Genomic DNA, 56,043 nt, shown 5'->3' with positions numbered 1-56,043 from the left:
CGTCGGTTCGACCAGCGTCCCGGCATTGCCGGCCGAGACCACGACAAGCGACAGCGCGATTGCGCAAAGAGATTTTTGAAGCAAACCCGTCATTCCCATGCCCGGCCCGTCAAGCCGCTCAACCGCAAGACGGCGTCAACAAGACGGGCTTCTAGGCGAAAATCGGAACGGTTCGCATCCGAAAAGCAACCGCGCGACAATTTGCGTGGACCGGTTGTTTCTATGCATGGAGTAGCTGCAGAACCTCAACACGCCTTTAGCAGACATGCGCTAGACCGCCTGCTCCAGCGCCACGTCGGTGCGCGCCAAAAGTTCGCGCACCGCCTCGACCACGCAATCCACTTCAAGGCGCCAGACACAGCATGCCTTGCTCGAATCGGTCCGACGGCACAGGTCGCCGCCGACGCAATCGCAGGGCATGGAGGGGCGCAACGAGATGCTGGGGACGCCGACCGGGCCCCATCGAACCGGATTGGTCCGGCCGAACAGACCAACGACCGGAGTGCCGGCCGCGGCCGCCATATGCATCGGGCCACTCTCATTGCCGACGAATAGCCTGGCCTCCTTGAGCAGCGCCAGCAGCGTTTCGAGCGAGAGCGCGCCGACCAGATTGACGACCGGCGTTCTCGCTGCCGCCATGATCTTGTCCGCCGCCTCGTTCTCGTCAGGGCCGCCGATCAGAACGGCGTCCAGACCGGTTTCGGACGATATCCGTTCGATCGCGGCCGCGAAGCGCTCCGGTTGCCAGCGACGCCCGGAGAAGCTCGCCCCCGCATGCACCGCCAGGAAGGCATTTGGCCGCAAATGATGCTTGCTCAGCAAGGCGAGCGCTTGCGTCGTTTCGAAGGGCAGCGGGCGGATGGCCGGCGCCCTGACGCGCAGGTCGACGCCGAGCACCTCGAGCGGCGACAAATAGCGGAAGAGATAATGCTTTTCGCCGAATCCGAACGGCTTCATCCTGACATTGGCTGGCTGGCGCTCAAGCCAGCGCAGAGGTCGTTCCGTCGGATAGTGGCCGACACGAATTGGGGCACGGACCAACCCGGACACCAGCCGCGAAGTCTTCGAATCGGTGATGTCGATGACCATGTCGAAGCGGTGCCGCCGCAACGTTCGCACAGCCCGAACAAGCTCGCGCCCACGCTGGAGCGGCGTGCCGCGCATGCGGGCGCGGCTGAACGAAACGACCTCCGCTGCGATGCCATGCGCTGTAAGAAATCCGGCGAATCCGCCATCGCACAGGAACACGATCCTCACGCCTGGATATTCGAGCTGCAGGTTCTTCGCCAACACAGAGGCGAGCACGATGTCGCCCATGAACTTGGTCTGCAGGATCAGGATCGACCGGAAAGAGGTGGGGGAAATCTGCAACATCTGTTTCACGCCCCGAGTAATTCGGAACCAGATACTGCCCAGGAACGATGTCCAGATTGAGAACCAGCGCGCGCACGTTCGCGTGAGTTTCCATACGAAATCGTAAGATGGAGGGCGCTGTTCAAGCGCTTCCCTTCGCGGCCTCCACGGCCGCCTGGGCCGCAGCCAGCCGGGCAATCGGTACACGGTAAGGCGAGCATGACACATAGTCGAGGCCGACCTCTTCGCAGAAGCGGATCGAGGCCGGGTCGCCGCCATGCTCGCCGCAAATGCCGAGCTTGATGTCGGGTCGTGTTCCCTTGCCCTTTTCCGCCGCAATCCGCACCAGTTCGCCGACACCGTCGATGTCCAGCGAAACGAACGGATCCTGTTCGATGATACCTTTCTGCCGATAGGTTTCAAGGAAGGAGGCCGCATCGTCGCGCGAGATGCCGAAAGTCGTCTGGGTCAGGTCGTTGGTGCCGAAGGAGAAGAACTCGGCCGCTTCGGCAATGACATGAGCGCGGATCGCCGCGCGCGGCAGCTCGATCATGGTGCCAGTCAGATAGTCGATCTTGGTGCCGGTCTCCTGCATGACGCTTTGCGCTACGGCATCGATGCGCGCCTTGACGTATTGCAGCTCCTTCACCAGGCCGACCAGCGGCACCATGATTTCGGGCACCACCAGCGCGCCGGCCTTGTGGCCGGCCTCGACCGCCGCCTCGAAGATGGCGCGTGCCTGCATCTCGGCGATCTCGGGATAAGAGACCGCAAGCCGGCAGCCGCGATGCCCGAGCATCGGATTGAACTCATGCAGCGCCTCGGTACGCTGCCTGAGCTTGTCCGCCGACACATTCATGGCGGTCGCGACCTCGGCGAGCTCGGCGTCGGTCTTGGGCAGGAATTCGTGCAACGGCGGGTCGAGCAGGCGGATCGTCACCGGCAAGCCCGCCATGATCTCGAACAGCTCGAGGAAATCCGAACGCTGCATCGGCAGCAGCTTGTCGAGCGCCGAGCGCCTGTCCTTCTCGGTGTCGGCCAGGATCATCTCGCGCATGGCGACGATGCGGTCGCCTTCGAAGAACATGTGCTCGGTGCGGCAAAGGCCAATGCCTTCAGCGCCGAAGGAGCGCGCCATGCGCGCGTCGAGCGGCGTCTCGGCATTGGTGCGCACCTTCATGCGGCGCGCGGCATCGGCCCATTCCATGATGGCGGCGAAGTCGCCGGACAGCTCCGGCTGCAGCATGGCGACGGCGCCCTTCAGCACCTGGCCGTTGCCGCCGTCGATCGTGATGATGTCGCCCTTGCGGAAGGTCTGGCCCATCGAGATCAGCGTGCCGGCCTTGTAGTCGACACGCAGCGAGCCGGCGCCCGAGACGCAGGGCTTGCCCATGCCGCGCGCCACCACGGCGGCATGACTGGTCATACCGCCGCGCGTGGTGAGGATGCCTTCGGCGGCATGCATGCCGTGGATGTCCTCTGGGCTGGTCTCGACGCGCACGAGAATGACCTTGCGGCCTTGCGCCTTGGCATCCTCGGCCTCACCCGAGGAGAAGACGATCTCGCCGGTGGCCGCGCCCGGCGAGGCCGGCAGGCCGACGCCGATCACGTCACGCGCCGCCTTGGGGTCGATGGTCGGGTGCAGGAGCTGGTCGAGCGAGGCCGGATCGATGCGGGCAACTGCCTCCTCCTTCGTGATCAGCCCGTCTTTCGCCATCTCGACGGCTATCCTGAGCGCCGCCTTGGCGGTGCGCTTGCCGGAGCGGGTCTGCAGCATCCACAATTTGCCGCGCTCGATGGTGAATTCGAGGTCCTGCATGTCGCGGTAGTGCGTCTCCAGCCGGTCGGAAATATCGACGAAGGCCTGGAAGGCTTCCGGCATCAGTTTCTGCAGCGAGGGCTTGTCGGAGCCGGCAGCGATGCGCGCGGCCTCGGTAATGTTCTGCGGCGTGCGGATGCCGGCCACCACGTCCTCGCCCTGCGCATTGACCAGGAATTCGCCATAGAGCTGCTTTTCGCCGGTCGAGGGATTGCGGGTAAAGGCGACGCCGGTGGCGGAGGTGTCGCCCATGTTGCCGAACACCATGGCCTGGACGTTGACCGCCGTGCCCCAGCTTTCCGGGATGTCGTGCAGGCGACGGTAGGTGATGGCGCGGTTGTTCATCCAGCTCGAAAACACGGCGCCGATGGCGCCCCAGAGCTGCTCGCGCGGTTCCTGCGGGAACGGCTTGCCGAGCTCCTCCTCGACCTTGGCCTTGTAGAGCGCGATCACGCCCTGCCATTCGATGGCCGTCAGCTCGGTGTCGAGCTCATGGCCGAGGCTCGCCTTCTGGTCCTCGAGAATTTCCTCGAAAACCTCGTGGTCGAGGCCCATGACGACGTCGGAATACATCTGGATGAAGCGGCGGTAACTGTCATAGGCAAAGCGGGCATCGCCGGAATCGGCGGCAAGCGCCTCGACCGTCTCGTCGTTGAGGCCGAGATTGAGCACGGTATCCATCATGCCTGGCATCGAAGCGCGGGCGCCGGAGCGCACCGAGACCAGCAACAGCTTCGACGGATCGCCGAAACGGCGGCCGGTGAGCCTGCCGATATGGTCGAGCGCCGCAAGGACATCCGCTTCAAGCGCTGTCGGATAGGTGCGGCCGTTGGCGTAATAGGCGTTGCAGACTTCGGTGGTGATGGTGAAGCCCGGCGGGACCGGCAGGCCGAGGCTGCACATCTCGGCAAGGTTGGCGCCCTTGCCGCCGAGCAGGTTGCGATCGCCGGCTCGGCCTTCAGCGGCACCGTCGCCGAAGGTGTAAACCCACTTGGTCATGCATGCCCTCCAGGTCCCTTGGAAGTAGACAACACCCGGACCAAGGCCCGGTTCCCCGCCCTTCCGATCCGAGCGATAAGATGCTGCAGTGCGAAAGGCAAGCGCCGGCAAAGCAAGCGCCCGGCACTACAATCGATTAAGCAAAAGCTGCGTCAAAAAGACTTGCCGGTGAGGGTTACGCGATTTAGAACACAACAAGAACAGAGTGGAGTAGCGCGATGAAACTCGACGGAAAACTCGACTATTTGGAACTGCCGGCCACCGGCGGCACGCTGGACAGCGTCAAGTCCTTCTACAGCGCGGCGTTTTCCTGGTCGTTCACCGACTACGGGCCGACCTATTCCGCTTTTGCCGAGGGGCTCGACGGCGGCTTCCAGGCCGATGGGGGCGAGGCGCCCGCCCGACCGCTGCCCGTGCTTTATTCCGAAAACCTGGAGGAGACGCTGGAGGCGGTTGAGAATGCCGGAGGCAGCATCGTCAAGCCGATCTTTTCCTTCCCCGGCGGCAGGCGGTTCCACTTCGTCGACCCCGCCGGCAACGAGTTGGCCGTGTGGGGCGAGTAGCCCGCAATTTCCAGTCGCCGGATTGATCGGCCCTTGCCCCGTTCGCAGACGTCATGTTCACGTGCTGCCGGCACTGGCCGAACACGTTGCGTATAATCCGGCGGAATTGTTCCACTTCGGGTACGGTTTCGGGTACGGTGAAGGCCGCAGGAGGGCAGGATCGGGCCTATCTTTCCCGAAAGGCGCGTTGGAACGAGTCCACCAGTGGCTTGGTCAGATAACTCAGAAACGTTCGCTCGCCGGTTGAAATGAAGGTTTCGACCGGCATGCCTGGGTAGATCTGCTCGGGCTTGACCTGCGGCGGCAGCTTATCAGCCATCTTAAGCCGCACGGTGTAATAGGGCTGTCCAGTGCTGGGAGTGATCAGCCGGTCCGCCGAAATGTAGAACACCTTTCCCGGCACTTTTGGTGTTGTCCGTGCGTTGAGGGCTGTGAACATCATGTTCGCGCCTTGGCCGAGCCGGATAGAATCGATCTCTTCAGGCTTGATCTTTGCCTCGACGATAAGTTCATTCGTCGGCAGAAGCTCCATTGCAGCCTCGCCAGCACGGATGACGCTGCCTTCGGAATTGTAGAGCGAGCGGACGATGATGCCGTCCACCGGGGCACGAATGGTCGTCCGCACCAGGACCGACCGAGCGGCGTTGATTTGTTCCTCAAGATCGGCCACCTCCACCCGGGCTTTGTTCAGTTCCGTGACGGCATCCTCGACCCGGGTGGTTGTTAGTCTCTCAATCTGTTGGCGCGCTTCCACGATCTGGGTCGCCGAGCTGGCGATTTGCGCCTCCAGCGATCCCTCCTGACCTACCAACTCGGCGGTGCTACGCAGAAGATCGGTGTATTCAGAACGATTTGTCAGTCCCTTTTCCAGCAAGTGCTTTTTGCGTTCCGTCTCGGCATTGACGATCGCGAGCTGGTTTTCCGCAGCATTCTTTTGCGCCCTCAAGCCGGCAACAGCTTGCTGAAGGGCTGCCACCCGTTCCCTCAGGATCTGCTGATCTGCGGCATAGCGCGCTAGCCGAGCCTGGAACTCCTTGGTTTGTTCTGCAAAGACGTCACTGAATTCGGACGCGTCTGAGTAGGCGTCTAAATCGCGCGGCAGGACGATTTTCTCCAAGCCGTCCCGTTCTGCCTCGAGCCGCGCGATCTCGGCTTTTTGTGCGACCCACTGTTTGAGGACTCGGTTGAGCTGCGACTGCGCCACCGTTGGATCGAGCACGATCAGGGCCTGGCCTCGCAAGACTCTGTCACCTTCTCGGGCCTTGACGCTGCTGACCACGCCACCTTCGAGATGCTGGATCATGACGTTTTGTCCAGCTGCTGCAACCACTCCTGGCGCGATCGTTGCTCCGGCAATCGGCGCCATTGCGCCCCAGAATCCGAAGGCAAGCAAGAAAACGGACACGCTTGCATACCCCGCCAGCGTGATCCGATCTGTGCGTGTATCGACGTTGCGCTGCCAGCGATACGTCCTGGCGCCGATGGTCTGGCTAGTCATTAGCGACCTTTATCTCCCCGCGAGCAGATGAGGGGAAAGGCACCACTCCTTCGCGCGACTGAGAGGCTGCGGGCCGCCCCGCTTGGCTCCGTCGCTCGACAAGTCTATCGAGCACGCCCTTGGTCAAACCGTAGATCTCGACCTGGCCATTGCGTAGCATCAATATGCGATCGCATTTGGAAGCGAGAGAGGGCCGATGGGTTATGACGAGCACGGTCGTTTTTCGTGAACGCGCCCCGGTAATCGCACGCTCGAGCGCGGCTTCGCCGCTGGAATCGAGATTTGCATTGGGCTCGTCCAGAACCAGCACCTTGGGATCGCCGTAGAAGGCCCGAGCAAGCCCGATGCGTTGACGCTCGCCACCCGAAAGGCGAACGCCGGTCGGGCCGATCAGCGTCGAGTAGCCATCCTTCTGACCCAGGATGAGCTCATGCACTTGGGCCCGCTGGGCTGCTTGGACCAACTTCTCGCTGGGCGCATCCGGTTCGAATCGCGCGATATTCTGGGCGATGGTTCCCGGGAAGAGTTCCACATCTTGCGGCAGATAACCAATATGGCGGCCGAGTTCTTCCGGATCCCAGTTCCGAATATCGCCGCCGTCGATCCGGATCGCCCCCGAGCGGGGTTCGATCGCACCGACGATGAGGCGCGCCAGAGTCGATTTTCCAGCCTGGCTTGGCCCCACAATCGCGACTGTTTCGCCGGCGGCGACCTCAAAGGTCAAGCGTTTTATCAGCGGCAGCGAGCCGTCGGCCGCGCCTGGAAGATGGTAGACTATTTGCTCCACGCTTAACGCTCCTTGAGGAGCCGGCAATGCTACGTTTTCCTGGTTGTCGGGTCCGGATCGGAGAGCCGAAAGCCTCTTCCACGCAAGATTGGCGTCGATGATCTGCCGCCAAGTCCCAATGATCTGATCAAGAGGTTGCAAAGCGCGCGCCGAAATCATCGAGGACGCAAATATCATGCCGGCGGTCATCTCGTTGTGCAGAACCAGATAAGCGCCGACCCCCAATATCGCGATCTGCAGTGTCGACCGAGTAGCGCGCGATACCCCGCCATAGAATGAATTGATGCGAGCGAGCCCATCCGAGGCGTGCAGAGAGCCGGAAAAACGGGTCCCCCAGACCTCTATAACGTTGGACACCATGCCAAGAGCGCGAACGGTTTCAAAGTTTCGGGCGAAGGCCTGCGCCGAATTCATTGAGGCATTGAGACTTTCCGCCGCCTCCTTGCCAGGTCGCGAGCTCGCGACCTGGTTCAGCATGGCGATGGCGACCATGAGAACCGCCCCGACGACCGTCACAAGGAAGAGCAACGGATGGATGAAATAGAGCAGGCCCACGAAGATTGGCCCGAAGGGAAGGTCGAAGAGAAAGAAAATGGTTCTCGAAGCGATGAAACCTCGCAGGGTGGCCAAGTCGCGCAGGGCTTGGACATCGCCGAGGCCAGCGCGGGGGCCGCTCATTGCAGCGAGAAAAGACGATGTGCCCAAAGAGACATCCAGTCGCGCCGCGAGCCGGCTTGCATATACACCCCGCACGACTTCGAGCACTCCGAAGAGCAAGAGCGACGAAACCGCTAGCAATGTCAGGTAGGTGAGAGTGTCCAAATTGGCCGCGGGCAAAACCCGATCATATACCTGCAGCATGTAGAGAGGCAGAATTAGCACCAGGGTGTTCATCACCGCGGAGAACAGGCCCATTTCGACCACGCTCTTCGATAGCACCCTTCTATTCGTGTAAGTGGGCATCCCCGAAATCGTCTCTTTTGGATAAGCGATCATTTTAGACAATCTTTATATATCATGCCAAGCAGCCGCGCTATCGGTTGCGACCTTTTGACCAAGGAAGTGCTGAAACGAAGCCTGAGCCTCACGTCATGGTCCCGCTTGTGGAAACAAGTTATCCACAGGGAATCCAGTTTGGCTGGGGCGCCAGGATTCGAACCTGGGAATGTCGGTACCAAAAACCGATGCCTTACCACTTGGCGACGCCCCAGCAGCCGGGTGGTGCCCGCTGCGCGCGGCCTTATAGGACGAGCCGGTCGAAAGCTCAATGCTTGCACCGGCGCCATCCAAGGTAATCTTGCCGCATGTCTCGCGTCGGCGGATTGCCGCCGCGTTTCGGGCGTAATCCAAAGGGCGGCGTGAAACTCTTGCTGCTACATGTCTCCAATCATAGCATCGCCGCCGCAGTAACCCGACCGCCGCTAATGGTGTTCGCCGCCATCGGCCTGATCAGTCCGGAATTGGTGATGGCACCGCCGATTGCAAAGGCCGGCGCATGTGCTTCCGCGGTCGATGCGGCCGACCGTTTATTGGCACCTTGATCCGCCGCCATTTTGATCGCTGGAACATGGCACGGCGGGTGGCGCGCACGCCCTCGCCGTGCCATGGTCCAATCGCGTGAGCGATCAGACGACGAACACGTCGTGATACGTCAGGGCCGCCCCGGGCTCCAGGTGGGCGATTTCCACCTGCGGGGTCGATCTCGAGCCGTCGGGATCATAGGACAGAACGCCCGTGCTCCGATTGTAGAGCAGGTGATCGTTGCTGCTGGTGGCGTGTTCTCGCAACTCGAAATACGACGAGTTCACCTGCGTCGGGCTGGACAAGGAACCGGCGCCGAGCTGGGTGAAGACGGCATTGTCGAGATAGAGCGCGTCATGGGCCGCGTCGAAATCGGTGAGTGTGTCGACATTGCCGGGGCCATAGGCGGTGTCAAACACGAAGTTGTCCTCACCGGCGCCACCGGTCAGCACGTCTTTTCCACCCAGGCCCCGCAGTGTGTCGTTGCCAGCCAAGGCATCAAAGGTATCGGCCGCGCCAGTGCCGACAAATGCATCGTTCCCGGTTGTCCCGTGGGTCGGGTCGGTCGGCACGGTCGGAGATGGCGATGTCGGGTCGGTCGGCAGGGTTGGCGTTGACGGTGTCGGGTCGGAACCGTCATGGGCCGCATGCCAGGCCGCCTTGGCGTGGGCCCAATAGTCGCGGGCCGCCTGCCCTTGAAGGACCGTCCAGCCGGCGGGCGGCATTGGATAATCCGCCGGCAGCGGCGTGTCGGAGAGGTTGAGATAGTAATTGCCGTGCGACTCGACCGTCTTGTCCCAGGCCCGCTGCACCCGCTCCCAGCCGTTGTGGTTAACGTCGGTGATCGCCACCACGGAGTCGATAAAGTGCAGGCTGGGTACGATATCGTCAGCGCCTGTGCCCTTGTCGAGTTTGAATGGCGAACCGTGGGTCATCTCGCCTTTGCGAAGGTACTCTCCCATGCCTAGAAGCATGCCATCCATGGTGACCGAGTTGTTAGACCCATCCACGTCACCGTCACCAAGGCTCACTCCGGAAAATACGTGGTCGAACAGGGAATCCCGGATGGTGCCGCCGATGACATCGTCGTCCTCGACCGCGTCGTCGCGTGAGTAGCCGACATAGCTATCCTCGATAAGGAAGGTGCCAGTACCGCCGACACGGATGCCATCCCAGGGCTTGGTGATCGTCCAGTCGTCGATGACAAAGCTGTGGGCTGAATTCACCCGGACTGCGGCGGAATTGACGTAAACGTCCTCCCAGGCGCCGGTTTGGGAGACCGTGCCGTTGATCGTGCCGCCCGAAACCACGAGGTTGTCGCCGGGGTTGACGACCGCGAAGGGATACAGGTTCGTGGAGCTTCCCTGATTGGCGACGATCCACGAGGCATTGCTGGCATCGATAGTGGTGTCGGAGGGGAGACCGGATGCTTTATATTGGCGGTAGCCGTAGTCACCGCTTAAGACAATGGTATTCGTATCGGCCATGCTTGGCCACCTTTCACACCCCCACCCTTTTTGCCCATCATACGCCTGAAGCCCGAATGGCTTGGACCTACAGAGCCCACCTTAGCGGTATGGTGCAAATCACAAAATTTAAAGAAAAGTGTCAAAATGTAAAAATATGTCCCTCGCGGAAATTGGGTGACGCAGCGATTTCAGCGTGGCTTCGCTTCAGCGGTCTCAACGCGACTTTCACGTCCTTTGCCACCCTCCGAAAACCCAACGGCCTCGCAGGAGCAGTGCATGAGCGGAGATGGTGCGCAGGAGTTCCGTCGTCGCAAAACTATCCTCGAAGACCATCAAATCCGTCCGTGAGTTATGGGGTAATGACGCACGCCTTGATATCAAACGCCCTGCAATGAATGCGGCCGATATTTGCGTCACCCCGACGTCACGATCTCTCAATATGAAGTGGAAGTCCGATCCCTCGACCGTCTCGCCATATTTGGCAATGTCCAAGCAGTGGGACGCAAACCATGAAGCTTAGTGTCTCAGTTCGAAATTTTCGAAATGCTTATTGCATTTCAATATCGGCCCGACCTCCTATATGCTGCGCGCAAAAGCACGGGAGAAAGGGTGTGTCCCGAGAGCGTGACGTGCTTATGTGGCGCGAAGCCGGGAAACTTGCGTTATCTGGCGACTATGAAGGATGGCTTGCCATCGAATGGGAGCTTCGTAGCAGAGGATTCTCACGCGCCAAGCTGCTGTTTGATAACGACCGGGTCCGAAAAAAATTGGATGAGATCTGTAAGAAGGCACAGGAACAACGCGCCGACGCCAAACGGACCTAGAGACCAGAAACGCCTCGCCTTCGAAAGAATCCCAGCCAACCTTCTCTTTCTTTGCGATGAGTTGCATTTCTCCAACCCTGGTTCGCGCCAGGAGGCGAAAGCGCCGGCCTAAACCTTTTCCGCCGACAGGCGTTGTTTGTTCCAGACGGACCGAGCGACCGCCAGCGGAGAGGATCACCCGATGTATTTCATGGCACTGGCCACCGACTACGACGGCACGCTGGCGCATGACGGACTGGTCACCGCCAGCACGCTGTCGGCGCTGAAGAAGCTGAAGAAGTCCGGCCGCAAGCTCATCCTGGTCACCGGCCGCGAACTGCCCGATCTCAAAGAGGTGTTCCCGGAGCTCGGGCTGTTCGACAAGGTGGTGGCCGAAAACGGCGCGCTGATCTACACGCCGGCGAGCGAAGAAGAGCGAACGATCTCGCTTTCGCCTTCCGCCGATTTCGTCGACAGACTGAAGAAGCGCGGCGTCAAGCCGCTCTCGGTCGGCCGCTCGATCGTTGCCACCTGGGAGCCGCACCAGGCCACCGTGCTCGACGTCATCAAGGAGCTCGGCCTTGAGCTGGAGATCATCTTCAACAAGGGCGCGGTGATGATCCTGCCCTCAGGCATCAACAAGGCCACCGGACTGGCGGCTGCGCTCAAGGACCTCAGGCTGTCGCCGCATAATGTGGTGGGTGTCGGCGATGCCGAGAACGACCACGCCTTCCTCAGGGCTTCGGGCTGCAGCGTCGCCGTCGCCAACGCACTGCCCGCCGTGAAGGAAACCGCCGATCTGGTCACGAAGGAGGCGCGCGGCAAAGGTGTCGAAGAACTGATCGGCAAGCTGATAAAGCAGGATCATTTGATTGCTCGAAAGCGCTTGCGCGGTGTCCTGTTGGGAACTGCCAACGGCAAGAAGGTCTATCTGTCGCCCATCGAGACCGTTCTGATCGCTGGAAGCTCCGGTATCGGCAAGTCGACGTTGGCTACAGCGCTCACCGAGCGGCTTGCCGAAAAAGGATTGCAGTTCTGCATTTTCGATCCCGAGGGCGACTATGACGGATTGGAGGGCGCCGTTCCGTTGGGCGATGGCTCGACTACACCCAGCAAGGAGCAATTGCTGGAGCTGATCGAAAAGCCTAGCACCAATATCGTGGTCAACGGGCTGGCGCTGAAGGTCGACGAGCGGCCCGACTTCTTTGCCGAATTGCTGCCAGGGCTCGGCAGCGTCCGCTACCGCACGGCAAGGCCGCACTGGCTGATCATCGACGAGGCGCATCACCTTCTGCCCAAGCGCCGCGAGGACACGCGCGCAGTGCTGTCGCTCGAGCTCCCGGGTACGGTGCTGATCACCGTGCATCCGGAAGCGATCTCGACCGGTGTCCTGCGCCTGGTGACGGCGGTCATCGCGCTCGGTCCGAAGGCGAAGGGCGTGATCAAGACCTTCTGCAAGGAGGCCGGGCTGGAGGCACCCAAGAGCATTCCTTCGCCGAAGGGTGACCGGGTCCTGCTGTGGCGGCCGCAGGACGGCAAGAAGCCGTTCACCGTCAAGGCGATCGAACCCGACCAATCGCTCAAGCGGCACAGCCGCAAATATGCCGAAGGCGAGCTCGACGAGGCAGGCAGTTTCTATTTCACGGGACCGGAAAAGGCGATGAACCTCAGAGCCCACAATCTGATCATTTTCGCCCAAATGGCGGAAGGCATCGACGACAAGACCTGGGAATATCACCTGCGCGCAGGCGACTATTCCAAATGGTTCCGCCAACAGATCAGGGACAAGGAACTCGCCCGCGAGACGGCAGACGCCGAGAAGGACAAGCGTCTATCGCCCGAGGAAAGCCGCAAGCGCGTGCTGGAGGCCGTGCGCCGCCGCTACACGGCGCCAGCGACGGCACCGGAGACGTAAACGCAGTCGGTCTGAGCCGCCGTCAACTCGCCTCGCGCATCGCCTCAGCGGCCTGCAGATCGACCGAGACCAGCTGGCTGACGCCCTGCTCGGCCATGGTGACGCCGAACAGGCGATCCATGCGGGCCATGGTGATCGGGTTGTGGGTGATGATGACGAAGCGCGTCTCCGTCGTCTTCGACATCTCGTCCATCAGATTGCAGAAGCGCTCGACATTGTGGTCGTCGAGCGGGGCGTCGACCTCGTCGAGCACGCAGATCGGCGCCGGATTGGTGAGGAAGACCGCGAAGATCAGCGACATGGCGGTCAGCGCCTGCTCGCCGCCGGAGAGCAGCGTCATGGTCTGCGGCTTCTTGCCCGGCGGGCGGGCGAGGATTTCGAGCCCTGCTTCCAACGGATCTTCCGACTCGATCAGCTGCAGTTCGGCCGTGCCGCCACCGAAAAGATGCGAGAACAGGCGCTGGAAGTGGCCGTTGACCACCTCGAAGGCCGACAGCAGGCGTTCGCGGCCCTCGCGGTTGAGGTTCTGGATCGCCTGGCGCAGTTTTCTGATCGCCTCGATGATGTCCTCGCGCTCGGAAACGATGATTTCCAGGCGGTCCGACAGCTCCTTCTGTTCTTCCTCGGCGCGCAGATTGACGGCCCCGAGCCGCTCGCGCTCGATCTTCAGCCGGTCGAGCTGGCGCTCGACCTCGGCCATGTCCGGCATCGGATCGTCGGCTTCGAGCCCGGTATGCTTGATGACGAGATGCGGCGGCGTGTTCAGCGCTTCCTGGATGCGCGTCTCGACCTCGGCGCGGCGTTCGTCGGCCGCGGTCAGCCGCTCCTCGGCGCGGACGCGGGTCTCGCGCGCTTCGGCCAGCGACTGGATCGCCGCGGTCGCCGCCTTGTCCAGCTCGGCCTGCTTGGTCTCCGCTTCCTGCAGGCGATCGCCGGCGGCATGGCGCAGCGCCTCGGCCTCGGAAAGCTGACTCAAGAGGGCGCGTCGCTTGGCGTCGATCTCGTCGGGCGCGTCGGCCAGCCTCTCGCGCTCAGCTTCGGCCTCAGCCTTGCGCTCGCCAAGCGCGGCGATCTGCGCCGAGGCGTTTTCGGCCCGCTCCAGCCAGTTCTTGCGCTCGAGACCGATGGCATCGAGCCGGCGCATGCGCGCCTCGGCCTCGCGGCGTAGCCCTTCATGCACGGCGCGTGCGTCGGCGAGCGTGGCGCGGTCGCGCGCGACATTGGCGGAGGCCTGTTCGAGCTGGAGCTGCAGGTCGCCGAGATCGGGCGCGTCCCTCAGCATCTCCTCGGCTTCGAGGAAGGCGGCTTGCGTCTCCTCATGGCTGTCGACGATGCGCGCGCGCGCCTCCTCGAGCGCAGCGCGCCGGCTTGCCAGCTCGCCGCCGGCCTTCTCCGCCTCGGCCAGCGCGTTGCGGGCGGCATCCAGGGAGTGCTGCGCGTCGCGGCCGGCCTGGCGCGCATTGCGCTCGGCCTCGCTTGCCTGGCGCATCGCCTGCTCGGCGCGCGCCAGCGCCTCCTCGGCCTCGCGTACGACGCGGGTCGCCTGCACGGCCTCGGCATCGAGCTCGGCCAGGCGGTTCTTCTGCGCCAGTCGCTGCGCGGCGGCGGTCGGGGCATCGGCGCTTGCCGTCAAGCCGTCCCAGCGCCAGAGCGCGCCGTCGCGGCTGACCAGCCGCTGGCCGGGCGCGAGCTGCGCTTGAAGGCGACGCCCATCGGCGGAGTCGATGATGCCGATCTGCGCCAAGCGGCGGGCAAGCTGCGCCGGCGCGCGCACAACGGTTGCCAGGTTCTTCACGCCTTCGGGCAGCGCCGCATCGCCGGGCTGCACCGCGCTCTCGCCCCAATGCACCGGCGCGCTGCGGTCGAGCGGCACGCCGAGGTCCTCGCCGAGCGCGGCGCCAAGTGCCGTCTCGTAGCCGCGCTCGACGCTGATCTGCTCCAACACCGATGGGAAAAGGTCGCCACTGGCGGCATTGAGGATCTTGGCCAGCGTGCGCGCTTCCGTCTCCATACGCTGCAATTCGGCCTTGGCATCCTGCAAAGGCGGGCGAGCGGCGCTTTCGGCGGCGCGGGCTTCGGCGACCGCCTGCTCGGCGGCGATGGCGCCCAGCTCGCTCTCTTCCAGCCGGGCAAGCGCGTCCTCGACCAGCAGCCGCTTCTCGGCGGGATCGGGCAGGCCGGAAATGCGCGCCACAATATCGGAGAGCTCGCGATCGACCTCGGCAAGCTGGCGAGCGAAGCGGTCGCGGCGTTCGGCGGTCTCACGCAACGTGCGCTCGATCTGGTGGCGCGAGGCGGCCGCCTCGGCGCGTTCGGCAGTCAGCGCGGCAAGTCTGGCTTCGCTCTGCGAGAGTGTCGCGCCGGCCTGCTCGAAGGCGGCGCGGGTGGTGGCTTCGCGCTCCGCAGCACCTGCGTTTTCGGAATTGAGCTCGGCTTCCTCGGTGCGGAGACGCTCGAGAATGTCGGCATTGTCGCGCACCATCCGCTCCTCGCGGGCGATGTCGGCGTCGAGCTGCTGCAGGCGGCGCTCGAGCTCCGCCTGGCGCGAGCGGATGCGGCCGGCCTCCTCTTCGATCTGCGTCTTGGCGATAGACAGCCGCTGGAAGGCCGCCGCTGCTGCGGCTTCGGCGTCGCGCAGGTCGGGCAGGCGGTGGGCGGCGATGCCCTGCTCCCTGGCGGCAGCCATCTGCGCGGCAGCTCGGTCGCCGACCAGCGTGGTGGCTACGGCAAGTGCGGAACGCGCCTCACCTTCCTGGGTTTTGGCCAGCGTCCAGCGCAGATGCAGAAGCGTCGCCTCGGCCTTGCGGATGTCGGCCGACAGGTTCTTGAAGCGCGAGGCCTGGCGCGCTTGGCGCTTCAGGCTGTCGATCTGGCTTTCCAGTTCCCCGACGACATCGTCCAGCCGTTCGAGGTTCTGTTCGGCCGCCTTCAGCCGAAGCTCCGCCTCGTGGCGGCGCGTATGCAGGCCGGAGATACCGGCGGCTTCTTCGAGCAGCGCGCGGCGAGCCTGGGGCTTGGCCTGGATCAGCTCGCCAATGCGGCCCTGGCCGACCATCGATGGCGAGCGTGCGCCGGTCGACTGATCGGCGAACAGCAGCTGCACGTCCTTGGCGCGCGCTTCCTTGCCGTTGATGCGGTAGAGCGAGCCCGCCTCGCGTTCGATGCGGCGCGACACCTGCAATTCATCGGCGTCGTTGAAGGCGGCGGGCGCCGTGCGGTCCGTATTGTCGAGGAAAAGCGTGACTTCGGCGGTGTTGCGCGCCGGCCGCGTACCGGAGCCGGAAAAGATGACGTCGTCCATGCCGGACGCGCGCATGTTCTTGTAGGAGCTTTCGCCCATCACCCAGCGCAGCGCCTCGACAAGGTTGGACTTGCCGCAGCCGTTCGGCCCGACAATGCCGGTCAGCCCGCGTTCGATGACGAACTCGCCGGGCTCGACGAAGGACTTGAAACCGAGTAGGCGAAGGCGCGAAAACTTCATTCGCGCCGCCCCGCGAAGGCCAACATGCCGAAGCCAAGCAGCTTCTGCGGGACCTGGACGTCAGAGCAGAGGGTCGATGATGGCCGACATTTCCTCAATCGACATCGCCCCTTTGTAGGTCTTTCCGTTGATGAAGAAGGTGGGCGTCGAGTCGACCTTGAACTCGTCCGCTCCGCGTTTCTGGACTGCTCTCACATCGTCCAGAAGCTTCTGGTCCGTCAAGCAGGCCTCAAAGGACTCCTGTGTAAAACCGGCGAGCTTGGAAATCTGCAGCAGCGCTTCCTTGGTGTTGCTGACGCCGACCCAGCTCGGCTGCTGCTTGAACAACACGTCCACCATGGCGAAATAGTTGTCCTTGGCGCAGCGCGCCAGCATGAAACCGGCCTCGGCGCTCGGGTCGAAGGGGAATTCGCGCAGGATGTAGCGCACCTTGCCGGTGTCGATGTATTTCGACTTCAACTCAGGAAAGGTTGTGTCGTTGAAATGCGCGCAATGCGGGCAGGTCATCGAGGCATATTCGACGATGGTGACCTTGGCGTCGTCCTTGCCAAGCTGCTTGTCGGGCAAGGCGCCGGGCTTCAGCAATTCCGCCATGTCGACGGTGCCCTGCGCTTCCGGCACCTGAGCGGCCGCGGGCGTGGCGGGCTTGGCTGGCGTCGACGGGTTGGCGGGCTTCACATCGGCCGCCTTTGCCTCCTCGCCCGAGTCGCTGCATGCGGCAAGCAGCGCCACAGCCGGAACGGCGGCCAGCGTGGTCAAAAGGTTTCTGCGGGACAAAGAGCGGTTCATGCGAATCACCTGATATCGGTTGGATTTTGCAATGCAAGGGCTAGAAAAGGCGAGAGTTGGCGCGAATTAAGGCATCGGCATCCCCAATCCAATCGCCAAATTTTTCGGGCGCGATCACGAATATGCGATATTGACGACAATTTTGCAGCGCGCTCCACGTCTTTTCCGGAAACCGCCGGAACTTTCGGGAGACATGCTCAGGGCTTTTTTTGTCCGAGGATGGTCGCTCCGAGCCGCTCCAGCGAGGCGCGCAGGCCATCGTCCTCGATCTTGCCGACGGTTCGCGCCAGCTTCGATTTCTCGGCCTCGCTGAGCGGTCTCGGTTGCGGTTTCGGCCGCGCTTTCGCCGAAAGGACCGGCTTCTGCAGGATCTTGATGCGGCCGATGGCGTTGAAGCCCAGAAAGGCGTTGACGCGGTTGATGACCTCGCCGGCCTCATGCTGCAGGTGCAGCGCCGCCATGCCTTCGCAGGCAATGATCAGCACCGCCGGCTCGAACGGATCGTCCTCATGCAGGCGGCGCGGCCACTGGATCTTTTCCGGGCGCGAATGGCTGGCCAGGCGCGGCCCGGCGATCTCTTCCCAGGACTGCACCAGCCCGATCGAGATGCCGGCGCGCTTCCTCAGCACCGGATCGAGGATCTCGGTCGCGAGATCGCTTACCGGAACGGGATTGCCGAAGGGCCTTTTCCCTGCCATTTGCGTTCTCCGATCCTAAATCAACCCGATCAATGGCACCGCAACACCAGACCCGCAAGGCCGCAGCCGAGAAGTCCATATCCGGAGATAGCAGCGTCGCCGTCCGCCTGCTTGCCTGGTACGACGCGCATCACCGTGACCTGCCCTGGCGCGTGACGCCGAGTGCGTTCGCGCGCGGGACAAGGCCTGATCCCTATCGGGTCTGGCTCTCCGAGGTGATGCTGCAGCAGACCACGGTCGAGGCGGTAAAGGCCTATTTCCGCACCTTCCTGGAGAAATGGCCGAGCATCGAGGCGCTGGCCGCCGCGCCCGCCGAGGACGTCATGAAGGCCTGGGCCGGGCTTGGTTATTATTCAAGGGCACGCAATCTCAAAGCCTGCGCCGATCTCGTGGCGCAGCGGGGCGGCCGCTTTCCCGACACCGAAGCCGGTTTGAAGCAATTGCCGGGGATCGGCGCCTACACGGCGGCCGCCATCGCGGCGATCGCCTTCGACCGGCCAGCCGCCGTCGTCGACGGCAATGTCGAACGCGTGGTCTCGCGGCTCTATTCGGTGGAGACGCCGCTCAGCGAGGCCAAGCCGGAAATCCGCGCGCTGGTCGAGAAGCTTGTGCCACAGACAAGGCCCGGCGATTTCGCCCAGGCGATGATGGACCTCGGCGCGACGATCTGCACGCCGCGGCGGCCGCGCTGCATGCTGTGCCCGCTGCGCGAGGATTGCAGCGCGATCCTCTCAGGCGATCCGGAGCGCTTTCCAGTCCGCGAGCCCAAGGACGACAAGCCGCTCAGGCGCGGTGCTGCCTTTGTCGCCCAGCGCGATGACGGCGCCGTCCTGCTGCGCAAACGGCCCGACAAGGGACTGCTCGGCGGCATGACCGAGGTGCCGACCACGGCGTGGACGGCGCGGGCCGACGGCGCTACGACGGCGGACGCAGCGCCCTTTGCGGCCGACTGGCGGCGCGCCGGGCGGATCGGCCATATCTTCACGCATTTCGCGCTCGAACTCGACGTCTTCCATGCCCACATCAGGGGTGATGCGCCCAACGGGCATTTCTGGTCGCTGGCCCACGAAATTTCCGGAGAAGCGCTGCCCACCGTCATGAAAAAGGTAATCGAGGCAGCGATACCGGGCGCAACCAGAAAGCAAGCCCCGCAGCGCCCGCGTTGAAAGGACCGCAATGACTGAAATCCGCCACATCGTGTTCGATATCGGCAAGGTGCTGATCCACTACGATCCGGACCTTCCGTTCAGCCGGCTGATCCCGGATGGCGAGGCGCGGAAGTGGTTCTTCGACAATGTCTGCACCAGCGCCTGGAACATCGAGCAGGATCGCGGCCGCACCTGGGAAGAGGCCGAGGCGCTGCTGATCGCCGAACACCCCCATCACGCCGAGAACATCCGCAATTTCCGCCGCTGCTGGCACGAGATGGTGCCGCATGCCTATGACGACAGCGTCGCCATCATGGTCGGCCTGATCGACAGCGGCCGCGATGTGACCATGCTGACCAATTTCGCCGCCGACACTTTCGCCGAAGCGCGCCGGCGCTTTGATTTTCTCAACCGGCCGCGCGGCGTCACCGTCTCGGGCGAGATCGGCCTGATCAAGCCGGACCAAGCCATCTACGACCGTCACGTCGCATCATTTGACCTGGAGCCCGCCGCCACGCTGTTCATCGACGACAGCCAGAAGAATGTCGATGGCGCCAAGGCGGCCGGCTGGCAGGCGGTGCTGTTCACCGACGCCAAGGCGCTTAAAGCAGACCTTGAGTGGCTTGGGATTGCGGCTTGATCTAAGTCGCGATGGGAAAACTTGTTCTAACCTTTAATCCAGACTGGTCGATGCTCGATACCAATGTCGAGCGTGGCCATTTTCGGGGACATGGCGCGACATATTTCCCGGTCAAGGAACTCGGCAACTTTCTCGCGTCACTGCAGGCCTATCCGCTTCAACGCACGGAACTGACACTAAAATCGCCCGGCGTGATTGCGATCTCTGTCTTCCCGGCCGACGGCGTCGGTCACCTATTCGTCCAAATCGAAGTCGCCGACGACGTCGAAGCCCGTGATCTTACCCGCGTTCGACTCCGGACCGATTATTCGCGCCTTTCCGGCTTCGCCAACCAGCTTTCACTGATGGCAAAGGGTGAGATCACTGAAATCTTTCTCGAAGAAGACAAGACCTTAGCTGGGTAATCAGCATACGGAGGCACCGACGCCAAGGCGCTTAAAGCGGACCTTGAGCGGCTCGGGATTGCGGCCTGATCTGAATCGCTTGCGGCTATCCGCTAAGGATTTGATTCAAGCAGATCGGGGCGGATCACGCCCCTGCCCGCTCCATGCCGAGGCGCGCAATGCGGCGCAATTCGTCGATCGGGGTGAGGCCGCCGCTGCGCTCATAGTGCCAGAAGGTCCAGCCGTTGCAGGCATCGAGGCCCTGCACTTCGGCGCCGATCTTGTGGATCGAGCCGGCGCTGTCGCCGATGGCCAGCGTGCCGTCGGCGCGCACCTTGGCGACCCAGCGCTTCTTGGCGTCGTACAGCGTGGCGCCCGGCGCCAACAGGCCGGTGTCGATCAGGCTGATAAAGGCGACGCGCGGCTCGGCGCGCTTGCCCGAGAGCACGGTGAGATCGGCGCCCTCCAGCGGACGAACGGCCGCAATACGCTCGTTGGCGGCGTCGATATAGGCCTGCTCGCGCTCGATGCCGACAAAGTGGCGGCCGAGGCGCTTGGCGACCGCACCCGTGGTGCCCGAGCCGAAGAAGGGATCGAGCACGACATCGCCCGGCTTGGTCGAGGCCATCATGATGCGGGCCAGCAGCGCTTCCGGCTTCTGCGTCGGATGCAGCTTGTTGCCGTTCTCGTCCTTCAGGCGCTCGGCGCCGGTGCAGATCGGGAACAGCCAGTCCGAGCGCATCTGCAAATCGTCATTCGAGGCCTTCAGCGCTTCGTAGTTGAAGGTGTAGCCCTTGCCCTTCTGGTCGCGTGAGGCCCAGATCATCGTCTCATGCGCGTTCTGGAAGCGGCGGCCGCGGAAGTTCGGCATCGGGTTGGTCTTGCGCCAGACGACGTCGTTCAGGATCCAGAAGCCGAGGTCCTGCATGCGGGCGCCGACGCGGAAGATGTTATGGTAGGAGCCAATGACCCAGATGGTGCCGTTGGGCTTCAGCACGCGCCGCGCGGCAAGCAGCCAGGCGCGGGTGAAGGCGTCATAGGCCTCAAAGCTCTCGAACCGGTCCCAGTCGTCGTCGACGGCGTCGACCTTGGACTGGTCGGGCCGATGCAGGTCGCCGTCGAGTTGCAGGTTGTAAGGCGGATCGGCGAAGATGACGTCGATCGACTTTTCCGGCAGCCTGTCAAGGGCTGCGACGCAGTCGCCTTTGAGGATCGCGTCCAGCCATTCGGACTGCTGGGGAGCGTGGGAAAGCTCGTCGAGAAGACGCACGGCAGACATCAAAACACCCAAAGCACGCGTTACGGTTTACTGGCGGTTATGGTTACCGATCAGCGTAAACATTCGGTGAAGGTCGGGCGAGAGCCCTGCGCCAGCGATTTGCGAACACCGGCCCATTGGTGTATGCCGCGCCGCCTAGAGCCGGAAGATTTCAGGTCTGTTCGACGTGAAATCTGAATTCCGGCTCTAAATCAAAGAAATAGAGCATGATGTCGTCCGAAAACCGCTCCACACTTTTCGGCATCATGCTCTAAGCCAGTCAGGCCATGTTCCCCTCCCCACGTTCCGGATTGCCATGCCCCAGCCAGACCTTGTCATCTTTGATTGCGACGGCGTGCTCGTCGATTCTGAAATCATCGCCGCGCGCGTCGAGGCCGAGCTTCTGACGTCGGCCGGATACGAGATTTCGGCGGAGGAGCTTGCCGAGACCTACGCCGGGCTGACCTTCAAGGACATCCTGATGCGGGTCGAGGAGAAATCTCACCTTCCCTTTCAGGCCTCGCTGATTGACCGCGCGGAGGAACTCGTCGATCGCAAGCTGCGCAGCGACGTGCGCATCATCGAGGGCGCACGCGAGGCGGTGGCGTCGATGAGCGCGCCGCGCGCCGTCTGCTCCAATTCACGCACGGAACGCGTCGAGTTCATGCTGGAGAAGGTGCGCCTGCTGCCGTTCTTCGCCGGCCGCATCTTCTCCGGGCTGGATATTCCCAGCAAGAAGACCAAGCCGGCGCCGGACGTGTTCCTCTGTGCCGCCGAACAGCTCGGCGCCAACCCGAAGAACACCTTCGTCATCGAGGATTCCGTGCACGGCGTCACCGGCGCCAGGACGGCGGGCATGCGCGTCATCGGCTTCACCGGCGCCGGGCACAGCTACCCCGGCCATGCCGACGCGCTGACCGAGGCCGGCGCCGAAACCGTCATCCGCCGCTTCGCGGAACTCGGCAGCACGATCGCGGCGCTCTCGGAGTGGTCGGAAGACGCTTAACCGCCGAAGCGCGATTGGCGGCGAACCAGATCAGTTTGTCGCCGCCGCGGCGACGCGCTTCTTCCTCTTGGCCTTGGACTTGTCCGTCGCAGCAGGCGCGTTCTCGTCATAGCCGGCATAGGCTTGGTAGTCGCGGGCCGTCGGCTCCGGTACCACGACATTGGTGTCGGTGAAGACGAACTGCGTGGCGGCCGACGGGTCGGTAACCTGCACCTGATACTGATGAAGTTGCGAATAGAGCACGTCAGGCCCATGTTGGACCGCGATGCGGATCGGCATGGTCAGGGTACCGGGCGCGAAGAGCGGCCCCGGCACGACCTTACCGGCCACCGCGATCTTCATTGTCAGCTGGCCGTTTTCGTGAGTGCAGTCGCGTGTCACGTCGGTGATCGAGGCCTGGTATATGATCTTGGCGGGATCGCGATTGGCGTCGACGGGTTGACCGTTGGGACCGGTCTGTGCGGCTGCGGCTGCCTCGGCTTCAGCGTCCGCCGCAGCATCGACTTTCTTTTTCTTCGTCTTGGCGGCGGCGCCCTTGGCATAGGTATTGAAGAAGGCGGTGCCGTCGCGCAGCGTCACCTTCGGGCAATAGGCGCGCAACTGGCTGGCAAGCACCTTGGGGTCCTGCGGCGGTGGCGGCGCGGTCGGGTCCTTCTTGCTGAAGCCGAAGTTCAAAATGCCATTGTCGCTCGATTGGCAGCCTGCGGCGGCAAGCATAAAGCCGGTGAGCGCCAGACCCGCGACAACACGGCGGTTGACCGAATAAAACCTCATGAACTGCACTTCCCTCTCACAAAGCCGGTGACGTATATCAACGCCGCGGCGAAAATGCGACTGAGCCGGCTCGGAAAATTAACCAATTTGCCGTGGATGACGCGGCCGGCAGCAATGGGTTCTTGACGATGCAATATGTGAGTACCCGCGGGGAAGCGCCCGTGCTTGGATTTTCGGACGCGGTGCTGGCCGGACTGGCGCGCGATGGCGGGCTTTACCTGCCGCGCGAATGGCCGCAGTTCTCGTCCGCCGATATTCGCGCCATGCGCGGTCTCGCCTATCCCGACCTTGCCATTCGCGTCTTGACGCCCTTCCTCGGCGGCGAGATCGCCGCATCCGTCTTCGAACGGCTGGTGCGTGAAGCCTACGCGACTTTCCGGCACGATGCGGTCTGCCCGCTGGTGCAGACGGGGAAAAACACCTTCATCCTCGAGCTCTTCCACGGCCCGACGCTGGCCTTCAAGGACGTGGCGATGCAGCTGCTCGCGCGGCTGATGGACCATGTGCTGGCCGAACGGGGCAACCGCGCGACAATCGTCGGGGCCACCTCCGGCGACACCGGGGGCGCGGCAATAGACGCCTTCGCCGGCCGCGACCGCACTGACATCTTCATCCTTTTTCCCAACGGCAAGGTCTCGCCGGTGCAGCAGCGGCAGATGACGACGTCGAGCGCGGCGAACGTCCATGCGCTGTCGATCGAAGGCAATTTCGACGATTGCCAGGGCCTGGTGAAGGACATGTTCAACGACCACGGCTTCCGCGACAGGGTGTCGCTGTCGGGCGTCAATTCGATCAACTGGGCCCGCATCATGGCCCAGATCGTCTATTACTTCTCCTCGGCGCTGTCGCTCGGCGCGCCCGACCGGCCGGTGTCCTTCACCGTGCCGACCGGCAATTTCGGCGATATTTTCGCGGGTTATGCCGCCAAGCGAATGGGGCTACCGGTCGAGCGGCTGATCATCGCAACAAACGACAACGACATATTGGCGCGCACGCTTGCAAGCGGCGAATACCGCACCAAGGGTGTGTTCGCCACCACCTCGCCGTCGATGGATATCCAGGTGTCGTCGAACTTCGAACGCCTGCTGTTCGAGGCGGCGGGCCGGGATGCCGCGACGGTCAGGCGCTACATGAACGGGCTGAAGCAATCGGGCGCCTTCACCATCGAGGCCGGCGAAATGGCGCGGATCCGCGCCGAGTTCGACGCCGGCCGCGCCGGCGTCGACGAGGTCGCGGCAACCATCCGCCAGACACTTGAAGCGACCAGCTATCTGCTCGATCCGCACACGGCGGCCGCCGTGCACGTCGCGGCCGCCCATATGTCGGGCGCCGTGCCCATGGTGGTGCTCGGCACCGCGCATCCGGCCAAATTCCCGGCCGCCGTCGAGGCCGCCAGCGGCGTTACGCCAGCGCTGCCCGCTTGGCTCGCCGGCTTGATGACAGCCGACGAAAAGTACACCATACTTCCATCCGAGCTGAAAATGGTGGAAGAATACGTGAGCCGCCACACGCGGGCGGCCCGTTAGGGAGTAGTTGCCATATGGGTGTTGAGGTAAGCCGTCTGTCGAACGGCCTGACGGTCGCCACCGAAACCCTTCCAAGCCTCGAATCCGTTGCCCTTGGCGCCTGGGTCAAGTCGGGCGCACGCAATGAGCGCGATGAAGAGCACGGCATGGCCCATCTGCTCGAGCACATGGCTTTCAAGGGAACGAAAAGGCGCAGCGCCTTCGAGATCGCCTCGGAAATCGAGAATGTCGGCGGCGAGATCAACGCCGCCACCAGCGTCGAGACGACCTCCTACTACGCCAGGGTGCTTTCCGGCGACGTGCCGCTGGCAGTCGATATCTTGGCCGACATCCTGCAGGAATCGGAGTTCGATCCGGAGGAACTGGAGCGCGAGCAGCATGTGATCCTGCAGGAGATCGGCGCCGCGCACGACACGCCCGATGACATCGTCTTCGACCGTTTCACCGAAACCGCCTTCCGCCACCAGACCATCGGCCGCTCGATCCTCGGCACGCCGGAGACGGTAAAATCCTTCACCTCCAGGCAGCTGCACGATTTCATCGAACGGCAATATGGCGCCGAGCGCATGGTGGTCGTGGCCGCCGGCGACATCAAGCACGACAATTTCGTGCGCGAGGTGGAAAAGCAGCTTGGCGGCTTCCGCGCCAAGGCCACCAGCAATATCCCGCAATATGCGCAATATGTCGGCGGCGACTTCCGCGAGGACCGCGACCTGATGGACGCGCAGATCGTGCTCGGCTTCGAGGGCCGCGCCTACCATGTGCGCGACTTCTACGCCTCGCAGGTGCTGTCGATGATCCTGGGCGGCGGCATGTCGTCGAGGCTGTTCCAGGAAGTGCGCGAGAAGCGCGGCCTGTGCTACTCGGTCTACGCCTTCCACTGGGGCTTTTCCGACACCGGCATTTTCGGTGTGCATGCGGCCACCGGCCAGAGCGATATCGCCAAGCTGGTGCCGGTCATCATCGACGAATTGCAGAAGGCCGGTGAAAGAATCCAGCAGGATGAGCTCGATCGCGCACGCGCGCAATATCGGGCCGGTCTCATCATGTCGGCCGAGAGCCCGGCAAGCCGCGCCTCGCAAATCGCCAGGCAGTTGCTCCTGTTCGGGCGGCCGATCGCCAAGGAGGAGCTGATGGAGCGGCTGGCGGCGCTGACCGTCGAGCGACTGACCGATCTCTCCTCGCGGCTGTTCTCGACCAAGCCGACGCTGACGGCGGTCGGCCCCGTGGGCACGCTGGCGCCCTACGAGGCGATCCTCGAATCGCTTGCGGGCCCGCAGACGACGGCTCGCAGGCTCGCCGTCTAACCTCCGTTCCAAAGTCGTGTTCGCGCTTCCTTTCTTTCGCCGCGACCTGCCGGCACTGAAGGGCGAAAAGGTCACGCTGCGCGTGCCTTTGACCAACGACTACCGCGAATGGTCGACGCTGCGCGGCGAAAGCCGCGCCTTCCTGGAGCCATGGGAGCCGCGCTGGCAGCCTGACGAGCTCGACCGCACTGCCTGGCGGCTGCGCATCGGCCGCTACCGCGAGGACTATGCGCAAGGCACGGCCATCGCCTTCTTCATCTTCGAGAAGTCGAGCGGCAAGCTCGCCGGAGGCATCACGCTCGGCAACATCCGCCATGGCGTCGCGCAAAGCGGCCACATCGGCTACTGGATCGGCGAGCGCTTCGGCGGCCGTGGACTGATGACCGACGCGGTCAAGGTGGTGTCGCGTTTTGCCTTCGATACGCTGCGGTTGCACCGGATCGAGGCTGCATGTATTCCCGACAACGCACGGTCGATCCGCGTGCTTGAAAAAGCCGGATTCCGGCGCGAAGGACTTCTGCGATCCTACCTCAGGATCAACGGCATCTGGCAGGATCACTACCTCTACGCCCGGATCGCGGACGATCCGCCGGGTGATGGAACGAAGGGCTGATATGTGACGACTTTTTCGCGAATCGCGTCGCTGTTCGCCCTCATCTTGGCGCTCTTCGTCACGTTTTCAGCGGTTGCGCCGGCATTGGCCGTCGAGCCGATCAAGATTGCCCGCGACGACAAGGCGCTCGACCTTTCGGGCGCCGTCGAGATCTACCGGAACCAGGGCGAGAATTTCCAGGTCTCGACCGCGCCCGGCCCGGACGGCATCGTGCGGCGCATCGAGGTCGAGGCCAATGACGCGCGCTCGACCGGCGACTGGGCGGTGTTCGCGCTCGCCAACACCACCGACCAGCAGCTCGACAGGCTGATCGTCGCGCCGCATTTCCGCCTGGTGAATTCCGGCATCTTCTGGCCCGATCTCGGCTCGACGCGCATCGCGGCGATCACGCCCAGCGAAGGTTTCGCGCTCGACCGCCAGACCAGCCCCGACGCCGACGTGTTCCGGGTGACGCTGAACCCCGGAACGGTCGTCACCTTCATCGCCGAGCTCGCCTCGCCCAAGCTGCCGCAAGTGTATCTGTGGGATCCGGAATCCTACAAGGACTCGGTCAATTCATACACGCTGTTCCGCGGCATCGTCATCGGCATCGCCGGGCTCTTGGCGCTGTTCCTGACCATCCTGTTCGTCGTCAAGGGAACCTCGATGTTCCCGGCCACCGCCGCGCTTGCCTGGGCGGTGCTCGCCTATATCTGCGTCGATTTCGGCTTCCTCAACAAGGTCATCGAAATCTCGCCCGGCAATGAGCAGATGTGGCGGGCCGGCACCGAGGTGGCGCTGGCGGGGACCTTCGTGGTGTTCCTGTTCGCCTATCTGAACCTCAACCGATGGCACGGCCATTTCAGCTATGGCGCGCTGGTCTGGATCCTCGGGCTTTTGCTGATTGCCGGCGTGGCCATAGTCGATCCGGCGGTCGCCGCCGGCATCGCCCGCATCTCGTTTGCCGCGACGGCGCTCACCGGCCTCGGCCTCATCATCTTCCTCGGTATTCGCGGCTATGACCGCGCGATCATGCTGGTGCCGAGTTGGGTGATGGTGCTCCTCTGGCTATGCGGCTCGTGGATGGCGATCACCGGCATGCTGGACAACGACATTGCCCAGCCGGCGCTCGGCGGCGGCCTGATCCTGATCATCCTGTTGATCGGCTTCACCGTGATGCAGCACGCTTTTGCCGGCGGCGCGCTGCACCAGGGCCTGTTTTCCGACCTGGAACGCCAGGCGCTTGCAGTCGCCGGCTCGGGCGACATCGTGTGGGACTGGGACGTGCTGCGCGACCGCGTGGTGACGAAGCCCGACATCAGCCTGCAGCTCGGCCTTGCCCCCAACAGCCTTTCGGGCGCGGCCCGCAACTGGCTGCCGGTGCTGCATGCCGACGACCGCGACACCTTCCGCACCACGCTGGACGTGGTGCTGGAGCACCGCCGCGGCCGCGTGGCCCAGAATTTCCGCCTGCGCGGCGCCGATGGACATTATCATTGGTTCTCGCTGCGCGCCCGTCCCGTGATCGGGTCGGATGGCGAAGTGATCCGCTGCGTCGGCACCATGGTCGACGTGACAGAGCAGAAGAAATCCGAGGAAAGGCTGCTGCACGACGCCGTGCACGACAACCTGACCGGCCTGCCCAACCGCGAGCTGTTCATGAACCGGCTGGAGGCGATCATCTCGATCGCCCGCACCGAGGACAAGGTGCGCCCGACCGTCTTCGTCATCGACATCGACCGTTTCAAGCAGGTCAATGACGGGCTCGGCATTTCGGCCGGCGACACCATCCTGCTGACCATCGCGCGCCGGCTGCACCGGCTTTTGAAGCCCAAGGATTCGCTGTCGCGCTTTGCCGGCGACCAGTTCGCGCTGATGCTGCTGTCGGAACAGGATCCGGCCCGCATCGCCGCCATGGCCGATGCTATCAAGCATGCGATCAACAATCCGATCACGTTTGCCAAGCGCGAGATCGTGCTCACCGCCTCGATCGGCCTGATCACCTGGACGACGGCGCAAACCTCGTCGGAGGACATGGTCAAGGACGCCGAGCTTGCCATGCATCAGGCCAAGCGTTTCGGCGGCGACAGGATCGAGCCGTTCCGGCCGGCCTTCCGCACCGTCGGCACCGACAGGCTGCAGTTCGAGTCGGACCTTCGCCGCGCCATCGAGCGGCGCGAATTCACAATTGCCTACCAGCCGATCGTGCGGCTGGAGGACGGAAGCGTCGCCGGCTTCGAGGCGCTGCTCAGATGGGATCATCCGCGGCGCGGGATGATCCCGCCGGGAGACTTCATCCCGGTGGCTGAGAATTGCGGCCTGATCGTGCAGCTCGGCCTGTTCGCCATGCAGCAGGCGGCCGAGGATCTCGCGGCCTGGCAGAAGCAGATCGGCGACGCGCCGCTGTCGGTTTCGGTCAACCTCTCGAGCCGGCAGCTTATCCGCCGCGACCTGGTCAGCGACGTGCGCTCCGTCATTGCGCGCGCCAATTTGAAGCCACGCTGCTTCCGGCTCGAACTCACCGAATCGCTGGTGATGGACAATCCCGAGCAGACCGCGCATGTGCTGACCAAGCTCAAGCAACTCGGCATCGGACTGTCGCTCGATGATTTCGGCACCGGCTATTCATCGCTCTCCTATCTGACGCGCTTCCCGTTCGACACGATCAAGATCGACAAGAGCTTCGTCGACGACGCCACGCCGAAACGTGCGGTGCTGCTCAAATCCATGGTCAACATGGCACATGAGCTCGGCCTGTCGGTCGTCGCCGAAGGCATCTCCGACGAGAGCGACGCGCTGGAGCTGCGCCAGATGGGCTGTGAATATGTCCAGAGCTTCATGTTCGGCGCGCCGATACCCGGCGACCAGGTGCTGAAGACGTTGCGGGAGCAGTACCCGCTCACGCAGGCTTAGAGGGCCTCTGCGTCGGCCCTACGGCTCAAGCGTGGCCGGCGGCGGCGCTCAAATGGGCGAGATCGATGCCGATCGAGGCAAGGATGCGGTCGTATTTGCGCTCGATGTCGGCATCGAACAGCAGCTCCGGCGTCGCCGGGCAGGTCAGCCAGCCATTCTCGGCGATCTCGCTTTCGAGCTGGCCTGCGCCCCAGCCGGAATAGCCGAGCGCCATCAGCGCATGACGCGGCCCGCGACCCGTCGAGATGGCGCGCAGAATATCGACCGTGGCGGTCAGGCAGATGTCGTCGGAGACGTTGAGCGAGGATTCGACGCGATAGTCGCCGGAATGCAGCACGAAGCCGCGGCTGCGATCGACGGGCCCGCCATTGCGCACGACGAAGTCGCGGGCATGCGCGGGCAAGCGGATTGCTTCCTGCTCGTTCACGATGCCAAGCTGCACCAGAAGGTCCGGGAACAGCATCTGCTGCGTCTGATTGATGATCAGGCCCATGGCGCCCTCGTCGCTGTGGGCGCAGATATAGATGACCGAGCGCGTAAAGCGGTCGTCCTTCATGCCGGGCATGGCAATCAGGAACTGATCGTCGAGAAAGCCGCGTCCGGCCGCCTTCTTTTTGTGACGCAACAAGTCCATGGAGCTGAGCGTAACCCGTTTCCGCGGCGCCGAAAAGATGGTCAAGCTGCCCGATGTCACGCAAATATGATACCGGCAGGAACATGAAATCATTGCGCGGCCAAGAACGGGCGATCAAATCACCGTCATGCGATACCTGAACATTGTGGCGCTCGGCGCCGTCGTCGGCCTGGCAGCGGGCCAGCCGGCCGAGGCATCGTCCTCGGCCTGGTACAACAGCGAAGGCGGCAAGGTGCGGCTGGTGACCAGCGGCAAGCCGGACGAGGCGGGCAAGATCCACGGCGTGCTCGACATCGCGCTGAAGCCAGGCTGGAAAACCTATTGGCGCGATCCCGGCGACGCCGGTGTGCCGCCGCAGATCGACATCTCGGCCAGCACCAATATCGCCGATGCAAAGCTGTCGTTCCCGCCGCCGCAGCGCCACGACGACGGCTACGGCAAATGGGCCGGCTACGACCGTCCCGTATCGCTGCCGGTGACCTTCACGCTATCGGCGCCCGACCAGTCGGCGACGATCGATGCCAACGTCTTTCTCGGCATATGCGAGACGATCTGTATTCCGGTGCAGACGCGGCTCAGCCTCGATCCTGCTTCCGATCCCGACAACGCCACCGACGCGGCGCTGGTGAAGACGGCGCTTGCAACGCTCCCTGGCCCGGCGCGATCTGATTTCGGCATCCGCGTGCTGCCCGGCGATCACGAGACGCTCATCGTCGAGGCGCATTCGCCCGGCGATGCGGATTCCGTCGACTTCTTCATCGCGGGGGAGCGCGACTATATGTTCGGCGCTCCGGTGCGCAGCGAAAAGGACGGCAAGCTTGTTTTCACCGTGCCGATCCTCGACCGGCCGTCGGCGACGCCCGCAGACGGCGGGCTCTATTACACGCTGACAAGCGCCGAAGGTGCGGTGGACGGATTGCTGCCTTTCCCTTGAGCCGGTTCATCGTGGAGCCGCAATTCCGGACAGAAAACCGCCGGCCACTTGTCCTAGAATTGCTCTGAACGGTTGCGGGAAGTCGCCCAGTCCGATACGCACAGATCCTTCCCAATCTCCCAAGCGAGGACCTCATGACCATTTCGGTTGGCGAAAAACTGCCGGAAGCGACTTTCAAGGTGATGACCGCCGACGGCGCCAAGCCGATGACCGGCGCCGAGATTTTCGCCGGCAAGAAGGTCGTGCTGTTTGGTGTTCCCGGCGCCTTCACGCCGACCTGCAGCAACAACCATCTGCCGGGCTATCTCGAGAACCACGACGCCATCGTGGCTCGCGGCGTCGACACTATCGCGGTCGTCTCGGTCAACGACGTCCATGTCATGGGCGCCTGGGCGCGCTTCACCGGTGGCGAAGGTAAGATCCTCTTTCTCGCCGACGGCAGCGGAGACTTCGCCAAGTCGGTCGGACTCGACAACGACCTTTCGGCGAACGGCATGGGGCTGCGCTCGAAGCGCTTTTCGATGATCGTCGATGACAGCAAGGTCGTGGCGCTCAATGTCGAAGCCAAGCCGGGCGTTGACGAGAGCGGGGCGGCCAAGATCCTCGAGCAGCTCTGATGCTCGACATCGTCTGGCGCGCCATCGCGATCGGCATCGGCGCCACGGTCTTCATGGACGTCTGGGCGATTATCCTCAACAAGGCGTTCGGGCTGCCGCGGCCGAATTGGGGCTTGGTCGGCCGCTGGGTCCGACATCTGCCCGAGAAGGTCTTCCATGACGATATCAGTCAGGCCGCGCCCTATACGCATGAAAAGGCGCTGGGCTGGGCATTCCACTATCTCGTCGGAATTCTCTACGGCGTGATCCTGGTCATGCTGGCGGGAACGGGCTGGCTGGCGGCGCCGACCTTCCTGCCGGCCTTCATCTTCGGCATCGTCACGGTCGGCGCCGGCTGGTTCCTGCTGGCGCCAGGCATGGGCGCCGGCTGGGCAGCATCCAGGACGCCCAACCCGATGCTGGTGCGAGCGCTGAACCTCGTCTCGCACACGGTGTTCGCCCTCGGTCTCTTCTCCACGGCGCTGGCGATCCGCTAGAGAACGTCGGGCGCGTCAATAGCTCTGGGTCGAGCGTCGGGGCGCGGGCTTCCTGGCCGGAGCGCCTTCCGGCTTCGACGCAACCCCCACCGGTGCCGGCCTTGCCTGCTTCGGCTTGAACGGCGCCATGCCTTGCCTTGCCAGTTCGTCGGCGCGCTCGTTCTCCGGGTGGCCGGCATGGCCCTTCACCCAGTGCCAGATAACCTTGTGGCGCCTGTTGGCCGCGTCGAGCGCCTGCCAGAGCTCACCGTTCTTGACCGGCTTCCTCTCGCCGGTCTTCCAGCCATTCTTCTTCCAGCCATGGATCCATTTGGAAATGCCGTCCATGACGTATTTGCTGTCGGTATAGAGATCGACCGTGCAGGGCTCCTTCAGCGCATCGAGCGCGCTGATGGCGGCAAGCAGCTCCATGCGGTTGTTGGTGGTCTCGGCCTCGCCGCCCGACAGCTCCTTGGTGACGCCGTTGTAGCGCAGTACCGCGCCCCAGCCGCCCGGCCCGGGGTTGCCCGAGCAGGCGCCGTCGGTGAAGATCTCGATTTGCTTGTTCATGTCAGTCCGTATTCGGATGGAGACCTGATCGCCCGGTGGAAGCGCATGCGGCGGATATATTCGGTCGGATCGCGCTTCATCACCAGCCCGCCGTTGGGAATGGTCAGCCAATCATAGAGCCTGGTCAGCATGAAGCGGAGCGCCGAGCCGCGCGCCAGCATCGGCAGCGCCGCTTTTTCCTCGCCCTCGAGCGGCCGCACCGACTGGTAGCCGGCAAGCAGCGCGGCCCCTTTGGTGAGGTTGAAGGAAAAGTCCTTCTCGAAGCACCAGGCGTTGAGGCAGGTGGCGACATCATAGGCATAGAGGTCGTCGCAGGCGAAATAGAAATCGATCAGCCCCGACAGCTTCTCGCCAAGGAAGAAGACATTGTCCGGGAAGAGATCCGCATGGATAATGCCTTGCGGCAAGGCGGCCGGCCAGTTGCGCTCAAAATCGAGGAAGTCCGCGTCGACTTCGGCCGCCAGCCCCTGCTCGACCTCGTCGGCGCGGTCGCGCGACGCCACCCAGAGCTTGCGCCAGCCGTCGATGGCAAGCGCGTTCGGCCGCTTCATCGGGAAATCCCGCCCGGCGAGATGGAGCGCGGCCAACGCCTTGCCGACCTCGCCGCAATGCGCTGCCGTCGGGCGCCTCAGCGACAGGCCCTCGAGGAAGGTGATGATGACGGCCGGCCGGCCGGCGAGCGTGCCGATGACGGTTCCGTCATGCGCGGTGACCGGAAGCGGGCAGGATATGCCTTTTCGCGCGAGATGGCCCATCAGGCCGAGGAAAAAGGGCAGATCAGCCTTGTCGACCCGCTTCTCGTAGAGCGTCAATATGTAGGAACCGGTGGATGCATGGACGAGAAAATTCGAGTTCTCGGTCCCTTCGGCGATGCCCTTGTAGGACAGCAGCTCACCCACCGGATAGGCTTTCAGAAACGCGCTGAGCTCGTTTTCGTTGACGTCGGTATAGACGGCCATCTGGGTTTACGCGGCTCCGTTGACGAAGGCCATGTCGGCCGCCGTCAGTTCGACATCGCGCAACACCCGCATCACCGGAAAATCCTCCGTTTCCGTGGCCGTGATGGCCAGATCGATGGTGACGTCGAAGCGCTGCCGGAACGCGTCGATGATCTCGTCGACGATGATTTCCGGCGCCGAGGCGCCGGCCGACAGGCCGAGCGTCGAAATCCTGCCGATCTCATCCCACGGAATTTCGGAGGCTCGCTGCACGAGAAGCGACATCATAGCGCCCGCGCGCTCCGCCACTTCGACAAGACGCCGCGAGTTGGACGAGTTCGGCGCGCCGACGACGAGGAAGAGGTCGGCGCCGGCGGCCGTCTCCTTCACCGCCTCCTGGCGGTTGGTGGTGGCGTAGCAGATCGATTCGGCGGCCGGGGCGTGAAGCTCGGGGAAACGCTCCTGCAGCGCCCGGATGATGCCGGCGGTATCCTCGACCGACAGCGTCGTCTGGGTGACGAAGCCAAGCGCCGCCGGGTCCGCCGGCACGAAGGTTGCTGCATCCGCCTCGGTCTCGATCAGGGTGACGGCACCTTCCGGCAACTGGCCCATGGTGCCGATCACTTCCGGATGGCCGGCATGGCCGATCAGGAGCACGTGGCGGCCGAGCCGCTGGTGCCGCATCGCCTGCTTGTGCACCTTCGACACCAGCGGACAGGTGGCATCCAGGTAGAACAGGTTGCGCGCCTCAGCGTCGGCCGGCACCGATTTCGGCACGCCATGCGCGGAAAAGACGACCGGCGACTGACGATGCTCGGGCGGGATCTCGGACAGTTCCTCGATGAACACCGCGCCCAGGCTCTGCAGCCCCTCGACGACATAGCGGTTGTGCACGATCTCATGGCGGACATAGACCGGCGCGCCGTATTTCTTCAGCGCCAGCACGACGATCTGAATGGCGCGGTCGACGCCGGCGCAGAAGCCGCGCGGCTGGCAAAGCCTGATCGTCAGCGGTGGCTTTTTTTCAATCATCAAAACGGGCCGGTTCGGTAGGAAAGCTGAAGGCGAAATGAGGCGTGCACCCCTGCCCTGTCAAGAGCGGCGCTCACTCCTCCTTCGCCGGCCGCCGAAGCCTGAGGATCAGCACGGCGGCAAGGGCGGCGGCAAGGCCATACCAGGTGACGGCATACTGCAAATGGTTGTTCGGCAAATCGATGATGGTGACGCCGCCGACCGGCAGGCCGCCGGGATTCGGCGTCTTGTCGGCATCGATGAAGAACGGCACCACCGCGGCTCCTGCCGGCAGGCCCGCGCTCGAGGCCATGACGTCGCGGTCCTTCCAGTAGAAGATGTTCTTGGCGACGTCGTTGTCGGGCAGCATCATGGAGGGTTTTTCGGGCAGCGGATTGCGGGCAAGGCCGGTCACCGTCACCGTGCCGGCGACTTCGCCCTGCTTGCGCTTGGCCGGATCCTTGAGATCGTAAGGGACGAAGCCGCGGTTGACGAGCACGAAGCGGCCGTCGTCGAGCCGCAGGGGCGTGTAGACATTGAAGCCGGTGTCGCCTTCCCAAGTGGCGAAGAAATGCCGTTCGCCCTGGTGCAGGAAAGCGCCGGTCACCGTCACCGGCGTGTAGTCGACATCGTGTGTGGCGGCGAATTCTTTCTCGACATCGGTCAGTGGCAAAGGTGCCGCATGGGTACGCTTGTCGATTGTCTCGAGCAGCCCTTCCTTCCAGTGCAGGCGCTGAACCTGCCACGTGCCGAGCCCCAGAAGAATGGCGAACAGGACAAGACCGAGCCCAAGCAGCAATGCCGAGCGCGGCCGCGAAGCGCCGGCAGTCGAAGAGGTCGCATCGCTCATTGGCCGCTGTCCAGCCTGCCTTCCGCGGCCTTCTTGGAATATTGCAGGGTGATCAGCACGCCCTTGATCAGGCGCAGCGCCGTCAGGCTCAGCACCAGCGCCAGCGGTATCCACAAAATGAAATGCAGCCAGAGCGGCGGGCTCAGCGTCACTTCCATCCAGAGCGCCAAGCCGACGACGATGAAGCCGATGATGAGGATGACGAAGACCGCCGGGCCGTCGCCGGCATCGGCAAAGGAATAGTCGAGGCCGCAATTGTAGCAGCGCCTGCCGACGGTGAGGAAGCCGGAGAACAGCTTGCCCTCGCCGCAGCGCGGGCAATGGCCGCGCAGCCCGGCCGAGATCGGGTCGACGGGTGGCCATATCGCCTTGTCTTCGCTCATGTCCGCACCGTAGACCCGTTCGGTCAAAAAGATAAGGCGGCCACGTCGCCGCAGCCGCCTCGTGAACTCAATCCCGTATTAGTGGGCTATCCCGTGTTAGTGGGCTTCGATCACCGCCCCGCTCGAGGCCCAGACATAGATCGCGGTGAACAGGAACAGCCAGACCACGTCGACGAAATGCCAGTACCAGGCGGCCGCCTCGAAGCCGAAATGCTGCTTCGCGGTGAAATCGCCCCGCATCGCCCGAATCAGGCAGACGAGCAGGAAGATGGTGCCGATAATGACGTGGAAGCCGTGGAAGCCCGTCGCCATGAAGAAGGTGGCGCCGTAGATCGAGTCCTTGAAGCCGAACGGAGCGTGCATGTACTCGTAGGCCTGCACCATGGTGAACAGCATGCCGAGGCCGACGGTCAGGACCAGGCCGTTGATCAGGCCCTTACGGTCGCCGTGCAGCAGCGAGTGGTGCGCCCAGGTCACCGTCGTGCCCGACAGAAGCAGGATGATGGTGTTGTAGAGCGGCAAGTGGAAGGGATCGAGAACTTCCAGGCCCTTCGGCGGCCAAACGCCGCCCGTGAAGGTGGTGCGGGCATATTGCGCGGCCTCGCCCGGGAATAGGCTGGCGTCGAAGAAGGCCCAGAACCAGGCGACGAAGAACATCACCTCGGAGGCGATGAACATGATCATGCCGTAGCGCAGGTGCAGCGACACGACGCGCGTGTGGTGGCCCTCATGCGCTTCCTTGATGGTGTCCGACCACCAGGCGAACATCGTGTAGAGCACGATGATCAGGCCGATGAAAAACAGCCACGGATTGGCGATGTTGTGGCCGAAGACCGGGAAGCTGCCGGCCTTCAGATACTGCATCAGGCAAACGCCGCCGATGGCCGTGACCAGCGCGCCGATCGAGCCCAGGAAAGGCCAGGGGCTGGGATTGACGAGATGGTAGTCGTGGTTCGGTTTTGCGTGCGCGTCTGCCATATCAACCCCCGAGGCTTGCTTCGGAATCTGGAACTTTGTTGCTGCTGCCAGCGGCCGGCGCGACCGGCTGTTTCTTTTCGACCGGGAACATGGTGTAGGACAGGGTGATGGTCTTCAAGTCCTTCAGCTCCGGCACGTTGACGATGTCTGGATCGACATAGAACACGACCGGCATGTCCAGCGTCTCGCCGGGCTTCAACGTCGTGTCGGTGAAGCAGAAGCACTCCACCTTGTTGAAATAGGCGCCGGCCATTTCGGGCTGCACGTTGAAGGAGGCGCGGCCGGTGATCGGGCGATCGAATTTGTTGGTGGCGGTGTAATGCGCCTGCGTGGTCTCGCCGATCTTGATCGTCACCGAGCGGGTAACGGGCTCGAACTGCCACGGAATGCCGTTGGTGTTGGCATCGAAGCGGATCGTGATGTCACGGTCGAGCACGCGGCCGGCATATTGCTTCTCGGCGCGCTGCGTCGTGCCGCCATAGCCGGTGACCTGGCAGAACATCTTGTAGAGCGGGACCGCCGCATAGGCCATGCCGACCATGCCGGTGAAGAAGGCAAGGCAGACCGCCACGACGATGCGGTTGCTGTTCTTCCCGATGGGTCCGGTCTCGCCGCCGCTCATCGCTGCCTCACATCAAATTCGTCGGTATCAGGCCGGAGGCATGGTGGCCGAAGCGCACGATGGTGGCGATGTAGAAGATGATGACGAGCGCTGCCAGCGCTACGCCTATGGCAACGGAGCGACTGCGCCGCGCCTTCCGCTGGCGTTCGGTCAAGGTGACCAGTTCAAGGTTGTTGTCGGCCACGATCATACTCCCCCCATGACGAGGGCACGCCCGACCACGCTGTCGACGAGATAGGCGGCAAAGATTGCGAAGAGATAGAGCAGCGAATAGCCGAACAGCGCCTTGGCCGGCTTCATCGCGCGGTCGGCATCGCTCATGCCCAGCACCTTCCAGGCATACCAGACAAAGCCCAGGCCGAGCAGAACGGAAACCGCGCCATAAGCGGCGGTGGTGTAGCCGAGCAGCCATGGCAACACGCCGACCGGCGCCAGGATCAGCGCGTAGGCAAAGATCTGGCGGCGGGTCGAGGCGTGTCCGGCGACGTTCGGCATCATCGGGATGCCGGCGCGGGCGTAGTCGTCCGACTTGAACAGCGCCAGCGCCCAGAAATGCGGCGGCGTCCATAGGAATATGATCAGGAAAAGAATCAGGCTTTCGAGGCTGACCGATCCGGTCACCGCCGCCCAGCCGATCACCGGCGGGATGGCGCCGGCGGCGCCGCCGATGACGATGTTCTGCGGCGTCCAGCGCTTCAGCCACATCGTGTAGATGACGGCGTAAAAGAAGATGGTGAAGGCAAGAAGCGCTGCCGACAGCCAGTTGATCAGCACGCCGAGCGTCATCACCGACAGCGCGGAGAGCACGAGGCCGAAGCTCAGCGCCTCACCCGGCGTGACCCGCCCGGCCGGCACCGGACGACTCGCGGTCCTGGTCATCACCGCGTCGATATCGGCGTCGTACCACATGTTGAGCGCGCCCGAGGCGCCGGCGCCGATGGCAATCGCCAGAATGGCAATCACCGCCAGCAGCGGATTGATGGCGACCGGAGCCGCGACCATGCCGACAAAGGCCGTGAAGACGACCAGCGACATCACGCGCGGCTTGAGGAGGGCGAAGAAATCGCCCGCGGTGGCTTCCGACATGCGAAAGCCAACTTCCTCCATCAATTTGTGGTCGGCAAGGGCCATGCGTACTTAAAGTCCATCATTCCGTTGGCCAAGACCGCCGGGCGAGCCGGCGGCCCTGTAAGCGGCCTTACTTGATCTTCGGCAGCTGTTCCCACTGGTGGAACGGCGGCGGCGACGGCAGCTGCCATTCAAGCGTGGTGGCACCCTCGCCCCACGGATTGGCGCCCGCGACGCGCTTCTTCTGGAAGGCCTCGAACACGCCATAGAGGAAGATCGCAACGCCGACGGCTGCGATGTAGGAGCCGTAGGAGGAGATCATGTTCCAGCCGGCAAACGCGTCCGGATAGTCGACAGTGCGGCGCGGCATGCCGGCGAGGCCCAGGAAGTGCTGCGGGAAGAAGATCAGGTTGACGCCGACGAACGTGACCCAGAAATGGGTGTTGGCGATCACCGGCGAGTACATGTAGCCGGTCATCTTCGGGAACCAGTAGTACCAGCCGGCGAAGATGGCGAACACCGCGCCCAGCGACAGCACGTAGTGGAAGTGGGCGATCACGAAATAGGTATCGTGCAGCGAGCGGTCGAGGCCGGCATTTGCCAGCTGAACGCCGGTGACGCCCCCGATCGTGAACAGGAAGATGAAGCCAAGCGCCCACAGCATCGGCGGCTTGAACGAGATTGAGCCGCCCCACATCGTGGCGATCCAGGAGAAGATCTTCACGCCCGTCGGCACCGCGATGACCATGGTGGCGAACACGAAATAGCGCTGCGTATCGAGCGACAGGCCGGTCGTGTACATGTGGTGCGCCCAGACGATGAAGCCGACGGCGCCGATCGCGACCATGGCGTAGGCCATGCCGAGATAGCCGAAGACCGGCTTCTTCGAGAAGGTCGAGACAATGTGGCTGACGATGCCGAAGCCCGGCAGGATCAGGATGTACACCTCGGGATGGCCGAAGAACCAGAACAGGTGCTGGAAGAGCAGCGGGTCGCCGCCCTGGTCCGGCACGAAGAAGGCGGTGCCGAAGTTGCGATCGGTGAGCAGCATGGTGATGGCGCCCGCCAGAACCGGCAGCGACAAGAGCAGCAGGAAGGCCGTGATCAGCACCGCCCAGGCGAACAGCGGCATCTTGTGCATGGTCATGCCAGGCGCGCGCATGTTGAAGATGGTGGTGATGAAATTGATCGCGCCGAGGATCGACGAGGCGCCGGCGATGTGGAGAGACAGAATCGCAAGGTCCATCGCGGGGCCCGGCTGGCCGGATGTCGAGAGCGGCGGATAGATCGTCCAGCCACCGCCGACGCCGAAGGCGCCGGGCGCGCTCGGTACGAACATCGAGCCGAGCAGCAGGAGGAAGGCCGGCGGCAGCAGCCAGAAGGAGATGTTGTTCATGCGCGGGAAGGCCATGTCCGGCGCGCCGATCATGATCGGCACCATCCAGTTGGCGAAGCCGCCGATCAGCGCCGGCATCACCATGAAGAAGATCATGATCAGGCCGTGCGCGGCGCCGAAGGCATTGTACATGCTCTTGCCGCCGTCGATGGCGGCGTCACCCTGCATGCCGTAGACCATCTGCGCCAGACCGCTGAAGATCTGGATGCCCGGCTCCTGCAGCTCCATGCGGATGGCGACCGAAAGCGCGCCGCCGACGATGCCGGCCATGATCGCGAAGATCAGGTAGAGCGTGCCAATGTCCTTGTGGTTGGTCGAGTAGACCCAGCGGACCCAGCCATGCGGCCTGTGGTCGTGGTGGTCGTGAGCTGCAGCCTCTGCCATATTCCGCTCCGTTCCCTAATTCTTGCTAACCCGCGGCGTCAGTTGCCGGCGGCCGCTACCTTGTTAGTACCATCGACCTCTGCCATCAGCGCCTTGTTGGCGGCGGGCACGTCGGTCTTGGCCGTCTCCAGCCAGGTCTTGAACTGCGCGTCGGACACGACGCGGACCGCGATCGGCATAAAGGCGTGATCCTTGCCGCAGAGCTGCGAGCACTGGCCGTAATAGAGGCCTTCCTTCTCCGCCTTGAACCAGGTCTCGTTGGTGCGGCCGGGCACGGCGTCCATCTTGATGCCGAAGGACGGCACGGCGAAGGAGTGGATGACGTCGGTGGCGGTGATCAGCACGCGGGTCATGGTGTTGACCGGCACGACCAGCTCATTGTCGACGGCGAGCAGGCGCGGATAGAGATTGCGGTCTTCCTTGCCGGCCTTGGCGCGGTCACCGTCCTGAAGGATCGCCGAGTTGAAGGAGAAGCTCTTGTCGGCCTGGTATTCGTAGTCCCAATTCCACTGGTTGCCGGTCGCCTTCACGGTCAGCTTGGCCTCTTCCGGCGGGGTATACTGCGCGGTGAGCAGCTGGAACGAGGGGATGGCGATGAGCAGCAGCACGATGACCGGGCCGACGGTCCAGATCACCTCGATCAGCGTGTTGTGGCTGGTCCTGGAAGGAACCGGGTTGGCGCTCGCGCGGAACCGCAGGATGACATAGGCGAGCAGGACCAGCACCAGTAGGGTGATGACCACGATGAATACGAAGGTGTAGTTTCCGAACCATTCGATCTGCCGCATCATGTCGGTCGCAGGCGCCTGGAAGGCGGTTTCCCATGGCCGCGGCTGATCCGCATAGGCGGATGCGCTGGAGAGGAGCGCGCCCGCGGCCGCAGCACCTGCCAGAAGCCTGGCGCTTGCCATGAATTTTCTCATCGCCCTCTCGTCTCCCACTTCCTGCAATCGGATCGCACCAATAACGAACGACGCCGGGATGGGGAATCCCGGTCTGTCCCTAAGGTGGTTCAAACCATACTCTATTTCCCTCCGCAAGGAAGGAGCGGGCGAAACCGTGCGGCATTTTTGCGCGCAGCCCGAAGGGCATCCCCGACCATCGCCGCACCGCGCGCCGGGCGGTCGCAATTCGGGCGAATTTGCTCTGGAAAAGCGCGCAATTGCCGGTATCTGGGCGGGCCGGCGACGGTCTCGTCCTTTACTTGGCCTTGGCGCAGCTTAAAGTGCCGTGATTCGCAATGGAGCCGTTATGACTTCCTGGCTTTCGAGACCCTTGGCGAAGGTTATCTTCCTTGCCGCCTTGCTTGGCGCCAGCGTGGCGAACGCCGCGCCGCCGCAGACCGCAGCGCCGCCCAGCGGCACGGTCAAGTCGACGCATGGCGCGTGGTCGATCATCTGCGACACGCCGGCCGGCGCGACCTCCGAGCAATGCGTGATGATGCAGAACGTCGTCGCCGAGGACCGTCCGGAGATGGGGCTTTCCGTCGTGGTGTTGCGCACCGCCGACAACAAGGCGGAGATCCTGCGGGTGCTGGCACCGCTCGGCGTGCTCTTGCCCAACGGGCTTGGCCTCAATATCGACGGCAAGGACATCGGCCGCGCCTATTTCGTGCGCTGCTTCCAGGACGGCTGCTATGCCGAAGTGATCCTCGAGAAGCCGTTGCTCGACACGCTGAAGAACGGCACGTCTGCCACCTTCATCGTCTTCCAGACGCCGGAGGAAGGCATCGGCATTCCCGTCGATCTGAAGGGATTCGCCGAGGGCTTCGCCGCCCTGCCCTAAGTCCAGCGGCGGCAATGCGGCCGCCAGTCGGCCCGCGGCGATGACGATCGCGTATGAAGGCCGGCGATTGTCTTGACCTCACTTCGCCCCTACATCGGGGGAATGCGAAACCGCCAGCGGACGGCCCTGCCATGAACAGCCTGATCGGCCAATTCGACATTTCCGACGACCGCGTCAAAGAGATCGTCGCCGATACCATCAAGGGCGCCGACGACGGCGAACTGTTCCTCGAATACAGCGAGAACGAAGCGCTGATGTTCGACAACGGCCGGCTGAAGACAGCCAATTTCAACACCGACCAGGGTTTCGGGCTGCGCGCCGTCGCCGGCGAGGCAAGCGGCTATGCCCATTCGAGCGACCTGTCGGAAGCCTCGCTGCTGCGCGCGGCCGATGCCGTCTCCGCGGTCAAGGGTGGCTATTCCGGAACGCTTGCCGCAGCCCCCGCCCGCACCAATCGCCACCTCTACGGCGACGAGAATCCGATCCCCTCGCCGAGTTTCGAGGCCAAGGCGAAGCTGTTGCAGGAGGTCGACGTCTGGCTGCGCGCCGCCGATCCGCGCGTGCGCCAGGTGACGGCTTCGCTCGCCGCCTCGTGGCAGCATGTCGAAATCGTGCGTGGCGACGGCCAGGTGGTGCGCGATATCCGCCCGCTGGTCAGGATGAACGTCTCGGTGGTGGTCGGCGATGGCGACCGCCAGGAGAGCGGCTCCTACGGCATGGGCGGCCGCAAGAGCTTTGGCGAGTTCCTCACCGAGGAGAGTTGGAAGCACGCCGCGCGCGAGGCACTGCGGCAGGCGCTGGTCAATCTCGAGGCCGTTCCGGCGCCCGCAGGCACCTTCGACATCGTGCTTTCCAGCGGCTGGCCCGGCGTGATGCTGCACGAAGCGGTCGGCCACGGACTGGAAGGCGACTTCAACCGTAAGAAAACATCCGCCTTCGCCGGCCTGATGGGTAGCCAAGTTGCGGCAAAGGGCGTCACCGTCGTCGATGACGGCACGATCGCCGAGCGGCGCGGCTCGCTTACCGTGGACGACGAAGGCACGCCTTCGGCGCGCAACGTGCTGATCGAGGACGGCAAGCTGGTCGGCTACATGCAAGACCGTCAGAATGCGCGGCTGATGGGCATGAAGGCGACCGGCAACGGCCGCCGTGAAGGCTATGCCCACCAGCCGATGCCGCGCATGACCAACACCTACATGACCTCGGGCGACACCGCGCCGGAAGAGATCATCGCCTCGGTCAAGAACGGCATTTATGCCGTCTCCTTCGGCGGCGGCCAGGTCGACATCACGTCGGGCAAGTTCGTCTTCGGCTGCACCGAGGCCTACATGATCGAGGACGGCAAGGTGACGCAGCCGATCAAGGGCGCAATGCTGATCGGCAACGGGCCCGATGCCATGCACCGCGTCACCATGGTCGGCAACGACATGAAGCTCGACAACGGCATCGGCATGTGCGGCAAGGCCGGACAGGGCGTGCCGGTCGGGGTCGGCCAGCCGCATCTGAGGATGAACCAGATGACGGTGGGCGGCACCAGGGTTTGAGGTACAGGCGCCGCCGGCAGCAAACACGATCGTGTTAGCAGATTATTAATTGTTCAATTGCCTGGGCCGGCGTTTCCGACTTAACCTGTCAGCAGTCTTCTCGTTGCGGTGGTGTTGGCAGTGCTGCGTTCCCCTGGCGTCCTGACCTCTTCGTTCCTCCTTGGCCTTTTCTCATTGATCGGGGTGACGTCGCTGTGCGTCGACACGGTGGCGGCACAGTCGACATTGTTCAAACGGCCATCGAGTCCACCGACGATAAAGCCAAACGCGGTCGACCTGCGCTCCGCATCAGTTGGAGGACGTACCAGCGTCCCATACGGCTGGATCGATTTCTGCCACCGCCGGCCGAAAGAGTGCAAAGTGCCTGCCCTGCAGCCGGCGAACGTCAAGCTGACCGCGCAGAACATGCGAACCCTGAAGCGCATAAACCAGAAGGCGAACCGGGCCATCAAGCCCGTCAGCAACTATGACCACTGGGGCACGATGATGGACCACTGGGACTATCCGGTGGACGGCAAGGGCGACTGCAAGATCTACGCGCTCTACAAGCGCAAGCTTCTCATGGAAGCGGGATTTCCCCGCCAGGCGCTGCTGATGACGGTCGTGCGCGATCTGAAAAATGAAGGCCACACGATCCTGACCGTGAAGACCGACAAGGGCGATCTCGTGCTCGACAATCTGGTCGACGAAGTCCGGCCCTGGAACGCGACCGGCTATTATTTCCTGAAGCGCCAGTCGCAGCAGAACCCGAATATCTGGGTGTCGATCAATCAGCGCGGCGGCACGCCGAAAACCTGACGGATGCCGCCAGGCTGACAGACCGAGCGGCCTGGACAGCCGAGGCTACAAACCGGCGCCCCTGCCTTGCAAGTTCATGGCCGAAAAATCGGCTCGCAAAGGTAAGGCGCAGGCTCGACCGAGCCGGTCTACTGCTTGCAGGCCGGCTCGCCCTTCTGTCCGCAAGACAGCTTCTTCCTGGGCTGCGGCTTCTCCTGCGGGAGACGCCGCTCTTGCATCTGCGGCCTCGGCTGCGAACGGAATTCCGGGCGTGGCTCCGATCTCTGCGGCCGGAGCACCTGCTCGTTGGGCCTTTCCTGCCTGAACTGGCGCTGCGCTTTCTCGTTCGGCCTGTTGACCTTGAAGTTGCGCTGGACGGTGACCTCCCGGCCGGCGGAACCTTCTTCGTTCTGCAGCCGCCGCAACGTCCTGCGCCTGTCGTTCCCGCTGGCCGAGCCCTGATTTTCATCGGAGAGCACGTCGGGATTGTTCTTTCTGAGCCGCTCGCGCACGCTCGGCCGGTTCTCGGCCGGCATCCGGTTGACGGCAGGCAGCTTGCGGACCTTCCGGCCCTTTTTGTCTTCGGCAGCCGAACCTTGATCTTTCGGTGCGACAACCGACTGGCCTGCGGACAAATCCTTGCGCGTCAGCTTCCTCGGCTTGCCACCATTCCGTTCGGATAATGCCTTGGGATTGTTCTGCCTGAACTTCTCCTGCGCGCTCGGCCCGTTGTCGGCCGGCATGCCGTTCACGGCCGGCAGGTTGCGGAGCTTCTTGCCCCTCTTCCGATCCGTGTCCTGCTTCCCTGTCCGGTCGGGACCGTCATTTCCCGTCGCCTCTCGGTTGCCGCCTGAGACGCCTTGCCTGCCGGGTTGCTTCTTCAACTTGTTGCCGGGCAAGTTCTGGCCGTCGAGCGCCGGCCTGCCGTTGACCAGCGGCAGCCTCTTGCCGTCGGCTCCGGGCAAGGCGTGATCGGTTGAGAGCTTGCCGGTTCTGGACGAGGTCTCCGGCTGCGGGCTAGCGGTGCCAGGCTGCTGGCGCTGGATAACACGCTGACCAGGCTTCGGCGGCAAGGCGCCCTGTTGCTGATTGGATGGGGCCCGACGGAACATGGCCGCCCTCTTCTGCAGAAGCGGCGGCAGTGGGACCTTGGCCTCCAGCGCATCGGCGCGGCCGCCAACGGCGCCTTCCCTCGTCTTCTGGACTGTGCGGCGGTCAACACCGGGCCTCGGCCGCGCGGCCCGATTGATGGTCTCGTTTTTGATCGTCGTGTTGATGGTGTTGATGACGGTCGTGTTGTGGATGTTGTTGAAGATGATGGCGTTCGGCGGCGGCACGATGTGGCGCGGCGGGTTGACGAATACGGGTATCGGCACGAATACCGGCGTCGGCAGGACGAACACGTCGATCGGCGGCGGAGGTGGCGCAAGCACGATGAAATCCGGCGGGGGCGGCGGCAGGAAGATCACCGTGATCGGCGGCGGCGGTTCGAAGTCGAAATCGGGATCGTCGAAATAGAGCACCGGACGGTCGACATAGATGACTTCCTCTTCCGGCGGCGGCGGCAAATCATACTCATAGACGGTGAACTCCTCCGGCGGCTCCAGGGCAGCATCGAAATGTTCGAGACGGCGGCGCGCGTCCCAGGCATGCGGGCCACGCGGATAGCGCCGCAGATAAGACCAGTAGGCTTCCGGCGTGTCCTGCAGCCAGGTCTCGCGCCAGGTGATCGCCTCGCGCCGCGCAGCAATGATAGCGCGCACGCGCTCAGCCATCGGATCATGTGGATAGGCGACGAGGAAATCCTCGTAGCCGCGCATCGTGTCGCGGTCGAGAGCCGCGACATAAGCGTCACGAGCGTTGAAATCCCGGATCGCCCTGGTCCGGTTGGACCGGGATTCTGAAACCTTGGGCGCGGGCGAGTCCGCAGCACGGTCGAAGAAGACGAAAGGCGTGGTGATCTTCGAGGCATTCCACGGCACTTCCGCGCCTTGCGTCATCTCGTTGACGCGCAGTCGCGTGCGGTCGAACACCTCGTCAAGCGACAACCCGCCTTCGCGTATCATCTCGGCGAGCGCCTGGGCATAGGCGCCGTAGGGGCCCTTGCCTTCCAGCGCGACCGTTCCCGGGGCCGCGTTGAACGCAATCAGCATGTTCGGGTCGGGATCGACCAGCACGAGACCACCGGCCAGGGGCTGGCTCATCTCCGGGAAGGCATTGGGCCGCGCCGCGTCGAGCACGACGATGTTTACCTTGGCCGGCAATCCGGCCAACGACCTGGTGACATCGGAGAGCCGCATCGCCTGCAGCGGCACGTCGGCGGGACTGGCGATCTGGGCATCGACAGGAAGGAAGTAGTTCTCCCCCTCGAACTGCACGCCATGGCCGGCAAGATAGACGAAGACGACCGCGTCGGGACCGGCGGCGGAAACCTTGCCAAGGAAATCGCGCAGCGCGCCGCGCAGCGAGTCCTGATCGACATCGCGCGCGCCGACCACGTCAAAACCGGCTGCCTGCAAGGTCTGCGCGATCAGGCCGGCGTCATTGGCGGCAGTCGCGAGCTCGCCGGACTGATAGGCGCCGTTGCCGATAACGAAGGCGAGGCGTTTTTGCTCTTGCGCGAGCGCGCCCGTCGCGGACGCGGCGCCAAAAGCGATGAGAACCACGATCAGGCTGAGGAATCTTACAAGCGTCTGCATGGCAATGCGCTGTCCGTTATCCGCCATCCGCCATCCGCTTAGTTTAGGTAACGTCGAAACGGCAGGAATGCTTCCCTAACAGCGTAAAATTAAGACCCCGCAAGAAGGCGGCTTCAGGGCGCAAATTCGTCGGAAAAAGAGAGGTTTTCCGAACATTTCTTGCGAACGGGCTGTCGCGGATCACCGCCGCCGCTTCGGCTTCTCCAGCAGCGCGACGGCCTCGACATGCGGCGACCATAGGAACTGGTCGATCGGCGTCACGCTCTTCAGATGATAGCCGCCGTCGATAAGGATGCGCAGATCCCGCGCCAGCGTCGCCGGATTGCAGGAGACAGCCGCGACCAGCGGCACGTCGGAGCGGGCGATCTGCTTAGACTGATCCTCCGCGCCGGCGCGCGGCGGATCGAAGACCAGGCCGTCGAAGCCGTTCAACTCCTTGAAGGTCAGCGGCCTGCGGAAGAGGTCGCGACGCTCGCTGGTCACCCGCTTCAAGCCGCCGGCGAAGCGGAAGGCACGGTCGAGCGCGGCCAGGGCCGGCGCGTCTCCCTCCACGGCATGGACCTCCGACTTCGCTGCGAGCCTGAGCGCGAAGCTGCCGCAGCCGGCGAACAGGTCGGCGACCTTCTTGGCCCGCGACAGGTGCTGGCAGACGAGACCGGCCATCGTCTGTTCGGCGGCCTCCGTTGCCTGCAGGAAGGCGCCGGGCGGCAGGGCGACGACGACCGAGCCGAACTGCACCACCGGCTTCTTCGGCTCGACGATCACCTCGCCGTCGATGGAAAGCCTCGCCAAGCCCGCGGCCATCACGAAGTTCGAGGCGATGCGGCGCTGGTTTTCGCCAAACTTGCCCGCGTCATGGACGGCGACATCGAGGCCGGACGCCGTGGCGGTGACGGCCATGTGGAAGGCTTTCGGCGTGGCGCAGACCAGTCCTGCCAGCCTTCGCAAAGGATCGAGCGCATCAACGATCGCCGGCAGCGAGATCGGGCATTCCTCGATAGGGATGATCTCGGAGGAGAGCGCGCGCACGAAGCCGAGCAGCATGCCGGCCTCGGTGCGCCGAGCGCTGAAGACGACGCGGCGGCGCGTCTGCGGCGCGCAAGGCACCAGAGCGTCGATCTCGCAAGCAATGGCCTTGGCCTTCAGCGCCTGCACCACCCGTTCGCGCTTCCACCGCCGGTAGCCGTCGGCCTCGAAATGCTGCAACGCGCAGCCGCCGCATTCGGTGAAATGTCGGCAGGGCGGATCAACCCGGAGCGGTGAAGCGTCAACCACCGACATCAGCGTCGCGCGGTCCTTCTGGCGCGCGGCGGTGACCGTCTCGCCAGGCAGCGTGAACGGGATGAAGACTTCACCGCCATCGGCACCGGCGATGCCGTCGCCCTGCGAACCGAGCCTTGCGATGGTGAAGCGCGCGCTCATTGCGATGCCGCGTCCTTGATCGCGGCGAGCAGGAACTCGCGGTTGCCGTCGCCGCCCTCGATCGGCGATGGATGCAGCCCGAGCACGCGCCACCCCGGCATGCCGGCAAGCCAGTCGCGCAATCCGGCGGCGATGCGCTCGGCATCGCTCGGGTCCTTGAGCAGTCCGCCCTTGCCGATCGCCTCGCGTCCGGCCTCGAATTGCGGCTTGACCAGAAGAAGCGCCCTGGCGCCCTCGCCAGCCAGCGTAAGCGCCGGCGGCAGCGCCAGCTTCAGCGAGATGAAGCTGACATCGCAGACCAGGAAATCCGGAACGCGGCCGCCAAGATCTGCGGCGGTCAGGTCCCGCGCATTCAGCCCTTCAATGACCGTGACCCGCCGATCGGTGGCAATGTCCAGGTGCATCTGGCCGTGGCCGACATCGATCGCCGTGACATGGGCAGCGCCACGCTCGAGCAGCACCTGGGTGAAGCCGCCGGTCGAGGCGCCGATATCGAGCGCCTCGCCACACGCGGGGTCGAGGCCGAAATGGTCGAGGCCGGCAATCAGCTTCAGCGCCGCGCGCGACACATAGGCCTGCGCCGGATCGTCGACGGCAAGGACGCAGTGCGGCGCGACGGGCTGGCCCGGCTTGCGGACGACGGCGCCGTCGACAGTGACGGTGCCGCGCTCGATCGCGTCACGGGCGCGAGAACGGCTGGCGAACAGGCCACGTGCGACGAGCAGTTCGTCAAGACGTGGGCGCGCGCTGGCGGGCAAAGAGGAACTCATCGGCCTTCATTGGCGAAAGCCGGCGGCGAAGGCAATGGCAGCCCCGTTGAATATGGCGCGGGGCACGGCAGAATGCCGATGCCGAACGTCCGCTCACCCGGCCGAGGAGAAGCCATGCTGAAGGGAACCTGCCATTGCGGTGCCGCGCACTGGACGCTGGAAGGCGATCCGGGATCGATTACCGCCTGCAACTGCACGCTTTGCCGCCGCTACGGCACGCTCTGGGCCTATGACTATGTCGACGAGCGTATCCGCATCGCAGGTCCGATGAGTTCCTACACGCGCGTCGAGGTGGCCGAGCCCGCGCTGGAAATCCTGTTCTGTCCGAAATGCGCCTGCGTGCTCGCCTGGCGCGGCTTGCGCTCCGGCTCCGGCGGCCGCACTCGCATCGCCGTCAATGTCAGGCTGGCCGCGCCGGAGGCGGTCGCCGACCTGCCGATCGATCATTTCGACGGCCTCGAAACGTTCGACGACCTGCCGCGCGATGGCCGCTGCGTGCGCGATATGTGGTTTTAGAAAATAGTGCGTGAGACCGGGCGCTCGACCGCCGGCATCAGTCCGTCATTGTTCGAGGCCTGCTCGCGCGGCTCAGCCGGAGTTGGCGCGGTTGGCGCGGCTTCCGGCAGCACCACCAGCTGGGGAGCCTGCTTGTAGGAGAAGCCGCCGCGGATGTTGCCCATCTTGCTGGCGACGATGTCCATCACCGCCTTTTCGAGGTTGCGGTCGTAACGCGTTCCGGCTGCCACCGGCGCGGCCATGGCACTCAGCAAGGCCATGCCGCAAAGGAACGACTTCATCGTTATTATCCCCTGCCTAGGACCAAGGTCTTAGCAGGGCGCCATTGAAAATCGGCCAAAAGACAAGGTAAGCGAACCGCCAAATGAAAACGTTAACAAACAGTTGCAGCAGGAAGCCGGCAAACTGCTTCGGAGAGCTGAGATTTCGATTCAGGCGCGCTGCGCCTGCATGCCATGGCCGAGCGCGGCGAAGACCGTGCGCACGATGCCGGCCGTGTCGAGGCCTGCGTCGGCATACATCTTCTCCGGCTTGGCGTGATCGGTGAACTCGTCCGGCAAGACCAGCGGGCGCACCTTGAGGCCGCTTTCCAACAGGCCTTCATGGGCAAGCAAATGCAGCACCTGGCTGGCAAAGCCGCCGACCGCGCCCTCCTCGACCGTCACGAGAACCTCATGCGAGCGCGCGAGGCGGCGGATGAGATCCTCGTCCAGCGGCTTGGCGAAGCGGGCGTCGGCAACGGTGGTCGAAAGGCCTGCGGCGCCGAGCTCCTCGGCGGCCAGCAGGCAATCCTGCAGCCGCGTGCCGAAGGACAGAAGCGCCACCTTGGTGCCTTCCTTGAGAATGCGGCCCTTGCCGATCTCGAGCACAGAGCCGCGCTCCGGCATGTCGACGCCGACACCGTTGCCGCGCGGATAGCGGAAGGCGATCGGGCCGCCGTCGTAGTCGGCTGCCGTGCGCACCATGTGGCGAAGCTCCGCCTCATCGGCGGCGGCCATGACGACGAAGCCAGGCAGCGAGGCGAGGAAGGTCGTGTCGAAGGCGCCGCAGTGCGTGGCGCCGTCGGCGCCGACGAAGCCGGCGCGGTCGATCGGGAAGCGCACCGGCAGTTTCTGGATCGCCACGTCGTGCACCACCTGGTCATAGGCGCGCTGCAGGAAAGTCGAATAGATGGCGGCGAAGGGCTTGTAGCCTTCGGTGGCGAGGCCGGCGGCGAAGGTCACCGCGTGCTGCTCGGCAATGCCGACATCGAAGGTTCGGGCCGGAAAAACCTCGCCGAAGAGGTCGAGGCCGGTGCCGCTCGGCATGGCGGCGGTGATCGCGACGATTCGTTCGTCCTCGCGCGCCTCCTGGATCAGGCTCTCGGCGAAGACCTTGGTGTAGCTCGGCGCGTTGGCCGGCGCTTTCGCCTGCGCGCCGGTGATGACGTCGAACTTGTTGACGCCGTGATACTTGTCAGCGGCGGCCTCCGCCGGCGCGTAGCCCTTGCCCTTCTGGGTAACGACATGGATCAGAATGGGACCGTCGCCATTATCGCGGACGTTCTTCAGCACCGGGATCAGGTGCTCGAGATTGTGTCCATCGATCGGGCCGATGTGGAAGAATCCCATCTCCTCGAACAGCGTGCCGCCGGTGACGTAACCGCGCGCGTGCTCGACGGCGCGGGTGATGGCGTTGTCGGCGCGCTTGCCGAGGTAGGAGGTCAGCTTCTTGCCGAAATCGCGCAGGCCGAGATAGGTCTTGCCGGAGGCAAGCCTCGCCAGATAAGCGCTCATCGCGCCGGTCGGCGGGGCGATCGACATGTCGTTGTCGTTGAGGATGACGATCAGGCGGGCATTGAGCGCGCCGGCATTGTTCATCGCCTCATAGGCCATCCCGGCGGACATGGCGCCGTCGCCGATGACGGCGATGACATTGTTGCGGCCGCCCGAAAGGTCGCGGCCCATCGCCATGCCCAGGCCAGCCGAAATCGAGGTCGAGGAATGCGCGGCGCCGAAGGGGTCGTATTCGCTCTCTGCGCGCCGGGTGAAGCCGGAGAGACCGCCTTCCTGGCGAAGCGTGCGGATGCGGTCGCGGCGGCCGGTCAGGATCTTGTGCGGATAGGCCTGGTGGCCAACGTCCCAGATCAGCCGGTCTTCCGGCGTGTTGAAGACATAGTGCAGCGCGACCGTAAGCTCGACGACGCCGAGGCCGGCACCAAGATGGCCGCCGGTGTGCGACACCGCATCGATCAGCTCGGCGCGCAGTTCGGTCGCCAGCTGCGGCAGCTCGCTTTCATCAAGCGCCCGCAAATCCGCCGGGATGCGGACTTTGTCGAGGAGCGGCGTGTCAGGCTTCGGGTTCACTCTGGGACGGCCTGTTAACTTAACCTTGGGTTAACCTTCAAATATGCGCTTTGCTATGCGCGAGATAGGCTGACGGCGCGCCAATGTAAATGCGTGTCAGTGACGCGCCTGGCGCAGGATGTCCATCCTGCGCTAACCTTCCGGCAGCGGAATGAATTCTTCCTCATCGCCAGGAACGATATCGAAGCGGCGCGTCTTCCATTCTTCCTTGGCCTGCTCGATGCGTTCTTTCGAGGACGAAACGAAATTCCACCAGATATAACGTTTGGAGCCCAGCGAGGCTCCGCCGAATAGCATGAAATGCGCGCCGCGCTCGGACGACACGACGATCTCCTCGCCCGGTTTGAACACCAAAAGCCGCTCGGCCGGGAAGCGGTCGCCGGCAATCGAAACCTCGCCCTCCAGCGTGTAGATGGCGCGTTCCTCGGCATCGGCGGGGATTTTGACGCTGGCGCCCGCCGCCAGCCGCAGATCGGCATAGAGCGTCTCCGAGGCGGTCGCTACCGGCGAGCGCAGCCCGGAAAATTCGCCGATGACGACGCGGCCACTGACGCCTTCGGCGTCGATTTCGGGCAGTTGGATCACCGACGTGTTCGCGAACACCGGGGCGATTTCTTCCTTGCTGTCCGGCAGCGCCAGCCAGGTCTGCAGGCCGGAAATCGACATCGGCGCACCGCGCAATTCCTCGGGTGTGCGCTCGGAATGAACGATGCCGCGGCCGGCGGTCATCAAATTCACGTCGCCCGGCGCGATCACCATTTCGGTGCCGAGCGAGTCGCGATGCCTGATCTTGCCGTCGAACAGATAGGTGACGGTGGAAAGCCCGATATGTGGATGCGGGCGCACGTCGATCGCATGGCCGGCGCGCAGAATGGCCGGACCCATGCGGTCGAAGAAGATGAACGGACCTACCAGCCTGCGCTTTGCCGTCGGCAAGGCGCGGCGAACCTCGAAGCCGCCGATGTCCTTGGCGTTGGGAATGACCATCAACTCGATCTGGTCGCAGGCGAAGGCGTCGCCGGCCTCGGGATCGTTGCCCGGAAAAAAGCTCATGACCGGCGTCAGGCGAAGCGGAGCGCGGATCGGGCCTTCGCCTTGGCGGCCTCTTCCTCGCGGTTGCGCGGATGCTGGGTGGTTTCGAGGCTGTCGAGCAGCTCGCGCGCGGCGGCGGCTATCGCCTCGACGGCGTGATTGAAGGCATGCTCGTTCCGCTTGGCCGGCTTGGTCGCGCCGCTCAGCTTGCGCACGAACTGCAGCGCCGCGTCATGGACCTCGTCGTCGGTCGCCGGCGGATCGAAGTTGAACAGCGTCTTGATGTTTCGGCACATGCTTTAACTCCTTACCTGCTTTCTGCCCGAACCGGTCTGAAATTGTGCACCGAGTTGTGTTGAGATTCAGGTCAGGCCGAGCCGAAAATGGCGGGTTCCGAGAACCGGAGCGGAGCGTATTTGAAGTACGTGAGCACCGGAAGCGCAGGAAGCCGCCTTTTGCAGGCCGGCCTCACCTGGATATCCTTCATTCGGCGTCGAGCGGCTCCGTTCCCACCGGCTTGCCGTCGCGCGAAAGCCTGATCTTCTCGACCTTGTCCTCGGCCGCCTTGAGCAAGCGGTCGCAATGGGCCTTCAGCGCCTCGCCGCGCTCGTAGATCTTGATCGACTGGTCGAGCGGAACGTCGCCGCGCTCCAGATCATCGACGATCTTCTCCAGCGCGTCCAGCGCCTGTTCGAAGCTCATCGCCTTGACGTCTTGGTTAGCTTCATCAGCCATCATTCATCCCTTCATCAGCCGCCCGACATGGGCGGCGACCGAAAATGCCAGTCCTTGCAGATCGTAGCCGCCCTCCAGCAGGCTGACGAGCCGGTTGCCGCTGTGGCGCCCGGCGCGCTCCATCAGCTGGCCGGTCGCCCAGTCGAAATCATCCTCGGTCAGGTTGATCTCGGCCAGCGGGTCGCGATGGTGCGCATCGAAACCGGCGGAAATGATGATCAGATCCGGCCTGAAGGCGTCGATCGACGGCAGCACGCGCGACAGGAAGGCGTCGCGGAACGTGTCGCTGCCGGTGCTCGGCGCAAGCGGCGCGTTGACGATGTTGCCGGCGCCGGTCTCGCTCTTGGCACCGGTGCCCGGATAGAGCGGCATCTGGTGGGTCGAGCAATAGAGCACCGACGGATCGTCCCAGAAAATGTCTTGCGTGCCGTTGCCGTGATGAACGTCCCAATCGACGATGGCGACGCGCTCGGCCTGATGCTTCTCCTGCGCATGGCGGGCGGCGATCGCCGCGGTGTTGAACAGGCAAAAGCCCATCGCGGTCTTCTTTTCAGCGTGATGGCCGGGCGGACGCGCGGCAACGAAGACATTGGCGGCGCGGCGTTCGAAAACATCGTCAACGGCGGCGTTCGCCGCGCCGATCGCCGTCACCGCGGCCTGCCAGCTCTTCGGACTGGCGCTGGTGTCGGCATCGATCGAGACGATCCCCGTCTCGGGAATCGCAGCGCGGACACGGTCGACGAAATCCTCCGGATGCGCATAGAGGATCGTCGCCTCGTCGCCTTCCGGCGCCTTGACGCGGTCGAGAGCCGAAAAAGCCTCGTCGTCGAGCACGCGCTCGATGGCGCGCAAACGGTCGGGCCGCTCGGGATGGCCGGGCGGCGTGAGGTGTTCCAGGAATACCGGGTGGGTGTAAAGACGAGTGGTCATGGCGCCTAATCTAGGCACCTGTCGCGCGGATAGCCATGTTTCAGTGCCGAATGGTTGGGGAAATCGCGCCCGATCGTGTCGCTGGCGGCATTGGCTCGGCTTCCGCATCGCGATAAGGTCGCGCCGCTGCCTGGTGCCCGCAAGGCGGGAGAATCGGGAACACGGTTGAAATCCGTGGCGTGCCCAACGCTGTGAGGGGTACCGCGCCGGCAAAAGCCACTGTCCTAGACGGGAAGGCGCCGGATGCGGGTCGATCCCGAGCCAGAAGACCGGCCCGGCAGACATGGTCATCCGCATGGTCAGGCGGAGGACTGCTTATCGCAAAGGGACACGCGATGCAGGCACGAATAGCCGCCGCCGGCGGCGATGACTTTGACCAATTGGCGCGCGATGCCGTCTACCGGGCCATGTTCACCCGGCGCGACGTGCGCAGCCATTTCCTTGCCGACGATCTCGACGACAGCGTTTTGGCGCGGCTGCTCACCGCGGCACACCACGCGCCGTCGGTCGGCTACATGCAGCCCTGGAACTTCATCGTCATCCGCGACGCCACAAGGCGGCGGCAGGTGCGCGACCTTTTCCTCGCCGCCCGCGAACAGGAAATGCCCGCGATCGAGGCGGATCGGCAGGCGCTCTACTGCAAGCTGAAGCTCGAAGGCATCTGCGAAAGCGCGCTCAACCTCTGCATCACCTGCGATCGGCAGCGCTCGAAGAACTCGCCGCTCGGGCGCTGGCACAACCCGGAGATGGATCTCTACAGCACCGTCTGCGCGGTGCAGAATTTCTGGCTCGCGGCGCGGGCGGAAGGCGTCGGGGTCGGCTGGGTGAGCATCATCGAGACCGAAGCGCTGAAGCGACTGCTGTCGATCCCCGAGCACGTCACGCCGATCGCCTATCTCTGCGTCGGCCGCGTCTCGGAATTCGCGCCGCGACCGGATCTCGAAGCGCATGGCTGGGGCAAGCGCCTGCCGCTGCCCGAATTGGTGATGAGCGAGACCTTTTGCGGCGCGGGGGAGGCGCCGCTCAAATCGGCGATCGCCCTTCTTGGTTCCAGTGAAGGGGCGAAGCCGTGATCAGGCGGCCTTCGTGAATCGAGGTGCTGTGCTCAAGCAGTCCTTGGTGCGTCCCAGCGCGAGCCGCCGAAGGGGCTGAGCGCCTTGTCGCGCAGTTCCCTGAACTTGGACGAGGTTTCGGCCAGGCGCCGGTCCCATTCCGCATTGGGGACCTGGCCCTCGATGGTGGCGAAGTAGACCTGCATCAGCGAAGCGATGGCGAAGGGCTCGATGAAAGCCGCTTTGAAGGCCCAGGCGAAGACCATGGCCAGCACGAAGGCCCAGCCGGCAAGCTGGCCCGGCATGACCCAGAGGATGGCGGCGGCGGGCGCCAGCATCAAAAGGAAGATGACG

At 63.9% G+C, this 56,043-nt stretch carries 53 protein-coding genes, 1 tRNA gene and 1 riboswitch (2 of these 55 cut by a window edge); of the genes, 20 read left to right on the top strand and 34 right to left on the bottom strand.

Annotated elements, in window-relative coordinates:
- The 3 genes from CK220_RS23040 to ppdK form a co-directional block, all read right to left on the bottom strand.
- Positions 1-99 carry the start of a polysaccharide deacetylase family protein gene (locus tag CK220_RS23040; RefSeq protein WP_176479170.1) on the bottom strand. 648 nt of this gene lie to the left of the window's left edge, so the window shows 99 of its 747 coding nt (coding positions 1-99); it begins with the start codon at positions 97-99; its stop codon lies off the left edge, out of view.
- A gap of 171 nt (positions 100-270) precedes the next feature.
- Positions 271-1,374: a glycosyltransferase family 9 protein gene (locus CK220_RS23035; RefSeq protein WP_095813730.1), complete on the bottom strand. Its 1,104-nt coding sequence runs from the start codon at positions 1,372-1,374 to the stop codon at positions 271-273.
- A gap of 121 nt (positions 1,375-1,495) precedes the next feature.
- Positions 1,496-4,171, bottom strand: coding sequence for a pyruvate, phosphate dikinase (gene ppdK / locus CK220_RS23030; protein ID WP_095813729.1), 2,676 nt, complete (start codon positions 4,169-4,171; stop codon positions 1,496-1,498).
- 218 nt (positions 4,172-4,389) lie between these two features.
- Between ppdK and CK220_RS23025 the strand changes: the two genes are divergently transcribed.
- Positions 4,390-4,734 carry a VOC family protein gene (locus tag CK220_RS23025; protein WP_095813728.1) on the top strand — a complete coding sequence of 115 codons (345 nt, stop codon included), beginning with the start codon at positions 4,390-4,392 and terminating at the stop codon, positions 4,732-4,734.
- Positions 4,735-4,900: 166 nt separating this feature from the next.
- Here CK220_RS23025 and CK220_RS23020 read toward each other — a convergent pair whose 3' ends face one another.
- The 3 genes from CK220_RS23020 to CK220_RS23010 all read right to left on the bottom strand — a co-directional run bounded on the left by CK220_RS23020 (position 4,901) and on the right by CK220_RS23010 (position 8,229).
- Complete coding sequence (locus tag CK220_RS23020) at positions 4,901-6,232, bottom strand: HlyD family type I secretion periplasmic adaptor subunit (protein WP_095813727.1); 1,332 nt, start codon at positions 6,230-6,232, stop codon at positions 4,901-4,903.
- Positions 6,225-8,015 (bottom strand): type I secretion system permease/ATPase, encoded by a 1,791-nt coding sequence (locus CK220_RS23015; RefSeq protein ID WP_095813726.1) that lies wholly within the window; start codon positions 8,013-8,015, stop codon positions 6,225-6,227. Before CK220_RS23015 ends, CK220_RS23020 begins: the two co-directional genes overlap by 8 nt.
- 139 nt (positions 8,016-8,154) lie before the next feature.
- Positions 8,155-8,229: transfer RNA gene (locus tag CK220_RS23010), tRNA-Gln, on the bottom strand.
- Between the two features lie 94 nt (positions 8,230-8,323).
- Between CK220_RS23010 and CK220_RS31570 the strand changes: the two genes are divergently transcribed.
- Positions 8,324-8,560, top strand: coding sequence for a hypothetical protein (locus tag CK220_RS31570; protein ID WP_141245204.1), 237 nt, complete (start codon positions 8,324-8,326; stop codon positions 8,558-8,560).
- Positions 8,561-8,644: 84 nt separating this feature from the next.
- On the opposite strand, the gene CK220_RS23005 is transcribed toward CK220_RS31570, so the two are convergent.
- Entirely contained in the window at positions 8,645-10,027 is a 1,383-nt protein-coding gene (locus CK220_RS23005) for a hypothetical protein (protein ID WP_095813725.1), read from the bottom strand.
- A gap of 617 nt (positions 10,028-10,644) precedes the next feature.
- On the opposite strand from CK220_RS23005, the gene CK220_RS31565 reads away from it, so the two are divergent.
- Together CK220_RS31565 and CK220_RS23000 are read left to right on the top strand one after the other, a co-directional pair.
- Positions 10,645-10,833, top strand: coding sequence for a hypothetical protein (locus CK220_RS31565; protein ID WP_141245203.1), 189 nt, complete (start codon positions 10,645-10,647; stop codon positions 10,831-10,833).
- 181 nt (positions 10,834-11,014) lie between these two features.
- Positions 11,015-12,727 (top strand): HAD family hydrolase, encoded by a 1,713-nt coding sequence (locus CK220_RS23000; RefSeq protein WP_095813724.1) that lies wholly within the window; start codon positions 11,015-11,017, stop codon positions 12,725-12,727.
- A gap of 22 nt (positions 12,728-12,749) precedes the next feature.
- Here CK220_RS23000 and smc read toward each other — a convergent pair whose 3' ends face one another.
- The 3 genes from smc to CK220_RS22985 form a co-directional block, all read right to left on the bottom strand.
- Positions 12,750-16,208: a chromosome segregation protein SMC gene (smc, locus tag CK220_RS22995; RefSeq protein ID WP_095813723.1), complete on the bottom strand. Its 3,459-nt coding sequence runs from the start codon at positions 16,206-16,208 to the stop codon at positions 12,750-12,752.
- A 60-nt stretch (positions 16,209-16,268) separates the two neighbouring features.
- A complete protein-coding gene (locus tag CK220_RS22990; RefSeq protein WP_067327871.1) occupies positions 16,269-16,997 on the bottom strand; it encodes a DsbA family protein in 729 nt (242 codons plus the stop codon).
- Positions 16,998-17,194: 197 nt separating this feature from the next.
- Positions 17,195-17,695 (bottom strand): DUF721 domain-containing protein, encoded by a 501-nt coding sequence (locus CK220_RS22985; protein ID WP_095813722.1) that lies wholly within the window; start codon positions 17,693-17,695, stop codon positions 17,195-17,197.
- A gap of 32 nt (positions 17,696-17,727) precedes the next feature.
- Between CK220_RS22985 and mutY the strand changes: the two genes are divergently transcribed.
- The 3 genes from mutY to CK220_RS22970 are packed head-to-tail and all read left to right on the top strand — an operon-like array spanning position 17,728 to position 19,887.
- A complete protein-coding gene (mutY, locus tag CK220_RS22980; protein ID WP_095813721.1) occupies positions 17,728-18,861 on the top strand; it encodes an A/G-specific adenine glycosylase in 1,134 nt (377 codons plus the stop codon).
- Between the two features lie 10 nt (positions 18,862-18,871).
- On the top strand, positions 18,872-19,483 hold the full coding sequence (locus tag CK220_RS22975; RefSeq protein WP_095813720.1) for an HAD family phosphatase: 612 nt from the start codon (positions 18,872-18,874) through the stop codon (positions 19,481-19,483).
- A gap of 50 nt (positions 19,484-19,533) precedes the next feature.
- The gene (locus CK220_RS22970; protein ID WP_095813719.1) at positions 19,534-19,887 is read left to right on the top strand and encodes a hypothetical protein; all 354 of its coding nucleotides are present in this window, start codon (positions 19,534-19,536) and stop codon (positions 19,885-19,887) included.
- A 124-nt stretch (positions 19,888-20,011) separates the two neighbouring features.
- Here CK220_RS22970 and CK220_RS22965 read toward each other — a convergent pair whose 3' ends face one another.
- Positions 20,012-21,145: a site-specific DNA-methyltransferase gene (locus CK220_RS22965; protein WP_095813718.1), complete on the bottom strand. Its 1,134-nt coding sequence runs from the start codon at positions 21,143-21,145 to the stop codon at positions 20,012-20,014.
- Positions 21,146-21,440: 295 nt separating this feature from the next.
- On the opposite strand from CK220_RS22965, the gene CK220_RS22960 reads away from it, so the two are divergent.
- Positions 21,441-22,130 (top strand): HAD family phosphatase, encoded by a 690-nt coding sequence (locus tag CK220_RS22960; protein ID WP_095813717.1) that lies wholly within the window; start codon positions 21,441-21,443, stop codon positions 22,128-22,130.
- Positions 22,131-22,160: 30 nt separating this feature from the next.
- On the opposite strand, the gene CK220_RS22955 is transcribed toward CK220_RS22960, so the two are convergent.
- A complete protein-coding gene (locus tag CK220_RS22955; RefSeq protein ID WP_095813716.1) occupies positions 22,161-22,904 on the bottom strand; it encodes a hypothetical protein in 744 nt (247 codons plus the stop codon).
- A gap of 128 nt (positions 22,905-23,032) precedes the next feature.
- Here CK220_RS22955 and thrC point away from each other — a divergent pair, with 128 nt between their 5' ends.
- From thrC to CK220_RS22935, 4 genes are read left to right on the top strand one after another with little or no spacing between them, the layout of a single operon-like run.
- Positions 23,033-24,430, top strand: a complete 1,398-nt coding sequence (thrC, locus tag CK220_RS22950; RefSeq protein WP_095813758.1) for a threonine synthase — start codon at positions 23,033-23,035, stop codon at positions 24,428-24,430.
- Positions 24,431-24,444: 14 nt separating this feature from the next.
- On the top strand, positions 24,445-25,737 hold the full coding sequence (locus CK220_RS22945; protein ID WP_095813715.1) for a pitrilysin family protein: 1,293 nt from the start codon (positions 24,445-24,447) through the stop codon (positions 25,735-25,737).
- A 16-nt stretch (positions 25,738-25,753) separates the two neighbouring features.
- Complete coding sequence (locus CK220_RS22940) at positions 25,754-26,350, top strand: GNAT family protein (RefSeq protein ID WP_066997979.1); 597 nt, start codon at positions 25,754-25,756, stop codon at positions 26,348-26,350.
- A gap of 3 nt (positions 26,351-26,353) precedes the next feature.
- Positions 26,354-29,242, top strand: coding sequence for an EAL domain-containing protein (locus CK220_RS22935; protein ID WP_095813714.1), 2,889 nt, complete (start codon positions 26,354-26,356; stop codon positions 29,240-29,242).
- A 25-nt stretch (positions 29,243-29,267) separates the two neighbouring features.
- Here the strand turns inward: CK220_RS22935 and CK220_RS22930 are convergent, their stop codons facing one another.
- Positions 29,268-29,876 carry a YqgE/AlgH family protein gene (locus tag CK220_RS22930; RefSeq protein WP_095813713.1) on the bottom strand — a complete coding sequence of 203 codons (609 nt, stop codon included), beginning with the start codon at positions 29,874-29,876 and terminating at the stop codon, positions 29,268-29,270.
- A gap of 127 nt (positions 29,877-30,003) precedes the next feature.
- Between CK220_RS22930 and CK220_RS22925 the strand changes: the two genes are divergently transcribed.
- From CK220_RS22925 to CK220_RS22915, 3 genes are all read left to right on the top strand, one after another.
- On the top strand, positions 30,004-30,810 hold the full coding sequence (locus CK220_RS22925) for a protein-disulfide reductase DsbD domain-containing protein (RefSeq protein ID WP_095813712.1): 807 nt from the start codon (positions 30,004-30,006) through the stop codon (positions 30,808-30,810).
- 134 nt (positions 30,811-30,944) lie between these two features.
- Positions 30,945-31,427, top strand: coding sequence for a peroxiredoxin (locus CK220_RS22920; RefSeq protein WP_095813711.1), 483 nt, complete (start codon positions 30,945-30,947; stop codon positions 31,425-31,427).
- Entirely contained in the window at positions 31,427-31,903 is a 477-nt protein-coding gene (locus CK220_RS22915) for a DUF2938 domain-containing protein (RefSeq protein ID WP_095813710.1), read from the top strand. Before CK220_RS22920 ends, CK220_RS22915 begins: the two co-directional genes overlap by 1 nt.
- Positions 31,904-31,918: 15 nt before the next feature.
- Here the strand turns inward: CK220_RS22915 and rnhA are convergent, their stop codons facing one another.
- The 11 genes from rnhA to coxB all read right to left on the bottom strand — a co-directional run bounded on the left by rnhA (position 31,919) and on the right by coxB (position 41,005).
- Complete coding sequence (rnhA, locus tag CK220_RS22910) at positions 31,919-32,452, bottom strand: ribonuclease HI (protein ID WP_095813709.1); 534 nt, start codon at positions 32,450-32,452, stop codon at positions 31,919-31,921.
- Positions 32,449-33,411, bottom strand: a complete 963-nt coding sequence (locus CK220_RS22905) for a homoserine kinase (RefSeq protein ID WP_095813708.1) — start codon at positions 33,409-33,411, stop codon at positions 32,449-32,451. Before CK220_RS22905 ends, rnhA begins: the two co-directional genes overlap by 4 nt.
- Before the next feature lie 6 nt (positions 33,412-33,417).
- A complete protein-coding gene (gene ispH, locus CK220_RS22900) occupies positions 33,418-34,422 on the bottom strand; it encodes a 4-hydroxy-3-methylbut-2-enyl diphosphate reductase (RefSeq protein ID WP_095813707.1) in 1,005 nt (334 codons plus the stop codon).
- Positions 34,423-34,495: 73 nt separating this feature from the next.
- The gene (locus CK220_RS22895; protein ID WP_176479169.1) at positions 34,496-35,251 is read right to left on the bottom strand and encodes an SURF1 family protein; all 756 of its coding nucleotides are present in this window, start codon (positions 35,249-35,251) and stop codon (positions 34,496-34,498) included.
- Positions 35,248-35,634, bottom strand: coding sequence for a DUF983 domain-containing protein (locus CK220_RS22890; RefSeq protein WP_095813706.1), 387 nt, complete (start codon positions 35,632-35,634; stop codon positions 35,248-35,250). The genes CK220_RS22895 and CK220_RS22890 overlap by 4 nt, the downstream gene beginning before the upstream one ends.
- Before the next feature lie 96 nt (positions 35,635-35,730).
- The gene (locus CK220_RS22885; protein ID WP_095813705.1) at positions 35,731-36,612 is read right to left on the bottom strand and encodes a cytochrome c oxidase subunit 3; all 882 of its coding nucleotides are present in this window, start codon (positions 36,610-36,612) and stop codon (positions 35,731-35,733) included.
- Between the two features lies 1 nt (position 36,613).
- A complete protein-coding gene (locus CK220_RS22880) occupies positions 36,614-37,234 on the bottom strand; it encodes a cytochrome c oxidase assembly protein (protein ID WP_095813704.1) in 621 nt (206 codons plus the stop codon).
- 7 nt (positions 37,235-37,241) lie between these two features.
- Positions 37,242-37,424 carry a hypothetical protein gene (locus tag CK220_RS22875; protein ID WP_095813703.1) on the bottom strand — a complete coding sequence of 61 codons (183 nt, stop codon included), beginning with the start codon at positions 37,422-37,424 and terminating at the stop codon, positions 37,242-37,244.
- On the bottom strand, positions 37,421-38,365 hold the full coding sequence (locus tag CK220_RS22870; protein ID WP_095813702.1) for a heme o synthase: 945 nt from the start codon (positions 38,363-38,365) through the stop codon (positions 37,421-37,423). Before CK220_RS22870 ends, CK220_RS22875 begins: the two co-directional genes overlap by 4 nt.
- Positions 38,366-38,432: 67 nt before the next feature.
- The gene (gene ctaD / locus CK220_RS22865; protein WP_095813701.1) at positions 38,433-40,082 is read right to left on the bottom strand and encodes a cytochrome c oxidase subunit I; all 1,650 of its coding nucleotides are present in this window, start codon (positions 40,080-40,082) and stop codon (positions 38,433-38,435) included.
- A gap of 38 nt (positions 40,083-40,120) precedes the next feature.
- Positions 40,121-41,005, bottom strand: coding sequence for a cytochrome c oxidase subunit II (gene coxB, locus CK220_RS22860; RefSeq protein WP_095813700.1), 885 nt, complete (start codon positions 41,003-41,005; stop codon positions 40,121-40,123).
- Positions 41,006-41,333: 328 nt separating this feature from the next.
- Between coxB and CK220_RS22855 the strand changes: the two genes are divergently transcribed.
- From CK220_RS22855 to CK220_RS22845, 3 genes are all read left to right on the top strand, one after another.
- Positions 41,334-41,867, top strand: coding sequence for an invasion associated locus B family protein (locus CK220_RS22855; protein ID WP_095813699.1), 534 nt, complete (start codon positions 41,334-41,336; stop codon positions 41,865-41,867).
- A gap of 131 nt (positions 41,868-41,998) precedes the next feature.
- On the top strand, positions 41,999-43,411 hold the full coding sequence (tldD, locus tag CK220_RS22850) for a metalloprotease TldD (protein WP_095813698.1): 1,413 nt from the start codon (positions 41,999-42,001) through the stop codon (positions 43,409-43,411).
- Between the two features lie 108 nt (positions 43,412-43,519).
- Entirely contained in the window at positions 43,520-44,209 is a 690-nt protein-coding gene (locus tag CK220_RS22845; RefSeq protein WP_348629675.1) for a transglutaminase-like cysteine peptidase, read from the top strand.
- A 128-nt stretch (positions 44,210-44,337) separates the two neighbouring features.
- Here CK220_RS22845 and CK220_RS22840 read toward each other — a convergent pair whose 3' ends face one another.
- The 3 genes from CK220_RS22840 to CK220_RS22830 all read right to left on the bottom strand — a co-directional run bounded on the left by CK220_RS22840 (position 44,338) and on the right by CK220_RS22830 (position 49,079).
- The gene (locus CK220_RS22840; protein ID WP_245429352.1) at positions 44,338-46,914 is read right to left on the bottom strand and encodes a caspase domain-containing protein; all 2,577 of its coding nucleotides are present in this window, start codon (positions 46,912-46,914) and stop codon (positions 44,338-44,340) included.
- Positions 46,915-47,067: 153 nt separating this feature from the next.
- Entirely contained in the window at positions 47,068-48,309 is a 1,242-nt protein-coding gene (locus CK220_RS22835) for a class I SAM-dependent RNA methyltransferase (RefSeq protein WP_095813696.1), read from the bottom strand.
- Entirely contained in the window at positions 48,306-49,079 is a 774-nt protein-coding gene (locus tag CK220_RS22830) for a TlyA family RNA methyltransferase (RefSeq protein ID WP_095813695.1), read from the bottom strand. Before CK220_RS22830 ends, CK220_RS22835 begins: the two co-directional genes overlap by 4 nt.
- A gap of 114 nt (positions 49,080-49,193) precedes the next feature.
- On the opposite strand from CK220_RS22830, the gene CK220_RS22825 reads away from it, so the two are divergent.
- Entirely contained in the window at positions 49,194-49,595 is a 402-nt protein-coding gene (locus tag CK220_RS22825) for a GFA family protein (RefSeq protein WP_095813755.1), read from the top strand.
- Here CK220_RS22825 and CK220_RS22820 read toward each other — a convergent pair.
- From CK220_RS22820 to CK220_RS22795, 6 genes are all read right to left on the bottom strand, one after another.
- On the bottom strand, positions 49,592-49,876 hold the full coding sequence (locus CK220_RS22820) for a hypothetical protein (protein ID WP_095813694.1): 285 nt from the start codon (positions 49,874-49,876) through the stop codon (positions 49,592-49,594). The genes CK220_RS22825 and CK220_RS22820 overlap by 4 nt on opposite strands.
- Positions 49,877-50,026: 150 nt before the next feature.
- Positions 50,027-51,940, bottom strand: coding sequence for a 1-deoxy-D-xylulose-5-phosphate synthase (gene dxs / locus CK220_RS22815; protein WP_095813693.1), 1,914 nt, complete (start codon positions 51,938-51,940; stop codon positions 50,027-50,029).
- 132 nt (positions 51,941-52,072) lie between these two features.
- Positions 52,073-52,993 carry a pirin family protein gene (locus tag CK220_RS22810; protein ID WP_095813692.1) on the bottom strand — a complete coding sequence of 307 codons (921 nt, stop codon included), beginning with the start codon at positions 52,991-52,993 and terminating at the stop codon, positions 52,073-52,075.
- Between the two features lie 8 nt (positions 52,994-53,001).
- Entirely contained in the window at positions 53,002-53,268 is a 267-nt protein-coding gene (locus tag CK220_RS22805; RefSeq protein ID WP_095813691.1) for a DUF2277 domain-containing protein, read from the bottom strand.
- Between the two features lie 187 nt (positions 53,269-53,455).
- Positions 53,456-53,707, bottom strand: a complete 252-nt coding sequence (locus tag CK220_RS22800) for an exodeoxyribonuclease VII small subunit (protein WP_095778033.1) — start codon at positions 53,705-53,707, stop codon at positions 53,456-53,458.
- 3 nt (positions 53,708-53,710) lie between these two features.
- Entirely contained in the window at positions 53,711-54,637 is a 927-nt protein-coding gene (locus CK220_RS22795; RefSeq protein ID WP_095813690.1) for a histone deacetylase family protein, read from the bottom strand.
- 114 nt (positions 54,638-54,751) lie between these two features.
- A riboswitch (cobalamin riboswitch) is annotated at positions 54,752-54,930 on the top strand.
- A gap of 42 nt (positions 54,931-54,972) precedes the next feature.
- Here CK220_RS22795 and bluB point away from each other — a divergent pair.
- Positions 54,973-55,710, top strand: coding sequence for a 5,6-dimethylbenzimidazole synthase (gene bluB, locus CK220_RS22790; RefSeq protein WP_095813689.1), 738 nt, complete (start codon positions 54,973-54,975; stop codon positions 55,708-55,710).
- Positions 55,711-55,742: 32 nt separating this feature from the next.
- On the opposite strand, the gene CK220_RS22785 is transcribed toward bluB, so the two are convergent.
- A protein-coding gene (locus CK220_RS22785) for a hypothetical protein (RefSeq protein ID WP_095813688.1) crosses the window boundary here: on the bottom strand, positions 55,743-56,043 show its 3' end. Its footprint extends 680 nt past the window's final position; 301 of the gene's 981 nt are visible here — the last part of the coding sequence; the start codon falls outside the window, past its right edge; its stop codon occupies positions 55,743-55,745.

The organism is Mesorhizobium sp. WSM3860 (assembly GCF_002294995.1).
GTDB lineage: Bacteria > Pseudomonadota > Alphaproteobacteria > Rhizobiales > Rhizobiaceae > Mesorhizobium.
This window is presented reverse-complemented; position numbering and strand designations above follow the sequence as displayed.

Coding starts and splice junctions, on each gene's coding strand:
- CK220_RS23035 (WP_095813730.1), bottom strand. CDS start 1,374: ATGTTGCAGATTTCCCCCACCTCTTTCCGGTCGATCCTGATCCTGCAG.
- ppdK (WP_095813729.1), bottom strand. CDS start 4,171: ATGACCAAGTGGGTTTACACCTTCGGCGACGGTGCCGCTGAAGGCCGA.
- CK220_RS23025 (WP_095813728.1), top strand. CDS start 4,390: ATGAAACTCGACGGAAAACTCGACTATTTGGAACTGCCGGCCACCGGC.
- CK220_RS23020 (WP_095813727.1), bottom strand. CDS start 6,232: ATGACTAGCCAGACCATCGGCGCCAGGACGTATCGCTGGCAGCGCAAC.
- CK220_RS23015 (WP_095813726.1), bottom strand. CDS start 8,015: ATGATCGCTTATCCAAAAGAGACGATTTCGGGGATGCCCACTTACACG.
- CK220_RS31570 (WP_141245204.1), top strand. CDS start 8,324: ATGTCTCGCGTCGGCGGATTGCCGCCGCGTTTCGGGCGTAATCCAAAG.
- CK220_RS23005 (WP_095813725.1), bottom strand. CDS start 10,027: ATGGCCGATACGAATACCATTGTCTTAAGCGGTGACTACGGCTACCGC.
- CK220_RS31565 (WP_141245203.1), top strand. CDS start 10,645: ATGTGGCGCGAAGCCGGGAAACTTGCGTTATCTGGCGACTATGAAGGA.
- CK220_RS23000 (WP_095813724.1), top strand. CDS start 11,015: ATGTATTTCATGGCACTGGCCACCGACTACGACGGCACGCTGGCGCAT.
- smc (WP_095813723.1), bottom strand. CDS start 16,208: ATGAAGTTTTCGCGCCTTCGCCTACTCGGTTTCAAGTCCTTCGTCGAG.
- CK220_RS22990 (WP_067327871.1), bottom strand. CDS start 16,997: ATGAACCGCTCTTTGTCCCGCAGAAACCTTTTGACCACGCTGGCCGCC.
- CK220_RS22985 (WP_095813722.1), bottom strand. CDS start 17,695: ATGGCAGGGAAAAGGCCCTTCGGCAATCCCGTTCCGGTAAGCGATCTC.
- mutY (WP_095813721.1), top strand. CDS start 17,728: ATGGCACCGCAACACCAGACCCGCAAGGCCGCAGCCGAGAAGTCCATA.
- CK220_RS22975 (WP_095813720.1), top strand. CDS start 18,872: ATGACTGAAATCCGCCACATCGTGTTCGATATCGGCAAGGTGCTGATC.
- CK220_RS22970 (WP_095813719.1), top strand. CDS start 19,534: ATGCTCGATACCAATGTCGAGCGTGGCCATTTTCGGGGACATGGCGCG.
- CK220_RS22965 (WP_095813718.1), bottom strand. CDS start 21,145: ATGTCTGCCGTGCGTCTTCTCGACGAGCTTTCCCACGCTCCCCAGCAG.
- CK220_RS22960 (WP_095813717.1), top strand. CDS start 21,441: ATGCCCCAGCCAGACCTTGTCATCTTTGATTGCGACGGCGTGCTCGTC.
- CK220_RS22955 (WP_095813716.1), bottom strand. CDS start 22,904: ATGAGGTTTTATTCGGTCAACCGCCGTGTTGTCGCGGGTCTGGCGCTC.
- thrC (WP_095813758.1), top strand. CDS start 23,033: ATGCAATATGTGAGTACCCGCGGGGAAGCGCCCGTGCTTGGATTTTCG.
- CK220_RS22945 (WP_095813715.1), top strand. CDS start 24,445: ATGGGTGTTGAGGTAAGCCGTCTGTCGAACGGCCTGACGGTCGCCACC.
- CK220_RS22930 (WP_095813713.1), bottom strand. CDS start 29,876: ATGGACTTGTTGCGTCACAAAAAGAAGGCGGCCGGACGCGGCTTTCTC.
- CK220_RS22925 (WP_095813712.1), top strand. CDS start 30,004: ATGCGATACCTGAACATTGTGGCGCTCGGCGCCGTCGTCGGCCTGGCA.
- CK220_RS22920 (WP_095813711.1), top strand. CDS start 30,945: ATGACCATTTCGGTTGGCGAAAAACTGCCGGAAGCGACTTTCAAGGTG.
- CK220_RS22915 (WP_095813710.1), top strand. CDS start 31,427: ATGCTCGACATCGTCTGGCGCGCCATCGCGATCGGCATCGGCGCCACG.
- rnhA (WP_095813709.1), bottom strand. CDS start 32,452: ATGAACAAGCAAATCGAGATCTTCACCGACGGCGCCTGCTCGGGCAAC.
- CK220_RS22905 (WP_095813708.1), bottom strand. CDS start 33,411: ATGGCCGTCTATACCGACGTCAACGAAAACGAGCTCAGCGCGTTTCTG.
- ispH (WP_095813707.1), bottom strand. CDS start 34,422: ATGATTGAAAAAAAGCCACCGCTGACGATCAGGCTTTGCCAGCCGCGC.
- CK220_RS22895 (WP_176479169.1), bottom strand. CDS start 35,251: ATGAGCGATGCGACCTCTTCGACTGCCGGCGCTTCGCGGCCGCGCTCG.
- CK220_RS22890 (WP_095813706.1), bottom strand. CDS start 35,634: ATGAGCGAAGACAAGGCGATATGGCCACCCGTCGACCCGATCTCGGCC.
- CK220_RS22885 (WP_095813705.1), bottom strand. CDS start 36,612: ATGGCAGACGCGCACGCAAAACCGAACCACGACTACCATCTCGTCAAT.
- CK220_RS22880 (WP_095813704.1), bottom strand. CDS start 37,234: ATGAGCGGCGGCGAGACCGGACCCATCGGGAAGAACAGCAACCGCATC.
- CK220_RS22875 (WP_095813703.1), bottom strand. CDS start 37,424: ATGATCGTGGCCGACAACAACCTTGAACTGGTCACCTTGACCGAACGC.
- CK220_RS22870 (WP_095813702.1), bottom strand. CDS start 38,365: ATGGCCCTTGCCGACCACAAATTGATGGAGGAAGTTGGCTTTCGCATG.
- ctaD (WP_095813701.1), bottom strand. CDS start 40,082: ATGGCAGAGGCTGCAGCTCACGACCACCACGACCACAGGCCGCATGGC.
- coxB (WP_095813700.1), bottom strand. CDS start 41,005: ATGAGAAAATTCATGGCAAGCGCCAGGCTTCTGGCAGGTGCTGCGGCC.
- CK220_RS22855 (WP_095813699.1), top strand. CDS start 41,334: ATGACTTCCTGGCTTTCGAGACCCTTGGCGAAGGTTATCTTCCTTGCC.
- tldD (WP_095813698.1), top strand. CDS start 41,999: ATGAACAGCCTGATCGGCCAATTCGACATTTCCGACGACCGCGTCAAA.
- CK220_RS22840 (WP_245429352.1), bottom strand. CDS start 46,914: ATGGCGGATAACGGACAGCGCATTGCCATGCAGACGCTTGTAAGATTC.
- CK220_RS22835 (WP_095813696.1), bottom strand. CDS start 48,309: ATGAGCGCGCGCTTCACCATCGCAAGGCTCGGTTCGCAGGGCGACGGC.
- CK220_RS22830 (WP_095813695.1), bottom strand. CDS start 49,079: ATGAGTTCCTCTTTGCCCGCCAGCGCGCGCCCACGTCTTGACGAACTG.
- CK220_RS22825 (WP_095813755.1), top strand. CDS start 49,194: ATGCTGAAGGGAACCTGCCATTGCGGTGCCGCGCACTGGACGCTGGAA.
- CK220_RS22820 (WP_095813694.1), bottom strand. CDS start 49,876: ATGAAGTCGTTCCTTTGCGGCATGGCCTTGCTGAGTGCCATGGCCGCG.
- CK220_RS22810 (WP_095813692.1), bottom strand. CDS start 52,993: ATGAGCTTTTTTCCGGGCAACGATCCCGAGGCCGGCGACGCCTTCGCC.
- CK220_RS22805 (WP_095813691.1), bottom strand. CDS start 53,268: ATGTGCCGAAACATCAAGACGCTGTTCAACTTCGATCCGCCGGCGACC.
- CK220_RS22800 (WP_095778033.1), bottom strand. CDS start 53,707: ATGGCTGATGAAGCTAACCAAGACGTCAAGGCGATGAGCTTCGAACAG.
- CK220_RS22795 (WP_095813690.1), bottom strand. CDS start 54,637: ATGACCACTCGTCTTTACACCCACCCGGTATTCCTGGAACACCTCACG.
- bluB (WP_095813689.1), top strand. CDS start 54,973: ATGCAGGCACGAATAGCCGCCGCCGGCGGCGATGACTTTGACCAATTG.